Source organism: Rhizobium sp. 1399 (assembly GCF_031455475.1).
Lineage (GTDB): Bacteria > Pseudomonadota > Alphaproteobacteria > Rhizobiales > Rhizobiaceae > Rhizobium.
The window spans coordinates 1-42,674 of the sequence record NZ_JAVDSU010000025.1; the positions used below are offsets into that span (position 1 = coordinate 1).

At 58.9% G+C, this 42,674-nt stretch carries 44 protein-coding genes and 4 pseudogenes; 30 read left to right on the forward strand and 18 right to left on the reverse strand.

The window, feature by feature from the left end:
* Positions 1–456 precede the first annotated feature (456 nt).
* Positions 457–636 carry a hypothetical protein gene (locus J2X71_RS37295; protein ID WP_310390448.1) on the forward strand — a complete coding sequence of 60 codons (180 nt, stop codon included), beginning with the start codon at positions 457–459 and terminating at the stop codon, positions 634–636.
* 497 nt (positions 637–1,133) lie between these two features.
* On the opposite strand, the gene J2X71_RS37300 is transcribed toward J2X71_RS37295, so the two are convergent.
* The 3 genes from J2X71_RS37300 to J2X71_RS37310 form a co-directional block, all read right to left on the reverse strand.
* Positions 1,134–1,982, reverse strand: a complete 849-nt coding sequence (locus J2X71_RS37300) for a DUF1236 domain-containing protein (protein WP_310390449.1) — start codon at positions 1,980–1,982, stop codon at positions 1,134–1,136.
* A gap of 121 nt (positions 1,983–2,103) precedes the next feature.
* Positions 2,104–2,499: a DUF1236 domain-containing protein gene (locus tag J2X71_RS37305; protein ID WP_310390450.1), complete on the reverse strand. Its 396-nt coding sequence runs from the start codon at positions 2,497–2,499 to the stop codon at positions 2,104–2,106.
* Positions 2,500–2,626: 127 nt separating this feature from the next.
* Entirely contained in the window at positions 2,627–2,899 is a 273-nt protein-coding gene (locus J2X71_RS37310; RefSeq protein ID WP_113186370.1) for a transport-associated protein, read from the reverse strand.
* A gap of 682 nt (positions 2,900–3,581) precedes the next feature.
* Between J2X71_RS37310 and J2X71_RS37315 the strand changes: the two genes are divergently transcribed.
* From J2X71_RS37315 to J2X71_RS37345, 7 genes and pseudogenes are all read left to right on the forward strand, one after another.
* Positions 3,582–4,718 carry a glycosyltransferase family 4 protein gene (locus tag J2X71_RS37315; RefSeq protein WP_310390451.1) on the forward strand — a complete coding sequence of 379 codons (1,137 nt, stop codon included), beginning with the start codon at positions 3,582–3,584 and terminating at the stop codon, positions 4,716–4,718.
* A gap of 72 nt (positions 4,719–4,790) precedes the next feature.
* Entirely contained in the window at positions 4,791–7,136 is a 2,346-nt protein-coding gene (glf, locus tag J2X71_RS37320) for a UDP-galactopyranose mutase (RefSeq protein ID WP_310390452.1), read from the forward strand.
* Positions 7,129–10,371 (forward strand): glycosyltransferase, encoded by a 3,243-nt coding sequence (locus J2X71_RS37325; protein WP_310390453.1) that lies wholly within the window; start codon positions 7,129–7,131, stop codon positions 10,369–10,371. Before glf ends, J2X71_RS37325 begins: the two co-directional genes overlap by 8 nt.
* Positions 10,368–12,668, forward strand: coding sequence for a glycosyltransferase family 4 protein (locus J2X71_RS37330; RefSeq protein WP_310390454.1), 2,301 nt, complete (start codon positions 10,368–10,370; stop codon positions 12,666–12,668). The genes J2X71_RS37325 and J2X71_RS37330 overlap by 4 nt, the downstream gene beginning before the upstream one ends.
* A gap of 406 nt (positions 12,669–13,074) precedes the next feature.
* The gene (locus tag J2X71_RS37335) at positions 13,075–13,704 is read left to right on the forward strand and encodes a hypothetical protein (RefSeq protein WP_310390455.1); all 630 of its coding nucleotides are present in this window, start codon (positions 13,075–13,077) and stop codon (positions 13,702–13,704) included.
* A 217-nt stretch (positions 13,705–13,921) separates the two neighbouring features.
* The gene (locus J2X71_RS37340) at positions 13,922–14,191 is read left to right on the forward strand and encodes a hypothetical protein (protein ID WP_310390456.1); all 270 of its coding nucleotides are present in this window, start codon (positions 13,922–13,924) and stop codon (positions 14,189–14,191) included.
* A gap of 64 nt (positions 14,192–14,255) precedes the next feature.
* Positions 14,256–14,417 (forward strand): annotated as a pseudogene (locus J2X71_RS37345) (hydrolase); the annotation flags it as partial.
* A gap of 69 nt (positions 14,418–14,486) precedes the next feature.
* On the opposite strand, the gene J2X71_RS37350 reads toward J2X71_RS37345, so the two are convergent.
* Both J2X71_RS37350 and J2X71_RS37355 read right to left on the reverse strand, forming a co-directional pair.
* Complete coding sequence (locus J2X71_RS37350; RefSeq protein WP_310390457.1) at positions 14,487–14,768, reverse strand: hypothetical protein; 282 nt, start codon at positions 14,766–14,768, stop codon at positions 14,487–14,489.
* 190 nt (positions 14,769–14,958) lie between these two features.
* Positions 14,959–15,231, reverse strand: coding sequence for a hypothetical protein (locus J2X71_RS37355; RefSeq protein ID WP_310390458.1), 273 nt, complete (start codon positions 15,229–15,231; stop codon positions 14,959–14,961).
* Between the two features lie 292 nt (positions 15,232–15,523).
* Here J2X71_RS37355 and J2X71_RS37360 point away from each other — a divergent pair, with 292 nt between their 5' ends.
* Positions 15,524–15,877, forward strand: a complete 354-nt coding sequence (locus J2X71_RS37360; protein ID WP_113322070.1) for a low affinity iron permease family protein — start codon at positions 15,524–15,526, stop codon at positions 15,875–15,877.
* A 283-nt stretch (positions 15,878–16,160) separates the two neighbouring features.
* Here the strand turns inward: J2X71_RS37360 and J2X71_RS37365 are convergent, their stop codons facing one another.
* The gene (locus J2X71_RS37365) at positions 16,161–16,349 is read right to left on the reverse strand and encodes a hypothetical protein (protein ID WP_310390480.1); all 189 of its coding nucleotides are present in this window, start codon (positions 16,347–16,349) and stop codon (positions 16,161–16,163) included.
* Between the two features lie 521 nt (positions 16,350–16,870).
* Between J2X71_RS37365 and J2X71_RS37370 the strand changes: the two genes are divergently transcribed.
* The gene (locus J2X71_RS37370; RefSeq protein ID WP_113186380.1) at positions 16,871–17,092 is read left to right on the forward strand and encodes a hypothetical protein; all 222 of its coding nucleotides are present in this window, start codon (positions 16,871–16,873) and stop codon (positions 17,090–17,092) included.
* 547 nt (positions 17,093–17,639) lie between these two features.
* On the opposite strand, the gene J2X71_RS37375 is transcribed toward J2X71_RS37370, so the two are convergent.
* The gene (locus J2X71_RS37375; RefSeq protein WP_405049802.1) at positions 17,640–18,122 is read right to left on the reverse strand and encodes a pyridoxamine 5'-phosphate oxidase family protein; all 483 of its coding nucleotides are present in this window, start codon (positions 18,120–18,122) and stop codon (positions 17,640–17,642) included.
* Positions 18,123–18,497: 375 nt separating this feature from the next.
* Here J2X71_RS37375 and J2X71_RS37380 point away from each other — a divergent pair, with 375 nt between their 5' ends.
* Complete coding sequence (locus tag J2X71_RS37380) at positions 18,498–18,938, forward strand: hypothetical protein (protein WP_310390459.1); 441 nt, start codon at positions 18,498–18,500, stop codon at positions 18,936–18,938.
* A gap of 322 nt (positions 18,939–19,260) precedes the next feature.
* The gene (locus J2X71_RS37385; RefSeq protein WP_310390460.1) at positions 19,261–19,437 is read left to right on the forward strand and encodes a hypothetical protein; all 177 of its coding nucleotides are present in this window, start codon (positions 19,261–19,263) and stop codon (positions 19,435–19,437) included.
* Between the two features lie 164 nt (positions 19,438–19,601).
* Here the strand turns inward: J2X71_RS37385 and J2X71_RS37390 are convergent, their stop codons facing one another.
* On the reverse strand, positions 19,602–20,669 hold the full coding sequence (locus tag J2X71_RS37390) for an AI-2E family transporter (protein ID WP_310390461.1): 1,068 nt from the start codon (positions 20,667–20,669) through the stop codon (positions 19,602–19,604).
* 408 nt (positions 20,670–21,077) lie between these two features.
* Between J2X71_RS37390 and J2X71_RS37395 the strand changes: the two genes are divergently transcribed.
* From J2X71_RS37395 to J2X71_RS37405, 3 genes and pseudogenes are all read left to right on the forward strand, one after another.
* Entirely contained in the window at positions 21,078–21,287 is a 210-nt protein-coding gene (locus J2X71_RS37395; protein ID WP_037062590.1) for a cold-shock protein, read from the forward strand.
* Positions 21,288–21,419: 132 nt separating this feature from the next.
* The gene (locus J2X71_RS37400) at positions 21,420–21,644 is read left to right on the forward strand and encodes a hypothetical protein (protein ID WP_310390462.1); all 225 of its coding nucleotides are present in this window, start codon (positions 21,420–21,422) and stop codon (positions 21,642–21,644) included.
* 22 nt (positions 21,645–21,666) lie between these two features.
* Positions 21,667–21,880: pseudogene (locus J2X71_RS37405) on the forward strand (TraM recognition domain-containing protein); the annotation flags it as partial.
* A gap of 87 nt (positions 21,881–21,967) precedes the next feature.
* Here the strand turns inward: J2X71_RS37405 and J2X71_RS37410 are convergent.
* From J2X71_RS37410 to J2X71_RS37420, 3 genes are all read right to left on the reverse strand, one after another.
* Positions 21,968–22,207: a hypothetical protein gene (locus J2X71_RS37410; RefSeq protein WP_310390463.1), complete on the reverse strand. Its 240-nt coding sequence runs from the start codon at positions 22,205–22,207 to the stop codon at positions 21,968–21,970.
* Between the two features lie 653 nt (positions 22,208–22,860).
* Complete coding sequence (locus J2X71_RS37415; protein ID WP_310390464.1) at positions 22,861–23,199, reverse strand: hypothetical protein; 339 nt, start codon at positions 23,197–23,199, stop codon at positions 22,861–22,863.
* A gap of 70 nt (positions 23,200–23,269) precedes the next feature.
* Positions 23,270–23,461, reverse strand: a complete 192-nt coding sequence (locus J2X71_RS37420; protein WP_113186274.1) for a CsbD family protein — start codon at positions 23,459–23,461, stop codon at positions 23,270–23,272.
* Positions 23,462–23,738: 277 nt separating this feature from the next.
* On the opposite strand from J2X71_RS37420, the gene dinB reads away from it, so the two are divergent.
* The 4 genes from dinB to J2X71_RS37440 all read left to right on the forward strand — a co-directional run bounded on the left by dinB (position 23,739) and on the right by J2X71_RS37440 (position 29,379).
* The gene (dinB, locus tag J2X71_RS37425; RefSeq protein ID WP_310390477.1) at positions 23,739–24,827 is read left to right on the forward strand and encodes a DNA polymerase IV; all 1,089 of its coding nucleotides are present in this window, start codon (positions 23,739–23,741) and stop codon (positions 24,825–24,827) included.
* 1,437 nt (positions 24,828–26,264) lie between these two features.
* The gene (locus J2X71_RS37430) at positions 26,265–26,762 is read left to right on the forward strand and encodes a hypothetical protein (RefSeq protein WP_310390465.1); all 498 of its coding nucleotides are present in this window, start codon (positions 26,265–26,267) and stop codon (positions 26,760–26,762) included.
* Between the two features lie 627 nt (positions 26,763–27,389).
* Entirely contained in the window at positions 27,390–28,298 is a 909-nt protein-coding gene (locus J2X71_RS37435) for an alpha/beta fold hydrolase (RefSeq protein ID WP_405049803.1), read from the forward strand.
* A 370-nt stretch (positions 28,299–28,668) separates the two neighbouring features.
* Positions 28,669–29,379, forward strand: a complete 711-nt coding sequence (locus J2X71_RS37440) for a DUF899 family protein (RefSeq protein WP_310390466.1) — start codon at positions 28,669–28,671, stop codon at positions 29,377–29,379.
* A gap of 24 nt (positions 29,380–29,403) precedes the next feature.
* Here the strand turns inward: J2X71_RS37440 and J2X71_RS37445 are convergent, their stop codons facing one another.
* The 4 genes from J2X71_RS37445 to J2X71_RS37460 all read right to left on the reverse strand — a co-directional run bounded on the left by J2X71_RS37445 (position 29,404) and on the right by J2X71_RS37460 (position 31,228).
* Positions 29,404–29,730: a nuclear transport factor 2 family protein gene (locus J2X71_RS37445; protein WP_310390479.1), complete on the reverse strand. Its 327-nt coding sequence runs from the start codon at positions 29,728–29,730 to the stop codon at positions 29,404–29,406.
* Between the two features lie 149 nt (positions 29,731–29,879).
* Complete coding sequence (locus J2X71_RS37450; RefSeq protein ID WP_310390467.1) at positions 29,880–30,155, reverse strand: hypothetical protein; 276 nt, start codon at positions 30,153–30,155, stop codon at positions 29,880–29,882.
* Between the two features lie 156 nt (positions 30,156–30,311).
* The gene (locus tag J2X71_RS37455; RefSeq protein WP_113322056.1) at positions 30,312–30,539 is read right to left on the reverse strand and encodes a hypothetical protein; all 228 of its coding nucleotides are present in this window, start codon (positions 30,537–30,539) and stop codon (positions 30,312–30,314) included.
* Positions 30,540–30,727: 188 nt separating this feature from the next.
* Positions 30,728–31,228, reverse strand: coding sequence for an MgtC/SapB family protein (locus J2X71_RS37460; RefSeq protein ID WP_113322057.1), 501 nt, complete (start codon positions 31,226–31,228; stop codon positions 30,728–30,730).
* A 602-nt stretch (positions 31,229–31,830) separates the two neighbouring features.
* Here J2X71_RS37460 and J2X71_RS37465 point away from each other — a divergent pair.
* From J2X71_RS37465 to J2X71_RS37495, 7 genes and pseudogenes are all read left to right on the forward strand, one after another.
* On the forward strand, positions 31,831–32,061 hold the full coding sequence (locus J2X71_RS37465) for a hypothetical protein (protein WP_113322059.1): 231 nt from the start codon (positions 31,831–31,833) through the stop codon (positions 32,059–32,061).
* Between the two features lie 190 nt (positions 32,062–32,251).
* Positions 32,252–32,536: a hypothetical protein gene (locus J2X71_RS37470; protein WP_162747977.1), complete on the forward strand. Its 285-nt coding sequence runs from the start codon at positions 32,252–32,254 to the stop codon at positions 32,534–32,536.
* A gap of 379 nt (positions 32,537–32,915) precedes the next feature.
* A pseudogene (locus J2X71_RS37475) lies at positions 32,916–33,296 on the forward strand (cation:proton antiporter); the annotation flags it as partial.
* A gap of 71 nt (positions 33,297–33,367) precedes the next feature.
* Positions 33,368–34,117, forward strand: a complete 750-nt coding sequence (locus J2X71_RS37480; RefSeq protein WP_310390468.1) for a cation:proton antiporter — start codon at positions 33,368–33,370, stop codon at positions 34,115–34,117.
* Positions 34,118–34,133: 16 nt separating this feature from the next.
* Positions 34,134–35,009: an alpha/beta hydrolase gene (locus tag J2X71_RS37485; protein ID WP_310390469.1), complete on the forward strand. Its 876-nt coding sequence runs from the start codon at positions 34,134–34,136 to the stop codon at positions 35,007–35,009.
* Positions 35,010–35,084: 75 nt separating this feature from the next.
* On the forward strand, positions 35,085–35,219 hold the full coding sequence (locus J2X71_RS37490) for a hypothetical protein (RefSeq protein ID WP_310390470.1): 135 nt from the start codon (positions 35,085–35,087) through the stop codon (positions 35,217–35,219).
* 3 nt (positions 35,220–35,222) lie between these two features.
* A complete protein-coding gene (locus J2X71_RS37495) occupies positions 35,223–35,462 on the forward strand; it encodes a DUF6894 family protein (RefSeq protein ID WP_113322062.1) in 240 nt (79 codons plus the stop codon).
* A gap of 6 nt (positions 35,463–35,468) precedes the next feature.
* Here the strand turns inward: J2X71_RS37495 and J2X71_RS37500 are convergent.
* Both J2X71_RS37500 and J2X71_RS37505 read right to left on the reverse strand, forming a co-directional pair.
* Positions 35,469–35,890, reverse strand: a pseudogene (locus tag J2X71_RS37500) (alpha/beta hydrolase); the annotation flags it as partial.
* A 1,948-nt stretch (positions 35,891–37,838) separates the two neighbouring features.
* Positions 37,839–38,186 (reverse strand): hypothetical protein, encoded by a 348-nt coding sequence (locus J2X71_RS37505; protein WP_310390471.1) that lies wholly within the window; start codon positions 38,184–38,186, stop codon positions 37,839–37,841.
* A gap of 191 nt (positions 38,187–38,377) precedes the next feature.
* Here J2X71_RS37505 and J2X71_RS37510 point away from each other — a divergent pair, with 191 nt between their 5' ends.
* Together J2X71_RS37510 and J2X71_RS37515 are read left to right on the forward strand one after the other, a co-directional pair.
* Entirely contained in the window at positions 38,378–38,947 is a 570-nt protein-coding gene (locus J2X71_RS37510; protein WP_310390472.1) for a type 1 glutamine amidotransferase domain-containing protein, read from the forward strand.
* A 472-nt stretch (positions 38,948–39,419) separates the two neighbouring features.
* Positions 39,420–40,169, forward strand: a complete 750-nt coding sequence (locus J2X71_RS37515; protein WP_310390473.1) for a hypothetical protein — start codon at positions 39,420–39,422, stop codon at positions 40,167–40,169.
* A 139-nt stretch (positions 40,170–40,308) separates the two neighbouring features.
* Here the strand turns inward: J2X71_RS37515 and J2X71_RS37520 are convergent, their stop codons facing one another.
* Entirely contained in the window at positions 40,309–40,458 is a 150-nt protein-coding gene (locus J2X71_RS37520) for a hypothetical protein (RefSeq protein ID WP_310390474.1), read from the reverse strand.
* 531 nt (positions 40,459–40,989) lie between these two features.
* On the opposite strand from J2X71_RS37520, the gene J2X71_RS37525 reads away from it, so the two are divergent.
* Both J2X71_RS37525 and J2X71_RS37530 read left to right on the forward strand, forming a co-directional pair.
* A complete protein-coding gene (locus tag J2X71_RS37525; protein WP_113186294.1) occupies positions 40,990–41,217 on the forward strand; it encodes a hypothetical protein in 228 nt (75 codons plus the stop codon).
* A gap of 263 nt (positions 41,218–41,480) precedes the next feature.
* A complete protein-coding gene (locus tag J2X71_RS37530) occupies positions 41,481–42,089 on the forward strand; it encodes a J domain-containing protein (RefSeq protein WP_310390475.1) in 609 nt (202 codons plus the stop codon).
* The last annotated feature ends 585 nt before the right edge of the window (positions 42,090–42,674 follow it).

Below are 42,674 nucleotides of genomic sequence, written 5' to 3' on the forward strand. Positions count from 1 at the left end.
GCTGATCAACTTGCCCGCTGCAGGTTGACCCGTTCCCGGCCCTGCCCGGAAAGCTCGACGATCGAACGAGCTACACCACTCCCTGGGACATCATCCGTGGTTGTATTTCACATAGTTAAAACAGCGTTAACGTGCCGAGAGCATAACGGTTGATCAACCTCTGCGAAAAGTGCCGCGAACACGCGCGTATTGACGAAGGGTTCCTCGTCCGCCGGCTGAAACGAAAACGGCTGACGCGCCATCGCGGTCGGTTTGATAATTTGGTCGTTCCGATCAGAAAGGTGGAGCTCGAAATTAGTCACCAAGTGCCACCATGAGGAGAGACATGGGTGTTTGCTCAATTTCCTGAATTTGGGAGCCATTCCAAATCTTGAAAGGGGCTGGAACATCCTTGCGACGCGGTTAGTCCCGCGAGGTCTGTGGTGACCTCGAAATCACAAACCAAGGAGGAGTCAAATGGCCAACCAAGGTGGAAGCCACGAACAGCACGTTAAAGCCGGTCAGCAAAGCCATAAAAATCAGGGTGCGAAATCCGCATCTTCTGGTTCGGAAGGCCGGCAAGACAATTCACGTGGCACTGGCGGTTCGCATGAACAGCATGGAAAGGCTGGTCAGCAAAGCCGCAAGAATAGTTAAGGCTTTACCGGAGGTCCCCATAGCCCGCGCCGCCGCGCGGGCTTTTTTACGCGGCGTTAAAACGCCGATGATCCTGATGCAGGCTCGTAGTGATGCTCGTCGCGTGGGAGTGCAAAAGCTCCGGCGTCGCAATTGAAGATGAGGTCGTCAAAAGCAAGAGCACGCCGCGAGTTCATGACTGTGGCCTACCCCATCCTGAGGACGATCTGATCAATGGTACAGACCCAGGCTGACGGACTATCTATCCCTTGGCTTTTCAAACGCCCGTCTTGCGTTTGGCGCCGTTCTTTCGAGCCTGGTACTCGTGGAAAAAGGATAGTTGGTGCAGCGGCAAAACGGCGAGCGAATATCAGCTTGTGCAGGCTCGCAACGGGCCGGTAACGCCAATAGCTCGGGCCGGGTGTGAACGTAAGTTGGAACGCGAAGGCTGTATCTGTTCAATCCTGGAAATCCTCATACAGCACCCGGCGGCGGCATGCACCGCCGGGTGCTGCCTGCTAGGCCGAAATTATGTAGACGATCGTGAGAGCATCGGGATCGACGATAACGATCCGGCCGTCTGCAAGGAGGAAGAAGCGGTAGCCTTCGTAAGCTGGGACGATCTTCACAATACGCGGCGGCAGCCGTTCCAGGTGGACCCTCTTGGGAATCTTGGTTCCGACAGATACCGTGAAGTCGACTTCCTTAACAGGCTCGACCCGAACTTCCTTCACCACCTCTCTGATTTCGGTCTGCTGTTCGACTGTGACGTTGACGTTGGTTTTGGTGTTGTTCGTGGAGCTATTGTTGTTGACGTTCGTTTCCGTGGATTTGTTATTGGGCGTCGACGTGTTCTGGTCGGTCGACGGCTTCGACGCGTCACCGCTCTTCGTCATGGTGCCGGACGAATTGGGGCCCTGCGCGCCGCTTTGTGAGCCTGCCGGGCCAGAACCGCTGCTATCGGTTGCTCCCGCCTTGGCATCGGACTTCTGTCCAGCGGTACTGCCTTCGGAAGCGTCCTGCGAACTGGATTTTGATTTCGTTGGTGTTGACGATTTCTGCGTATCGGAGACGTCCCCCGCCTTGTGTTGCGACGGCTGGCCCTCGCCATTCGGGCACGCACCGGCGGCGTTGGGAGTACAGTCGCTACCACCCGAGACAGTTGCACCGGATTTCGACTGTTCAGTCTGCGAGCCGGACTGCGAACTTGACTTGGTGTCGGCCTGCGAACCAGAACCCGATTGCGTTTCAGTCTGCGATTGAGACGGTGCTGTATCGCTGCCTTGTGCCGCGACAGGCAGGGTGGCCAGCGGCGACACGCTAAGTGACAATGCGGCTACGATAATGGTGAGATGATTGTCTCTCATGATTGATCTCCCTGATGGGCACAACATACCGTCTCCGCGATCTTGCGAAGTCCATGCGTGCCCTTGTTTTTCAAGAATGGACGGCAGGCGCCGCCTGAGGGTCAGGTTGGTGACTTGGATATCACTGGATGACCTGAATCACCTTCCTCGAAGAAGGCTCGACGATCACGCGCTCATCGTTGACGATCGCATAGGAGTATTTGGGTTCATCCGGGATCGGCGTTACGACAACGGTTTCTGGGAGCGGCTGGCCAACAACCACCTTCTCGTTAACGACGACGCTCGTCTTGGGAGCGGGTGCCTGCTGGACATAGGTCACGACCTTCTGCGGCGGCGGATCAATGACGCTGCCAGCCACACCGCCTACAATACCCCCGACAGCGGCGCCGACCGGACCACCGACGATTGCGCCCGTGGCGGCGCCGCCAGCAGCGCCCGTTACGGTCGAAGATTGTGCGAAGGCCGGGCCGGACGCCATCACAAGCGCGACTGCAATACCTACTGCTTTGATATACATTTGTTTTCCTCCGTTACAGCGGTCTGTTCCGCTGCGGGGCAAAACCGCAAAAGCAAGAGTGTGTTCCAGGCCAGGGACTTCAGTCCCTGTAGATTGGGACTTTGGTCTTATCGCCTGAAGGGTCAATCTATTGGTTCGGAATGCGGCTTAACATCCGGTCTTGGACATTGTGGAAGCCGACAATCATTGCAGCTATCGAAATCACTTTGTTCCGGTCAGCAGCATTCGAGATATAGCCCTCTAGGACGGCGACCGGTCCGAGCATGTGGATTGTGATGGCGCTACTGTCGATGTCTGGGTCAACTGAGAGCGCACACTGGATCGTGGCGATGGTCGACGCGGAACTATGCCCTTGCGAGCAGCACTCTTCGTGGCTGAAGCTGTCAGAACCAAATTTCATGTTTCCTCCCTGTTCCTCCCCTCAAAGGAACATCGTGTTTAACTTTGTGCTAATATGATAAAGACCGTCAGAGCCTAACAGACGGACTTAGGTCCCATCGCGCCCGCGGCGGGCTCGTAAAGGCGACCTGGCGTCAGGTTGCGACGTGCCGCGGTATCTCAGAGTGCCCTGAGCAGACATCCGCCAAACAGAGGCAAACTCCCCCGGAACAATCGGCCGGGCGGGAGGTTGGGCTGTCGCTCACAAAACCATGAGACAACTCATCGCGTCAGAAAGGAAACGTCCGTGCCACAGCCCGTCTCTGCGATCGTCGTGCAGCGTCTCCTTAACCTGCTCGGCCCCCGCATCGGCACGGTCATCTGTCCCGCATTTTCCATCAGCAGTCGGTCTGGTTCGTGTCCACCGGCGTTATCGCCTGCTTGGCCAGCGGCTATGAGTGCAGTTGCTTCCCCGGCCCCCCGATGCGCTCCACTGATGCGCTGCACTGTTTCGGCGATGGTTCGGCTCCCAAGCGGCAAAAACAATCGGGGGCCGGATTCCATTTTCCTCCGACGTGGTCAAGCGACCGAAGTTCGACCGCAAGCCTTAGCCCGCCCTCACGCCATTCGCGGCCGGTCTGTCCACCGAGCCGTTTTTCGAGCTGAAGCAATCGCCTCTACTCGCGCTGGGAGTGTATGACCACATGCGCCGTATCGTCGTCATCAGCGACTTTCAAGGCGGGAGCTGGGGTAACGGGGCCCTCCCGTCTGTCCAGGAATTTCGAGCGAAATGGATCGAGGGCGGGCGTGGGGTCTCGCCTTCACCCATCCTCAATATTGACGACGTCGAAGTTGACGGCGGCTATCTCGAGCGGCTCCCACTCGCTGCCCTAAAGGGCGGACTCGCAGACTGCGCTGAGATTTGGACGCATTGGCGGGGCCTCGATCCGCCTTGGGAATGGATCGACGATACTCCGTCTCTCCTGCGCCGCGCGTTTCGTATGAACGGCCCGGAGGCTCCCTTCGCGTCTAACGACATGCTCGGACATATCGAGGCTTTTGGCCCTCCCGACATCCTTTGCGTGTGGGGGCTGGGCGTGAGCGAGGAGATCCTGCTCGCCTGTCGCGACAGTTTCAAAATCTACAATTCCATTGACGCCCCCGCTCTTCGAGTGCCCGTTGAGGTCAGCCGCCATTTCGATCTCGTCATTACGGGCGCGCAGTGGCAATCAGAGGTCGTGCGATCCAGGCATCCCGGTATGCGTACTGTCGTCATGCCGATCGGCCCCGAATTCGCATCCGAGCTGACCTTCCACCAACTGAACCTGCCCAAGATCTACGACGTGATCTACGTCGCGGCAGCTCAGGCTTATAAACGTCACGATATCCTGTTCGACGCACTCGCCAAATTACCGCGTTCGCTCCGCGCCTTGTGCGTCTGCGGCTACGGGGAGCTTGTCGATGACCTGCGCAGCCGTGTTGACCGGCTCGGTATCACCGTCGATTTCGTCGGGCCGCCGGGCGTGCCGTTTCATGATGTCAACCGGCTGATGAACCAATCGCGGATCGGGGTCGTCTGCGGCGAAGATGACGGTGCACCTGCCATCCTCACCGAATACATGCTGGCCGGCATCCCCGTGCTTGCCAACAGCGCCCTCAGCTGTGGCCTGCAATACATCACGCCGCAGACCGGCCGAACGGCTTCGGCGGATGATTTCCACGAGGGAATTTGCGACTTGTTGAAACGGGCAGACATGCTTCGGCCACGCGCGGTCGTGCTCGCGAACTGGACCTGGCCGCACAGCATTCGACGGCTTCGCCAGCTGATCATGGACCCCTGACCGAATTAATCCGCGTCTTAGGAACTTTGACAGTTCACCGTTGTTGAGGATTTCACTGTCGCGAGGTTTTCGATGAACGTGCTGAACTCCTTCCCGCAAGCGTCCGCCACATCGCTACCGCCGGGTTCCCCTCTGATCTGCTTTTCTCATCTTCGGTGGGACTTCGTGCTGCAAAGACCTCAGCATCTGATGCAGCGCTTCTCCCGGCATCGGCAAGTATTCTTCTTCGAGGAATTCATTCCGACCGATCATCATCTGGCATATCTGGAAATTCATCCTTTCGAAGGGACGTCGGTCAAGGCGGTCCGGCCACGCATTCCGCACTGGTGGAGCGATGGCGAACGGCAAAAGGCCCTCGGGCGGCTGCTCGATGACCTCATAGCGCTGCATGGCGCAAAGCGGCCGATTCTCTGGTTCTACACGCCGATGATGTTTGCCTTTGCCCAACACGTCGATGCCGCTGCGGTGGTCTATGATTGCATGGACGAGCTTGCGAATTTCCGCTTCGCGCCGCCACATCTGAAGGAAATGGAAACGGCGCTGATGGCGCGAGCCGACGCGGTTTTCACGGGCGGCATCAGCCTCTACGAAGCGAAAAAGGATCGGCACGACAATATCCATGCCTTCCCCTCCAGCGTCGATACCAACCATTTCCAGACAGCCCGCACCACGCTTGCAGATCCAGCCGACCAAGCCGGAATTTCGCATCCACGCCTTGGCTATTACGGCGTCATCGACGAGCGGCTCGACCTCGACCTGATCCGGACAGCAGCTGCCCTCCGGCCGAACTATTCCTTCGTTTTCCTTGGGCCGATCGCAAAGATTTCCCCTTCCGATCTGCCAAAGGCGGCCAATATCCATTACCTCGGGCAGAAGAATTACGCCGACCTGCCCTCATACCTTTCGGGCTGGGAAGCAGCCCTCATGCCATTCGCACTAAACGAGGCGACCCGCTTCATCAGCCCCACCAAGACACCCGAATATCTCGCAGCCGGGCGGCCGGTCGTCAGCACCCGAATTGCGGATGTCGTGCGCACCTACGGCAATGCGCCGGGCGTGTTCTTCGCAGACGACAGCGACGATTTCGCGCGTTGCTGCGATGCCGCGCTTGGACTGGCAGGTTCGGGAAAGCCATGGCTTGAAGACGTGGATGCCCGGCTGGCGCGCTCGTCCTGGGATGCAACGTTCGACCACATGGCGCGTATCGTTGATCAGGCTGTGGGCGTCCCTCTGTCTGCCAAGGAAAAATCCTATCGGCGTAGCGGCAGCATGTCGCTTCGCAAGCCTTACGACTATCTGGTCGTTGGTGCTGGTTTTGCCGGATCGGTGTTGGCGGAGCGGCTGGCTGTCGACGGCCGCAGGGTCCTTGTCTGCGACCGACGCTCCCATATCGGCGGCAATGCCTACGACCATTGCGACGAGGCCGGGATCCGGGTCCACAAATACGGACCCCACATATTCCATACCAACAGCGAGGACGTCTTCGCCTACCTATCGCGCTTCACTGGCTGGCGGCCCTACGAGCACCGCGTACTCGCCCAGCTCGGCGACCTCAGGCTCCCGATTCCGATTAACCGCACCACGCTCAATGCCCTTTACGGCCTCAATCTCTCAAACGACGTCGAAGCCGAACGCTTCCTGTCAACGCGCGCCGAACCCTGCGCAAAAGTAACCACCTCGAAGGACGTTGTGGTGTCGCAGGTCGGCCTCGAACTCTACCGTATCTTTTTTGAAGGTTATACGCGCAAGCAGTGGGGCCTTGATCCCTCCGAGCTTGATCGCTCCGTCACCGCGCGTATTCCGACCCGCACGAATGAGGATGATCGCTATTTCCTTGACAGGTTCCAGGCCATGCCGCTCGACGGCTACACCCGGATGTTCGAACGGATGCTGGACCACGAAAACATCACCGTCATGGTCGATACGGATTTCAAGGAATTGCGCCGGCAAGGTGTGGCGAACCATGTGATCTTCACCGGGCCGATCGACGAATATTTCGACTTTCGTCTCGGGCAGCTGCCCTATCGGAGCCTGAAGTTCCGGCACGAAACGCATGACATGCGGCGCATGCTGCCGGCTGGCGTGATCAACTTCCCTTCGGAAGACGTGCCCTACACCCGCGTGACTGAATATAAACATCTGACCGGTCAGATCCACCCCAAAACCAGTATCAGCTATGAATACGCCTGTGCAGACGGCGACCCCTATTATCCGATCCCTCGCCCCGAAAACCAGGCTCTCTACAGGCAGTACGAAGCCCTCGCACGCGCGCGAAGTGACGTAACCTTCGTCGGCAGACTCGGCACCTATAAATACTACAATATGGACCAGGTCGTCGGCCAGGCGCTCGCGACCCATCGACGCCTGCAGAAACTGCATGGGCTGACCGACATAATGGTAAATACCAAGCTTGACTAGGAAACCCCGCATCGTACTGGCGACCGACAGTCTTGATCCCTCCGGGATGGGCGAACACATGCTCGCGCTCGGCCGCGCACTTTCCCAGGAAGTTGACGTCGTTCTGGCGCTTCTATCTGAAGACAGTTCACGTCTGCTTCCTCGTGCCGCCCGTCTAGGCCTTGGCGTCAAGCTTGCGGCCGACGGTCAAGAGTTTGCAAGTTGGCTCAGCCAGGGCAACATCGACCTCCTGCACGTGCATGCGGGAATCGGTTGGGAAGGACATCAACTGGGAGAAGCCGCAGCGCGGGCCGGTGTCCCGGCCATTCGGACCGAACATCTCCCCTACCTTCTTACGGATAGCGAGCAGCAGGAGCAGTACAGGCTGCACACGCAGACTATCGCCCACCATATTGTGGTCTCCGAAGCCTCGCGACTAAGCTTCAGCGAGCACGTTCCCTCCCATCGGTTAACCCTGGTGCGCAACGGCGTTTTCGCATCGGTACCTGTCGCGACAGTGGGCACGCTGCGGCAAGACCTGGATCTCCAGGGCAAGATAGTCCTCGTGATGGTGGGTCGGTTTGCCGCGCAGAAGGATCATGCCACGCTTCTGCGGGCCATGCCTGAAATAGTCCGGGTCTTTCCTCGCCTGCACCTGCTGCTCGTCGGGTCTGGCGAGGAACGCTTGGCGATGGAGGAGCTTGCAGGCGAGCTTGGTGTTTCAGGTCATGTCCGTTTCTTGGGCCAGCGTGCTGATGTCGCCGATATCCTCGCCGCAAGCGATCTCTTCGTCCTGCCGTCATTGTTCGAGGGCCTGCCGCTTGCCGTTCTAGAGGCGATGTCGCTCGGTCTGCCCGTGGCTGCAACCCGGATCGGCGGTACCGTGGAGGCACTGGGCGAAGACCACCCGTTTTTTGCGGAGCCTCAAAACCCCGCCTCACTTGCCGCCACCATCGTCGATGCCCTCTCCGATCGGGAGAGGCTGGCGCGTGTCGCAAGGTCCGCGCGCAACCGCTTCGAGACTGACTTTTCCGCCCATCGAATGGCCGCAGAAACGATGGCGGTCTACGACCGCTTCATCTCTCGACCCGCCACGCATCAGCAAAAGGATTCATCCATGCAAAAGACGCGCCTTGGCTTTATCGGCGTTGGGGGTATAGCGCAGCGCCACCTCGACATCATCTCCGCCTTCGATGACGTGGAGCTTGTCGGTTTTGCGGATCCTGACCTTAGTCGCGCCGACCAGGCGGCAACGCGCTTCGGAGCGAGGTCGTTTGCCAATCACCGTGAGATGCTGGATGCCGTCAGGCCGGATGCTGTCTATATCTGCGTGCCGCCCTTCGCCCATGGCGAGCCGGAGCGCGATCTCATCGAGCGGAGCATTCCCTTCTTCGTCGAAAAACCGGTATCGCTTGAACTTAAGACTGCAGAGGAAATTTCCGCAGCCGTGACGGCCAAGGGCCTCGTCACCAGCGTTGGCTATCATTGGCGTTACCTCGATATCGTCGATGAGGCACGTAGCCTTCTCAAAGACAACCCTGCACAGCTACTGTCCGGCTACTGGCTCGATTCGACACCGCCGCCACAATGGTGGTGGAGAAAAGACAAATCCGGCGGTCAGATGGTCGAACAGACAACCCACCTCCTCGATCTCGTCCGGTTCCTGGTCGGTGAGGTTACGGAAGTCTATGGGCGCGCGGGCCACAAGGCGAGACCTGAATTTCCCGGTCTCGATGTGCCGACTGTGACAACCGCCAGCCTGACCTTTGAATCCGGCGTCGTCGCAAATATTGCATCCACATGCCTTCTCGGCTGGAACCACCGGGTCGGACTTCACATCTTTGCCGATCGGCTCGCGATCGAACTGACCGATCGCGAAATTATGGTGGATGTCGGACGCGGACGCCCGATGCGCGGAGCCGACGGCGATCCTGTCTGGCGAGAGGATCGCGACTTCATCGATGCGGTTCGCGGCGGCGAGAATCGTATTCGCTGCCCCTACGGTGAAGCGCTGGCGACGCACCGGCTCGCGCTTGCAGTCATGTCTTCGGCGCAAGCGGGTGAGCCGGTGCGCCTCAAACCGCCGCAAAGCCGGCAGCCGGAGCCGGCACCGCTTCGGCTACAGCCGCGCCCGGAAGCACCGCCGCCGGGACTGGCGCCCGGCCATCGCATCATTCGCTCGCTGGGCGTTGAGGCGCCCGGCCTACCCTATTTCCTTGAATATGAGGAAGGCCCTCCCGGAGACGGACAGGTTCGGCTCGATACGCTCTACACCGGCTTTTCGGCAGGAACGGAACTCACGTTCTTGAAAAACACCAATCCCTATTTTCGCTCGCGCTTCGACGGGGAGCGCGGTGTCTTCGTCGAGAACGAACCGGACCTGCATTATCCAGTGCCGTTCCTCGGCTATATGGAAGTCGCCCGCGTATCGGAATCGCGCGCCAACGGTTTTAGACAAGGCGACATCGTCGCCACCACCTATGCTCACAAGTCGGGACACACCGCGGACCCGTTCCACGATCTTCTCGTACCCCTTCCGGCCGCCATCGACCCGCTGCTCGGCGTCCTTGTTGCCCAGATGGGACCGATTGCCGCCAACGGCATCCTCCATGCCGATGCCGAATTCTTCGGCTCTCATGTTCCTTTCCTGGGCGCCGGCGTGAAAGATCGGCCAGTCGTGGTGATCGGCGCCGGGACTGTCGGCCTGATGACGGCGCTTTTTGCCAGATCGCTCGGCGCTTCCGAGATTATCATCTCCGACCCATCGGAGTTCCGCCGCGCCAAAGCCGAGGCGATGGGCCTCACCGCGATGACCGAGGACCGGGCCTGGCAGCACGCCAAGGCCCGCTGGCATGTCGGCGGCATGGGACGAGGGGCTGATCTCGCGTTTCAGACCCGCGCCCATTCCGGCAGCCTGCATACGGCGTTGAAAGCGCTAAGGCCGCAAGGGACCGTCATCGACCTCGCCTTCTATCAAGGCGGCGCCGACGAGCTGCGGCTCGGCGAGGAGTTTCACCATAACGGCCTCAATATTCGCTGTGCACAGATCAATCGGGTACCGCGTGGCCTGGGACATCTCTGGAACCGAAGCAGGCTAGCGCTCGCTACTATAGATCTCCTGCGGTCTCATGGCGACACGATCCGAAAGCACATGATCACCCATGTCGTGCCGATTGAGGATGCACCCGCATTCCTGACCGACCTGGTCGAAAACCGCCCGGAATTCCTGCAGGTCGTATTCAAGGTGGGCGAATGATATCAGAGCCTGCACCTATCCGTATCCTGTTCGTCTTCGCCTGGCTGGTGGTCGGCGGCGAAGAGACAGAAGTGCGGCTCCTGGCCGAACACCTCGATCCCCGCGTCTACCGGATCGATGTCGTTGCCTGTTTTCACAAGGCCGGAATGCCCGAGCAGACGCATGAGCAACTTCGTGCGCTCGGCGTTGATGTCGATACGAAGCCTTACGCGCTTTCATTCGAAGACACCGTCGACTATTTGGCCGGCAAGATTGCTGGCTATGACATCGTGATATCCTGCCAAAACGTCGCCGACGTCTATCCGGCGCTCGAGCGATTGCATCTGCGCCCGCCGCTCATCGAGCATGGCGGCTTGGTTGCGGAGGCACTGGCAGGACCGAAGCACCTGACCCGCCGCTACGTCGGCGTCTGCCGCTCCATCCGCGAGGCGGCCGCCTCTCGTATGCCTGGACGCGAGGACCACGCCTTGGAAATACCGTCCATGGTCGACCTGGCGACGTTCGACCCTCAAATCCGTACCGCAATGAGGGCTCGGCTTGGTATGACTGCCGACAACATCTTGATCGGTTGGGTCGGCCGCCTGGATCCGAAGAAGAATGTTGAGGATTTCATTGAAGCAGCCGCCCTCGTGGCTGAACAAAACGAGCGAGCCCGCTTCCTCGTGATCGGCGGCCCTGACGCCTTCATGCCGCAATATGCTCAGCGACTGAAGGACCTCTCGCGCCGGCTGCGCCTTGAAAGCAAGCTGCAGTTCTTGGGCGACCGCAAGGATATTCCCGACCTTCTATCGTCACTCGACATCTTCGTCTGGCTGTCGCGCGGCGAGGGCATGCCGCACGTCATCGCGGAAGCCGGTGCCGCCGCCCTGCCCGTGATCGCGACGGCGGACAATGGCGCCTGTGAACAGATCGAAGACGGGATATCCGGCATTTTTGTCCCCTTTAACGATGCGATGGACGTGGCCGGAAAGATCCGTCAGCTGATCGACAACGAGGATCTTCGGCGCATGCTTGGTCTTGCCCTGCGCCGCAAAGTCGAAACCAGCTATTGCGTCGAAGCGGTCGTGCCGCAATGGCAGCGATTGTTTGCCGAGGTTCTTGCCGAGCGAAGGTCGGCGGGCCCGACCGGTATTTTCCAATCGTTCTTGATGGGCGGCTTCGAATGCTCAACCCATCGGCTGCGCCGGCGTGACGAAGACCATTTGGGCCGCCGCCTCGACATGATTGCCGCGATCGGGCACGACCGCTGGACCGCGCAGGACTACCGCCAGCTTGGCGGTTTCGGCATCCGCACGGTGCGCGATGGCTTCCGCTGGCACTTGATCGACAAAGCCGGGAGCTACGAGTGGTCGAGCATCCTTCCGATGCTCGACGCGGCCCGCCAAACCGGGACACAGGTCATCTGGGACCTCCTGCATTACGGCTGGCCGGACGATGTCGATATCTGGACTGCGCGTTTCGTCGATCGCTTTGCGGCCTTTGCCAGCGCCTGTGCAAGGATCGTGCGGGAGCGCTCTGACGAAATCCCCCTCTACTGCCCCGTCAACGAGATATCGTTCTTCTCGTGGGGTGGTGGTGATGCCGGATATCTCAACCCCTTCGCTACTGGCCGAGGGTTCGAGCTCAAAGTTCAACTGGCCCGTGCCGCAATCGCTGCCATGGAGGCGATCCTTTGCGTGGACCCCCGCGCCCGTTTCGTTCATTGCGATCCGGTCATCAATGTCGTCATGGACCCGTCACGGCCGTGGGACGCCGGCGTTGCCGAAGGCCACCGGCAATCGCAGTTCCAGGGCTGGGACCTGATTTCCGGGCGGTTATGGCCTCAGATCGGTGGAAACGAACGCTATCTCGATATCGTCGGCGTCAACTACTACTTCAACAATCAGTGGATACACGCTGGACCGCCAATCGATATCGGCCACCCGCTCTACAAGCCTCTCGGCCGAATTCTTTTTGAAACCTACGCGCGCTACGGTAAGCCGATCGTGATCGCCGAGACTGGTATTGAGGGCGACCGGCGCGCGTCGTGGTTTCGCTACGTGGCCGCCGAGGCGAAGGCCGCCATGCAGGTCGGCGTTCCACTAGAGGGGATATGTCTCTATCCGATCGTCAACCATCCCGGATGGGATGACGATCGCAGCTGTCAGAACGGACTGTTGTCCGCCAACATGTCGGCGTCCGGCCGATCTGTCGATCCCGGTCTAGCATCAGCGATCCTCACTGAGTCGATCGTCTTCCCGCTTCCTCAGGTCGCCACGCGATGCTCGCCGGTCAGACAGGATCGGTCGTCAGGGTGAAGCTTTCGCAACGGGGCGCGGGCGCCCGCGAAAGCGGATATCCCCGTCGTAGCCAGATGACAAACTCGTAGATCTCCTGGGCGACTGTCTTATCAGAAACGGCGCCCCTTAGCTAAAGCAAGCACGCCGGTGAGCATGCGCGAGCCGGATTTCAACGGAGATGAGCCGTTGTAGCGAGAAGACATATTCGCAACCCGTAACCTGATTGTCGGAATATCGTGTCATCGAAATCCCATATTGGCGATCACGCCTCCCGGAGCAACCGGCATGGTCACGCCGCATGCCCTCGAGTCATTGCTTCCGGGTGCAGGACCGAAGGTGGCTCTCCCCGGTCCGCCGCGCCTGGGCTCATTCTCCTCAGCATGTTGTCGTTGACTTGGAGCCCTGGTGATCCCATTTAGGCGCCATGCCGAAACACGAAAAGAGCGATGTCGAGCTGGTTAGGACCTGGGTGCTGCCGCCAGCAGCGACCTTAGGGTCTTCCATCCGCGCAAAGGGAATTCTCCTCGAGCTACGTGCACGACTCCCGCTCGTTTCGAAGAAGTCGCTCGATGTCGATGGAGGAGAACTCACGCTATCGATGCCTGCAAGTGCCAAGGCAGAATTCCATGCCGTGGCATCCATTGTCGCTAGTGCGCTGGAAGACATTGAAAGCCTGCCTGTCATTCCGCGCGAGATCCAGGATATCCTCACGATCAAGGCGAGCGAACGACACCGTTGGCTTGCAGACGGCCGCTTGGCAAGTGCGGGAACGCGTACCGTGAGGCTAAACGGGCGCGCAAGGAGGATCACTTTCCATGTCTTCGATCCGAGGTTCGTCGAGGACATTCTTGACAGGGGTGTGGTCGACGAGTGGCGAGAAGAGGATGCGCTCGCTGCTGCCGAAAATCGTCGGAAGGCGCGATACAAGGCGGAGCTGACGCGATCCCTGAGAAAAGCTGGCACGGCTTCGAAGACAACCGAACGGCATCCCGATGATCCCGCGACGAAACTGCATGGCTGGGAGGAGTTCGACGTCGAGGGCCTTCTTCGGTGAACTCAACCGTGCTGTTGCCTGGACCATCAGGCGGTTTGAATTGAGGCTAATTAAAGTTTCGCCCTGGCCCTCCTATCGATTTCCAAGTCCTACGATGTCGGGGCGGAGAAGCCGGCCTTGGCCTTTCGCGTGAATCCAGACTACCCGGCCGAATCCTGCCATAGGTTTTCCCGCAATGCACAGGAAGGTATGGAAAACGTATCGGTGGCATTGAGGATTGTCGACCTTCTGGCGCTCCCCGCGCGGGGCGGTCCTGAAACTAGGGACGGACGTCGAACTTCAGGTTACGGGGCTGCGCAATCCGTGTGCGCAGACCGACAAGTTCCAGCCTGACCTTCTGGAAGCTGTCCTTGGCAAGGGGCCGGACGGCGAGCTCGTCCGGAAGAGCGGTATCATGACGATCGTGCTCAAGGGCGGCGGCGCTCCCGGCGACGCCATTTCCATCGCATTTCCGATGCCACCATTGCTTCCCCTCGAAGTCCTCTAGCGAGCGCGTCTCTTCGAAGCATTTCCGGCATCGACGTTCGAATGCAAAGCGCGAGATATCACAGATGATCCAATTCACGGGTGATACTCATTTTCGGCGACCCGCGCGTGCTGCGCCTCGACAAACGTCCATTCTTCAACATGATTGAACTCGACGTCGCGCTGATCGGAACTGGAATGAGCTCGTCGATCGTGACGACGAGACGTGGCACCGAGGAGACTTCATGATCGCCAGTTGACCAGCAGCGCGGGACCGATCCGCGTCTCCCCGACCGTCAATTGGCGAAAGGCAGGGATCAGTGGAGCGCTATCTTTGCACGCGTCCGGCTGGTGAACTGGTACACCATCATGATGCCCTGCTGGAGAAGTAGCTCGGCGGCGGCGAGGTCGCGCCGCCCGAGATCGCGCGACATGCCGCGGATAGTGTTCACGACGCACATGGAGTTTTCGACGAAACGAACGTCGCCCTCTCCCCCGGCTTCCTCGGCAGACGCCTCCAATGCATCGGCGACAGTCTCGAGAAGTGTGGAACGTTCGACAAGCGTCATTTCTGTCAGGGGCTTCGATGTGACGTGCATACTGATCTCCTCGCGCGGGCGACAAATGCGGCGCGGCTGATGGTGAAGTCTGCTAGCGGTAGCGCATAGATGGCTATCCATCGGGTGCGAAGCAAGTCATGGCTACCACGCGCGCGGCGCACCGCGGTCGTCGATGCACTTGGTTATGAAAACAGCTCGGCCAGCTGTAGGCCGCGACTCGCCGGCGCAGTCAACTTCCAAAAAGGTTCTCATCCTGCCAGACCTCGGCGGCCACGCCACGATGAAGGTCGAGCTGCGGATGTAGCCCGCGTCGCGGTTGCGGTCCGCTCCATGCGGCAAGGCATTTCTCGCAGATCCCGCAGCCATCATCGTCCATGAACGATTGGAAACGGCCGCAACAGAGGCAGGCCCCAGGGCCATCACCCACGCGCTGATCGCGTTCGGGTGGAAGGATTTCGCCTTCGTGAGAAGCAATGAGTTCTGTCTTAAGATCGTCGTCCATCTCGGGCCTCCAGATCGAGGTTATATTTGAGATAGTGAGCTTCCCGCGGCGGACAAGAAGGCAACGCCACGGCGGCCTGGGATGCGTGCCAAATGTCCAGATCGGCTTGCCCGAACACCCCCGGACGCACTCGAAATGACGACGAGATACCTTTAGACGCTGGCGCGAGCCTGCAGACGGAGAGTTGGGAACGGCATGGGAATGAGGCGCGCCGCACCGACCGGGGCGGAGAGCGACGTTGCCGTACTCCGCTCCTGGCGGAACCAGGTCGACGATGGCGCATTTTCCGGCAATGGCAGGACGATCAAGATTTCTTCGGATATCAGAGAAAGCCGTAACGCTTGCCGGGCATCGCCGCGGGCTTGCAGGAGCGGCGCTTTTGACGGCGTCTTGGTGCGTTTTCGGCATGGTCCTTCAGCTTCCTCAGGAGTGGTTCTTGCTGACGAACATGCTCGGAACCCTGATCACGCTATTTCTCCTGCTCCTGATGCAGCATTCTCAAAACCGAGACATGCGGGCGCTTCACACGAAGGCCGACGAACTTATTCGATCGACCGACAACGCCAAAAATCAAAGGATCGGTGCGGATCAACGGGAGACCGACAAAGTCGAGGAGATGGCAAGGGACCGCCAGATCGATGCTTGAGCATCGGCGCCTTGTTCGGCGCTGTCGCCGGCAACGCAGTCGACGCATTTCGGTCATGCTCGTCGGCCGCCAGCGTCATAATCAAGGGGATGGCCGCGCCCTGCCTCGGGGCTCGACCGCATTGCCAATCGGTAGGTGGCATCGATGATGCCACCTACCGATCAGCCAATCTCAGGAATGATCCTCGCTCGGGGCGCTGACCGAGCCCTGGCGCGAAAAAGGCCCGCGCTTGGCGGGCCAAGTCGCCCACGACAAACACACGACGGGGTTGGAAAATGGTTGGCTAGCCCTGAGTGCCGGCTGAAGCCCTGTCGCGTTCAGGCAGGGCTCCCGCGACGCAGAAGTTCCTGCTGCGCCTCGACGCCGCTTCCTCCAAAAGTTTGGCGAAGTCTCCGAGTGTAACTCGGTCGGCACGAAGCACCTGGCGGATCAGCGGATCTTTCAAGACTTCGGACATCGTCAGGTCTTCCATAGCAGCTCCCTTTTTATTAGGGACTTCTACTGTAGAATTGTAAAACTTAAATGTCGACAGCGTGGCTTCGCATGACGGACCTTCCGGCAAAGAAGATTCTAGTCGGACAACCAGTCGGGTAGCATGTCAGGGGTACCCCACTCTCTTGTGGCTGCGGATCCAGGAAAGGCATGGACTGTTGAGCGCGGCGGTGGTTCCCGTCGCGGAGCGGCGGATTTTCGAACGGCGCGCCAGAGACGGGCGTTAATTTCGATCGTCGAATGCCGGAAGTGTGTCACAGCTGCGTACATGACATGACAGCGCAAATCGCTACGGCATTGGCAGTGGCAGTGGCAGAGGTCATCCGATAGGACCTTAGTCCGATTGAAGACGGGAAGGTGAAACCTAATTTCGATTCCGCTGGTGCTGTAAGTGAGAAGGAGAAGGGTTTTTCAACCCGTACCTGAGCATCCTTCTCCCGATCACAGGAGATCATTGGTTTCACGATATGACGACGCCGATGTTCGCGGATGGAGAAGACGATGAATGAGCGTAAAATCGCCGACCGTGACCAGGCGATGACATCGGAAGACCTTGCTCTTTGCGCGCAAGTCCTGGAGGCCGTGAAAGCGGAATTCCAGCTTAGTGACAATGACGAGGAAATGTCGAGAAGTGCCGCAATCATCATCGAACTTTACCGACAGGGTATCCGAAACTTCGATCAGCTAAAGATCTTAGTTTTCGCTGCAAGAGGGAAAATCTAGAAATCGGCGGAGCACGGCATCCGGACCGAGCATTTCTCTCAAGGCATTCATGAAGGATCTCATCTCGGTGGGGGGCCATGTCATGTCCGCCTATGATTTTGAACCCCGAAAAGGCGGTCCGAGCCCACGCCTGGATGCGACGAACCACGAGTCTTTTGAGAAGGACGAATGCGTGCGGAGCGAGGTTCGGAATGCGGCCAAGACGTTATCGGAGGCGATAATCTCTGACCGGTGGGTAAGCAGATCGCCGCCGGCTCCGCTTTGACCGAGCCACGGCAGAAAGATCGCTCAAGTCAAACCACCAGGATAACTAGCGAGGACATAAATATTGCCAGGACGCGCAGGCCCCAGCCTGTCCGGAAGATCTTGGTTCCGTGCGAACCTTTCCGTTCCGCTATTCGCTCTTGCGCCTCGATCGGCTTTTCGTCACCTATTCGTGCAAGCCGGGCCCGGAGTCGTCGACCGGCCGGCGCGCATGACCTCCAATCCTCTGCCGTCCTGCGGCTGGTGGAGCAGGTGAGCCGACAAAGCCGTTCACCGCCCGGGGTTACATCCTGACCTTTGCATTGTCGCCCATGTCCGGCTTAGCGCTGCTCATCGCGGCAGCCGCCATCTTGATGTAAGAGACGATGGTCCCCGGACTATCCCAGAACTCGGCATAGGACGGCGTCACCTTCAGCACACGAATCGACGGATCCTCGGCGTTGTCCCACCAGGCTTTCGCTGGCGTAGCCCAGAGATCCCGGATCCTTTCGCGGTCGCTCGAGACTTCCGCCTTTCCGGTTACCGATACATATTTCTGCCCCTTGCTGTCGGCAAAGGCGAGGCATACGTCCGGCTGCCGGGCGATTTCGTCGTCCTTGTGGCTGTCGACATCGGTCAGAAAATAGAAGCTGTTCTCAAGCCGCTCGACATAAGCTGACATCGGCCGGGCGCGAATATCGTCACCGGATTTCGTTACCAACATGCAAAAGCCGATCTTTTCGGCTAGGTCCCATACGCGCTCGCTGTCGTTTCCATCCTTGATCATCTCGATCTCCTTTTTCTGGCGCTAAGCACTTTCGGTTGGCGCATCAATGCCAAGCTGCACGCCTCATCGACGCCCACACAGGTTCAGCCCAACAACACAGAAGCGCAGCAGGAGTTCCCGAACGCTGCGACCTGACTATCGATGATCTTGTCGAACTCGCTTCAAGGCAGGATTCCTCCCGTGCCGAAGCAAAGCGCCAGCCTGAAGATATCCGGACACGCATGGCCACTGTCATGACAGCATTGCCTCTGGTCACCGCCTAGCCAGCCCAAACGACAATGCCGGCAGAGGCCGGAAAGCCCGCCGCATTTCATGCCTATCTTTCGCTTTCGAACCAAAAAACGTCAGCCGCGTTACCGCCCAAAGGAGATCACAATGCGTCTGATCATAGAAAGCGACTATGGCACGGTTTCGGGGGAGCATGCCGAGGAAAGCGAGCTCGACAGGGCGCATCAATTGGTCGACGAATTCCTCGTCTTCGTCAAGGAAAACGACGTCGGTAACGACATCATCGACGAGATCGAATTGCCAGTTCCCAAATCGCTCCTGGTGCCGGCCTTCTCAATGGTGATTGCGGCCGAACGGCGCCCCGCTATCAAGAGCCTCCTTATCAAGGCAGGCATGACGCTTGCACATTACCGGCCGGGTCTTGGACCCCGCATCCGGATACGGCCGGGCTTGCCGCGGTGGCGCCCCGAGCCGTCGATATCGAGACGCCTTGCCCAACGCCTTGAGCGGACGCTGCTCGCCGTGGCCGAGGAACGGGTTCGGCTCGCCGAAACCTACCTGCGCGCCACCCAGCGCTCATTCAACTGACGATCCGCGCCACGCTGCGCTCCTTCCAGATCTCAGAAGCCGAACGATCGCAATGATGTTCGACGCTCGGCTAGAATGCTTCGGGGTGCAGTCCTGCACCGGCGGCACCTCGACCATCCCATGTCATGATCCTGGCGTACCACTTCCTCTCCGCGAATTGGCCTGGAGTGTACACGCCCGGGTGAAAGCGGGGCCTTTGGATGATGGCGCCGAATGCGGAAAACCCACCTGGACAAATATGTGCTACGACAGATCGGCAAGTATGGCCTGTCGATCATCATTTTCCCGGGTCGCGAATAGTCATTCTTCAAGGAGAGCTCAAGTGGCTTGGAAAACACGGAATATCGAATACGTGAACGGCTACAAGATTGTTGAAGTCGATGGACCCACCTTCAAAGTCTTCGATGGCGATCGGCAGATCGGTGATGATTTCCCCTACCCCGGCGAAGCGGCAGCTCACGCGAATTCTCTGCCAAGACTTAACCCTCCGCGAAGCTAGTCAGAGATCCCAAGACTCGAGTTTTTCAGTTCTCTCGACTGGGGCATTGAGCCTCAGCACTTAAAAGGGATCGGAACCCTCGCGGCCGCCTCCAAATTGCTAGATATTCGATTCACAGATGGAATTCTGAGCAAGCTGCAAAGTCCCGGGAGCTGACGGTACAATCATTCTTTAATCTTGGACTTTGCTCTTTCAGCGCTCTGCTGTTCGGCGAAAAGCGACCATGCCGCGATAAACAAGGCGGCAATCAAGGGGCCAATGACGAAGCCGTTGATGCCGAACAGGGAGATGCCACCGACTGTCGAGATCAGCACGACGTAGTCGGGCAGCCGCGTTCCCTTGCCGACCAACGGCGGGCGCAGCAGATTGTCGATCAGCCCGATAACGAATATGCCGATGAGGACCAGGATCGATGCTTTCAGCCAGGCCCCCGTGAGGACCAGCCAGATGGCGGCTGGAACCCATACGAGCGCCGCGCCAATTGCGGGCAGCATCGACAGGAACGTCATTGTCACACCCCACAGCAAGGCGGCCTCAATCCCCAGAGCCCAGAATGTCACGCCGCCGATCGTTCCCTGGACGATCGCGATGATGATGTTTCCCTTGACGGTGGCGCGAACGACAGCGGAAAACTTGTCGAGAAACTGCCGCGTATAGTCATCGCTCAACGGAATTGCATGTCGGATCTTGCCTCTGAGGTCCCCGCTATCCCTGAACAGGAAGAAGAGCAGATACAGCATGATGCCGAAGCTGATAAAGAACTGCAGCGTATTTTGACCAAAACTGAGCAGACCGCCGCCGACCGACCGGCTTGCCTGCACGACGCCGGAGGAGATATTCGCGCGCAGTTCCGAAAATCCACCGAGTTTCAGTGACGTCAGCCAGTTGTCGATGAAGGCTGGCAAGGCATTCTGGATCCGGACCAGATATCCATTGAGATCGATTTCGTTGCTGCTGATCCGTTGATACAGGCTTGTTCCTTCCTGGATAAGAGAACCGAGAATGATCATTGCCGGCACGATAACGAGGCATATGCACATCAACACCGTCAGCAGGGCGGCAATGCTACGACGGCCCCCTAACAAACGCTCCAGTCGCTTGTGAACGGGAAAGAAGATGATCGCGAGGATGACGGCCCAGAAGACAGCGGAGTAATAGGGGATAAGCAGCCAGATGAACGCGATCGTCACAGCCGCCAGAAGGACGTAAAAGCTCGTACGCTGAATGGACATGTCTGCCTTGTTCCCTAAACGGCCGCTTTTCCTACCAGCTATACAAGAGAATTGCACAAGATAGGTTCAACGGCGGAGCAGCGCCCTAGTCCGCGGCAGCCTCCGCTTATTAGAAAGCATCCCGGCCATCCCCTCTGCAGTGTTCGAGAATGGCGCGGGGCAACGAAATTGCGGCCGGATGTAAAGGCCCGAATTGCAACCATATGAAGATTTCTCATTAATATGAAAACTAAAAGTTGACATTGTGCTGCACGTTGCCCATATAGCGACTATCGATATTTGCTTGCTGAGCTTTGGTTACTGCGCGATTGGCACCGCGCCCTGAACGAACCTTCCTTTCAAAAATCGCTATCACCATCTGCAGCGCTCCGGTGCTGTGGTTCCTCAATTGCTATGAAAGGGTTCATCATGACCACTGGCACAGTTAAATGGTTTAATTCCACCAAGGGTTTCGGCTTCATTCAGCCTGACAATGGCGGCGCCGATGCGTTCGTCCATATCTCGGCCGTCGAGCGCGCCGGCATGCGCGAAATCGTAGAAGGTCAGAAGATCGGCTACGAGCTGGAGCGCGACAATAAGTCGGGCAAGATGTCCGCTTGCAATCTGCAGGCTGCCTAACTCATCCGGTATCTGCTTTTCGTTGACCACGGATGTACTGGCACTGTTAAGAGCTGATACCAATCAGGGTCAGGCGTATTGCCTGGCCTTTTTTATTGCCGCCAACCCGGCGGCCTTCATCCGGAAATGATCATGTCACAAACATATAGCAAGTCTCGCCAACAGGCTGAGACAGCCTTCAACCGCTCACAATCACAGTTTTTCGCACGCAACAGCGCCGTCGAAGAGCTCGACTCCCTCGTTCGATCTCGCCAGGAAAAGACTGTGCGCCTTCGCCAAGCCCGTCTTGCAAAGGAATTGCAGGATCGCGCAACAGCGACCGCCTCCCTGCTAGCCAAACGAGCGAAAACGGCCTGACAACTCTGTCTTTGACGAGGCCGCGGATTTCCGGCCCTCGCTCTGGCCGATCGCCCAGGACATTCACAGACTGCTGGCCGCCTGTGCCAGCGCCCACATTCCTGCCGAACGCCGGTGTGCTGCAGATCTTGGGCTTAAACAACAATGAGAGTTCAGAGGCGGTCTCCGGTCTGCTCGGCCAGGAGACGGTCGTCTTCAACACCGCGGCCCGTGCGTTCTATTCGGAGAAGTCCGGCCCTTGCCGAACAGCATGTGGCGCGCCTCTCCACAGGACGAGTTGGCAGCCTGCCCATGAAGCAGCGCTGAAATGCGATCGCTGTACCTCAGTCTTGGGTCAAATCACCAACTTCACCGAAGGCAGCGAGCAGTCTTGGCGAGCTCATATCACCCGTTTCGCTGTCGACCATCACGGAGTAGGCTCCAACACCGAGGGATCTGGCCGACATTGCAGAAGCGATCTTTTCCGCAGATGTCCCATTCGAAGCCTGTCGCATCTCTCCTGGGATCAAGCCAGCTCGATTGCGCTTGAAAGGAACCACGATGAATTTCTCGGCCAACGACATCGTTAATCCCTTGTTGTCCATCTAGTTGATTGAGTTGAGCGCCTCGATTTGATCGTCCAGTTCACGCACGCGTTCCAAATATCGTGGTCGAAGCGGATGATCCTCTGCCAGGCTTTCGAGTTTTGACAGCGCAAGCTGACGCTGGTCTTTGAGGAGCTTCAACCGACTCATTGGGGCCTCGACTTGTTGCTGCCGAGCCATAGCCGAAAATCGGCCGGAACGCCAATGGTGTTCTTTGTATGTTCCGATCTCCTGGCTCGCGTGGGTTCTCTCGAAGCATGGTCCTGCTCGGTGAGGCAGGAACCGTCAAGCAACGCGGCTTGCGCGGCGCGTCCATCTATGAGATTTCCCGGCACGTCCGACGCCTTCATCGTCACGCCATAAATCCCTGGCAATTCAAGCCGCTAGAGGCCGGGGCTTTTGTCCTGGACCATAAGGTGACAGGCCCGGGATCACCTCGTACTGCGGTGCCGAAATTCGAGAAGATTCCGCCAGCCTGAAGCGTGGGACATAACGGTCGATTTTACAATCAAGTTTCGAGAACGCGCCTCTATCGATCGATTTCGCGGTTCTATCCCGCCTGCCCGAGACGGTCCGATCACATGACCGACCCCTTGCCGCCGTCGGTTTCTCAGCCCCGGGTCGCAGATGCACTACTGGGCGGTGAAGAACGTCAGCAGAACCTTACCCTTATCGCCGAGCAAGCACACGAACCTGTCCGGCTTTCCCGTCTTTTCCTTCCGGGCAATGTAGGCCTCTCCAAGAATGACGGTTTTCACGGCCACATCCTCGACTTTGGTATCAGACTTGCTGATGGCGAGGCTCTCCATATCCATGACAAGATCAGTGATCTCCGGCGAGCGCTCCCGAAGAGCGAGAAGGCCTGTGTTCTTGCAGGCATTGACTGCGGGATCCTCAACTGCCTGGGCAGATGCGTTTTCCGCAAGAAGGACGACAAGGACGGCGGTAACGGCGAGTGCTGAATATTTCATAAATGCATCTTTCGTAAAAAAAGCCCGCGACCGGCGCGGGCTTGGTGCGGGAATGTGTGCTCGAATGTGGCTATGCCCTGTCGACGACCTTTTTCACGGCATCCTTGGCGTCGCCCTTGGCGACCTGGGCCTTGCCCTTGGCCTCTTGCAGGGAACCCTTTGCCTGTTCCTCGTGATTATCAACGGCTTTACCGACGGCCTGCCGCGCCTTGCCGGCGACCTCGTTCGTCGTTCCCTTAATCTTGTCTGCTGTGCTTCCCATAACAGTCTCCTTCGTTTGACAGGAGCGAAAGCCCCGAAACCGTTATTCGTTCCACGCGTGAAAGCCCCAGGCGGTATATCTTCGCACGTCCAGAAGTTTTTGCCGCCGCATCCGATAGCGCCATCAGACAGACTGCCCGCTTCCAGTCGCTTGATGATGCGTGCAGCCGTTCAATGAAATGCTTGATATGGGGATGGAGCCTGCTATGTTCCCCTTCTGTTTCGGCATGGAACTCTCGATGAGCGCCGCCGATCCCATTGCGATCGCCGACGGCGCCATGAACGATATGAGCTCTACCCCAGTCCGAAAAATCATCCATGTTGACATGGATGCCTTCTATGCCTCAGTTGAGCAGCGCGATAATCCGGAACTGCGTGGCAAGCCGGTTGCCGTTGGCTATGCGGCGGTTCGCGGCGTTGTGGCGGCGGCAAGTTACGAGGCCCGAATTTACGGCGTTCACTCGGCCATGCCGTCGGTGACGGCGAGGCGCAAGTGTCCGGAGCTGATTTTCGTGCCGCCTCGCTTCGAGGTTTATAGGTCCGTATCGCAGCAGATCCGTGAGATCTTTGCCGAATATACGTCTCTCATCGAGCCGCTCTCACTCGACGAAGCCTACCTCGATGTCACCGACAATCTCAAAGGCATGGAAATTGCGACCGAGATCGCGTCGGAGATCCGCTCAAAGATCAAGCAGCTCACCGGCCTCAATGCTTCGGCCGGGATTTCCTACAACAAGTTCCTCGCCAAGATGGCAAGCGACCTCAACAAGCCGAACGGCCAGGCCGTCATCACGCCGAAGAACGGTCCGGCCTTCGTCGAGCAACTCCCCGTCAAAAAATTCCACGGTGTCGGGCCGGCAACCGCTGAAAAAATGCATCGACTGGGAATCGAGACCGGCGCCGACCTCAAGCAGCAATCGATCGAGCTTCTCACGGGGCATTTCGGGAAATCGGGACCGTATTTCTATGGGATCGCCCGTGGCATCGACAATCGCCAGGTAAAGCCTGACCGGGTGCGAAAATCCATCGGCGCGGAAGACACGTTTTCGCAGGACATCCATTCCTACGAACCTGCGCGCGAGGGGCTTCAGTCCCTGATCGAAAAGGTCTGGGGCTACTGCGAAGCCAATGAAATCGGGGCGAAGACCGTGACACTCAAGGTCAAATATGCCGACTTCACCCAGATCACGCGCAGCAAGACAGTTCCGGCAGCGCTGCCGGGGATTGCCGATCTTGAGGAGGTAGTCAGCCTGCTTCTCGCGCCAATCTTCCCGCCGAAAAAAGGGATCCGTCTGCTCGGCGTGTCGCTGTCTTCACTGGAACGGCGAGCAGCTCTCACGCAACCGCAGCTGCGGCTGGCGCTTTAGGCGGCGAGCCAGCTTCAAATCGCGCTCGCGGCGCGCAAAACAGCATCGCCTCGCGAATACGTTGAAGATGGCGCAACCGGGTGCTTCTGACTGCGGCCAGGTACCGAGTCAATCGACGCGATAAGATCTGGCACGACAGGGGGCCTCATCGCTGAAACTTCATCTTGCTCTCTTGGATCTGCAGCGGATAGTGCCGACGAAAGGCTGGCAAAATCCGCGCGGGAGGCATCCCAAGCGGCCGAGCAGCACGAGTGAAGCTCAAAGAACTTCATGATTGGTGGTAGACGCATTTCGGGCGCTCGACATCAAATCATCTATTTTAGAAATAGCTCACATAATGACTTTCGTTCGATCTTCTCCCATGATACGATCGTCACTGCTTAATGACATCTCCAGCCTAATGAGACCCGCTTGTTTCCCCAAGCGGGTCTCTTCCTGTGTCGTCGCAGCACAGCGGACGCGAAACAAACTCCAGCTTTCAATGTTAGGCAGATGGGTTCGTACGACAAGGCAGACCCCGTCGGTCCCCAGCAGGCATCGAGCGGTCCGCCTTTTGCATCCTCAACTACCCGTTTTGGCGGATTTCTTTTTGGAGACGATTTCATCAACATGATCCAGAACACAAGCCAGCGGCGGCGCAATGGCGGTTGGCCCATGTCACGCGTTTTTCACGCGACAGTTTTTCCGCGGCATGCTTATTTTGCCTCGCCTTATGCATGTCGGGGACCGAGCGGGTGGGGCTCGCCTTCGTATCGAGTAACAGGCGGGCCCCAGCGCTCGAGCTGCCGTGGCCCGTCGAGGCGTTCGTCTGCCGCGAACGGCGAGCTTCTCAACATCAGCGAGAAAGACAGGCCTAAGCGGCTGTCGCGATCAAGATCTTCCCCTTTTGCTTGATGGCGGGGAGTGCACTGGCGGCGCGTTGACAACCTAATATTCCGGATGCAGACCGATGGCTTCGCCCCTTGCGCCTCGCAATCCATGACACAGGTAGCAACGGGGAAGTTCCCAAGCCCAAGGCTTAGGTGGGCCGGTAGGAAAAAGTTATTGAGCCAGCTGTCACTCCGTCTTCGCCTATTATCACTGTCTATCATCATGCGCTTGGTGCTGCGATTGATCCCGGGTGACAACCAGCGTGCGTTGGTTGCGCATTCCGAATTGCTCTTCGCATTGCGGCTTGATGAGGATCACAGGTGACGATTGCGACAGCTCCCTACCTAGAGCAGAGGTTTAAGCAGGTCGCCGCACAGTCAAGAGACCCTAAATCGCCTTGCATGCCGCAGCCCAAGAGCCGGTCAATGATTGCAATTGCCTTCGTGCTGCCCGTGGGTTTCGCAAACTGTCGGAACTCGTGTCTCCGCAGCTCCATATAATCTCGCGCCTGATCCACCGCGCCCCACGCTCAGCTCCGACGGGGTGGCGAAGGGTCCGATCGACGCGATGGATCTGGCCTCTGCCACTGCCTTGGAAATTCCCCGGTTTGATCTAATTAGGACTTCCGAGCGTGCGGCACTTTCCTTGCCCGCAACACCAGCCACCAAGAATGCGCGGGTTCAGTTCCGCACCGCCTTGCGAGAAACAGGGACATTGATGACAGCTGCGATGACAAAAATACAGATCGGTGAGGCAATTCAAGCAAACGGATTGGCCTGGACCGGCGAAGGTGTCACCATCCCCCACGGATCAGACGCGAAAATGGCCTACATGAGGGGGCAACAAAATTTCTTTGGCTGCTTCTTGAACGGAAAGCTTGTGGTAGACGGCAGGCAGTTCGACACTCTGTCGCAGGCAGCAAGTGCTCTGGCCCGGAATCGAATAGGCAGAGCTCCAAATCTTAACGGATGGGCCTACTGGCATGTCCGCTTCCCTGGATCGGAAGACTGGATCCCGATGGCCGCGCTTAAAACGGCAGCCGAACAACAGCACGGCGATGACTAGGCTGCGTTTTCACCGGTGCAGCTTGCACGGCTCTTCCCCCTTCACTTTAAACTCACGCCAGTAACGAGGGACGACTGCTTCGCGAGCAAGCTTTTTGAGCTTCGCGACAATGGCCAAATCGCATTTTTTTGGCACATACGGTGATCTGCGGGGGGATCTGTCAATGGGCAGTCAATTCTGCTGGTTCCGCCGGAAGGCAGCTTTGAAAAGCAGGCAGACGCTTTCAATTCCCGGATGACATGGCATTATCTGCCGATGGTCGCATTTTAGCCAGCGCGGAACCCCCTGGGCCGCATTCGACTGCTTTCGATGTGGTCGCTGATTGGCGCCTTCTCCACCAGAGCATCTGGGTAGTGCTTCCGATCCACCAGGTTTCGACCGCCAAGGAGCCATCTGGTATGCTGATATCTTGTCACCGGGTACGAGAAGGCGGCGAAATGCTTGACGAGCTCAAGGTAGATCGGCGTATTCGCATGATTTTCAGCGGAGCGGATGGCGCCGCCCAATCCGTCGCCACCGCACAATGGTTTGGCGTGGACAAGATGAACCAGATCGCCGCATCGGACAAATGGTCCCCTTCAGGTGAGCTGCGCGGCGCGCCCCGAGCGCCTTGCAAGGAGAAGCAACGTGTCGAAGAAGAAGCGCGCACAAAGAGTTTCCTTATCGGGTGGATCGATATTCACCACCATCGCCGGGAGCGGCCCGCCGGTTCTATTGCTGCACGGTTTCCCCGAGACCCATCTAATGTGGCGCGACGTCGCTCCGCTGCTTGCCTGCGAGTTCACTGTCGTGTGTGCCGACCTGCGCGGATACGGCGCCAGCGCTTGTCCCCCGTCCGCCCCAGATCACCTGCCCTATTCCAAGCGAGCGATGGCGGCCGAGATGGTCGAAGTTATGGAAAAGTTCGGCTTTAGTGAGTTCATGATCGCCGGTCATGATCGCGGCGCCCGTGTCGCTTACCGCATGGCCCTCGATTATTCTGCGGCGATAAGAAAGCTTGCCGTGCTCGATATCGTGCCTACCTCGGCCGTCTGGGATCGGGCTGACGACCGATTTGCCTTGGCGTTCTGGCCGTGGGTTTTGCTTGCGCAAGCCGAGCCTTTGCCGGAAAGACTGATCACTAGTGCACCGGAGGCCGTCATCGATGACGCGCTCGCCGGCTGGGGATCTTCCACTGCCGCATTCCCAGCAGAGATCAGACAGGCCTATTGTGAGGCGCTCTGCAACGCAGACCATGTTCACGCGATTTGCGAGGAATATCGGGCTGCAGCAAGCATCGATCGCGAGCATGACATGCAAGACCATATTGCCGGACACAGGATTCGCTGTCCCCTCATCGCCCTTTGGAGTGGAACTGGCGCATTGGCCACTTGGTATGCCGACGAAGGCGGACCCTTGGCATTATGGCGACAAATGGCAGACAACGTCGTCGGTTATGCTTTGCCGGGCGGCCACTTCTTTCCTGAAGAGTATCCCACACAAACGGCGGAGGCGTTGGCCCGATTTTTCCACGGCGCAGCGTCTTCATCGGGTTGATCCTCGGGAGCGTGAAGCGGCTGATCAGACGCTCTTGCGGCAGATCATTGGCTCGTCTCTCACAGACTTTCGGGATGATCATTCCCACGTTGTCGTCCATCTCGAAGGCTCCAGGATCGAGGTCGCTTTTGAGATTGGAACGGCGTGGGAGGAGCAAGACTTCGGCCGGTTGAAGGTTGCGTTTTTTGGCCACCGGAGCGGAGACCAAAAAAAACATTCAGCCCTTGTCGAGTACGGGTCTCCTCGCACGTCTAGTTCAAGAGGGCGCGGAGAACCGTCAAACGCGCCCGCCAGCTTCCGACAATAAGCACGGGATGACCGAGTGGCTGGGGACTGCGAGACGGTCGGTATGAATCAAGGGAGAAATCACATGGACATGGGCGACTTGAAACCCGCGAAAGAACTGGCCGCGAAACGCGTGAGCCGATTCATAAACGAAACTCCGGATTACGCCGAAGCAAGGATGGCCTTGTTGGCGGAGGAGATCGAAGTCCGGCGACATCTTACCAGGCTCGCGGAGCAACGCCGGCGCCTGCCTCCCGGCCCAGTCGTCCAGAAGAATTATCGCTTCAAGGACGAAAACGGCAACGATATAGGCCTTGCAGACCTGTTCGGTCGCCACGATACGCTTGTGACGTACTTCTGGATGTTCGGCCCGCAGCGCGAACGGCCCTGCCCCATGTGCACGAACTTCCTTGGCGGAGCGAACGGCAACGGTGCCGACGTCAAGCAACGGGTCGCGTTCAAGATCATTGGTCGCAGCCCGGTAGAGCGGCAACGTGCGTTCGCTCTCGAACGCGGATGGCGCGACCTTGATTTCGTTCAGATCGTCGGCGACGACTACGCCCTTGACCTGGGCCTGCTCGACGACGACGGATCTGAAAATCCGGCGTTCACGGTCTACCAGAAGGATGGGAAAGACGTCCGCGTCTTTTACAATGGCGAGATGCCTGCCGAAGCGGCTGACCCCGGCCAGGATCCAAGAGGGGCGGTCGACATCGCGCCGCTCTGGAACATTCTGGACATGACGCCTGCAGGCCGCGGTACGGACTGGTACCCGAAGCTTAATTACGGGGCTTGATCCGGCCAGTCTTCCGAAGCGCGGCTATGTGTCGGATTTCGGCATGTCGGCGTGCCGATGGACGAGCTTCCATTCGCCGTCTTCGCGTCGGAAGACCTCCGTCACGCGCAGCGACATTGGCACCAACTCGTCCTTGCCCTGTAAGTGAACCTCGGCGTGCTGCATGCCGGTCCAGAACGCGAGGTCTCCGCTTTCCGAAGACTGAAGAACGTCGAAGTGTCCGATGCTTCCATCCTTGAAGGAGGCGGCGCCCTTCTCGTTCGCCGCGTTAACCTGGGCGGCGCCGGAGATACGGTCCCCGGACGGTGGAAGGAAGGTTGCCGGGTCATACGACGTCGAGATGGCGATCAGCGTTTCCGGCTGCCGTTGATGTAGTCGAGGGAGACACTCTCGCGACGTTTGAGGAATTCGTCGAAGCTTTCGTCCAGAGCAGGCATGTCGTCCTCCGAGGATTGCCTGGGATGGAAACGCTCGGCTCCCGAACTTGTTCGCGGCATGGCCTAATGAACCAGCGAAGCTCTTCGGTTCTCGCGCTGGTAGATCATCGTGATCCCCTGCTCCAAAAGCAGTTCCGCCGCATGCAGATCTCTCGCCGACATGTCGTCGGCCATTCCGCGAATGGTGCGGGCCACGCACACGAGATTGGCGACGTCACGCGGGTCGCCATCGTCTTCAACTTCGGAAGCGCTCGCCTCCAACGCGTCGGCGACGGTATCGAGCAGGTTCGACCGCTCGACGACGTTCATTTCGGTCAGGGTCTTCGAAATGCCATGCATGATGCTTCTCCTGCGCGGTCGTAAGATCGCGGCGGCTCGTGTTCTGTTTGATCCAGGCAACGAGGGTGAAGTGGCGACTGCAGCGTATATTAGCAAGTCATGGCTGACGCGCGCGGCACGCATGGCGGATAATCCATCGCCAAGCGACGTATGGCACTACTCCGGAGCAGTTTCACCGCTTCTTTGAAGTTTCGAGAGCCCGATCTCGAGAAGCTGGTCCATCTCCCGACGCAAGTCTCCCTCGGTGGATCGATACCGCTCGATCGTCGGTGCGGATATGGCGAGAAGGTGCCTCAAGGCGTCGATGCGTTCATCGTCGACGGCGGCGACGCCAGCAACCCAGGCGGCCTCGAAGAGTTCGGGGGTGAGAGTGTCAGCGGCCATTTGATACCTCGTCCGCAAGGGGTCGTCGGTTGTCGGCGGAGTTCATGTTTCGGCATGAGATCCTCCGCCGTGCCCAGAGACTTTTAAACGCGCGAAATTTCAGATTGTTGCGCGCCGTTCCACTGGCGTCTGACCTTCCGTGAGTTTCTCGATGGACGAAAGCTTCACCGAACTCGTGGCCGAGCGATTCATCGAGGTGGATTGTCCGTTGCCTCATTCGGCCTGGCTCCAGACGTCTCGCGCTCGTCCTTCCCTTCTGCCTTGAAGGGAATCATGAGGCGGAGCGTCGCGAACGTCGCGATCGAAAGGACGACCGCGGTCTCGTAAGCTCCAAGGCCTACCGCCGCGCCGATCGCGCCCGTAGCCCACAGGCTTGCAGCCGTCGCCGTGCCGCGAATGCTCGCCTTTCCGACAAGGATCGCACCGCCTCCGATGAAGCCGACGCCGTTGATTATGCCTTCCACGATCCGGGCGGTCGCTTCGGCGCTCTCGTGGGTAACCGTCTCGGCGGCTTGAATGAAGCCGCATGCGGCGATCGCGACGAGAGGAAATGTCCTGAGGCCGGCGCTTCGTTCATTGCGTTCTCGGTCCCAGGCGATCGGAAGCGCCAGGACGTAGGCGACGACAAGGACGGCCAGGTTTCGGAGCAGATCCATATGCACACCGACATTTCCAAGCCAGTCCGTCATCCCAATCCCCCTGGTCACAGTCCCAATAGATGGGCGACCAGACGTCCTCGGCAAGATCGGTAAGCCGGGAGGAACTATTGGACCGCGTGGACATTCCGGTAAAGAGCGCGGACCGTATCAGCCGGACGCGACGGGGATGGCGAACGCAGCGGTTTTTTTGCGGTTTCCTGCTGCGGCCAACGAAACGGCAGTCGAGCACTCAACCCGTCCCGGCCTCGCGCACGTCAGGCTGAAAGAGGTGAAAACGACCATGATCAGCCGAGGTCCGGCGCCGCCCAAGACCGAAAAATGGCGTCGCCGGAGCAACGAACCGCGGAGCGCCGACCAGTTGCAAATCATCTCCTATCCTTGCGTGATGTCGTACGGCTTTGGATAGTAAGCCTCGTGGCGGGATGGCCGCAGATTAGCGCCGACGACGGCCATCACGAGCACGGCGACCGAAGTGGTGAGCAGAACGATTTTGATCAGACATCCTCCATTCCATCGATAGAACCAATGCGAAGCTCCCTGGTTCCGACACCTGCGTCGCCGTGCCAGTTCCCCCATCCCAAAGAGGAACTTGGTGTTGCTACCGGAGTTCTTTCTCTTGAAGGAGAACCGCAATGACGACTAATTCGATCCCCAGTTCCGACAAGCTTCCTCCCAAGCCCTTGAACAAAGACACGCAGGACGACGAACTCCCCGAAACCAACGTAGACGACCGCCGCGCGCCGCCCGTCAACATGGGCAACAGCCGGACAGCCGGAGAGAACTTGACAGAGGCCGATCCGAAGACCGGACGCGCCGATGCCAAGGATCGCATTCCCGCTCCGCAGACGGCCAACCGGGAGTGAGACGATGACCGACCGCAACAGGTACGTGAACACGGACGAGCTCCAGGCGGACGACGAAATTTCGCCGAAGCCGGCAAGCGATGGCGACAAGCGCGATCGCCCGAGACAGAGCGGAAATGCTCGGACAAGCGATGTCGAGGACGACGCCCGCCTCCCGCCGCGACCGGCGACGTCCGAGTAGGAGGATTGTATGACGAAATTCACCGAAGGCCTCAACGCGCCTGAAGGACGCTTCGATCGCCCAGAGTGGTCTCGGCCTCCCAGAGGAGCGCAAGGACGACGCTCACGATTTGGCAAAGCAGCTCGCCCGGCAGAAGCTCGGTACCGCCTGATGCCGGGCACGTTCTCTTCCATCAACATATTCGCCTTCGATCTCGACGAGCGAGGCCGGCCGGTGCAAGCCTGGGAGACGGTCGTCGACGAGGCCGAGGCGAAAGCGTCTCGATCGCTGGCGGCGACTGCACTATCCTCGTAACGGTCGTTCTGTCCGACGTCATCGAGACGACAAATGTCAGGAACTGGCAGGTTTCTAAGTCCGGGCCCGCGACCTGCCGATCGGAACCATCGCTCCGTATCACCCCGAGTGCAAGGTGCTCGATGCGATCGATCACCACGACGAGCTATCCAAGACCCGGCCTCGAAGGCCATCCCCGTCCGGATCGTATCGGGGCGCGATGACGCTTTCGGCTCTCCGAAAATCGAAGCCGTAGCAGAGTGAATTGGGCAGTATCCCATGGTGATGATTGAGGAGCGTGGGCGAAAGCCCTCGTAAGAAAAGGAAGCTTGGGTTGAACACTTATGTCGTCACCCTACTGATTTTTGGCGCCGTCGTCCTTCTGACGGTCTGGCTTCCCATGGCCTTGCGCAGACTGCCGCTGTCCCTTCCCATCTGCTGCGTCGCGATCGGCGTGCTGCTTGCTTGGTCGCCATTTACCCCTCTCCCCGCGATGAACCCGCTCGAGAACATCGCATGGGCTGAGCACCTCACAGAATTCGTGCTCATTGTGGCCCTCATGGGTGCAGGCCTCAAGATTGACCGGCCGCTGGGCCTGCTTCGGTGGGAGGCGACCTGGCGGCTTCTCGGCATCGCAATGCCGCTTTCGATTGCCGCGATCGCAATTCTGGGCTGGACCGTTCTTGGCCTTGGCGTGGCATCTTCGCTTCTGCTGGGCGCCGCCCTCGCCCCCACCGATCCCGTTCTCGCCTCCGATATACAGGTAGGGCCGCCCCAGACTGGCGAGGAGGATTCCATCCGCTTCTCGCTGACATCTGAGGCTGGCCTTAACGACGGCCTCAGCTTCCCTTCGTGTTGGCCGCGATCGCCATTGCGGGTCAGGGAGCCAGCGGCGGGTTCGGATGGCTCCCGCACTGGTTCGCCTTCGACGTCATCTGGAAGCTCGCCGCCGGCGTCGCGATGGGATGGCTGGTCGGCAGGCTTCTCGGCTATCTGACCTTCCGGATGCCGGAGCGAGGCCGTATTGCCAGAACGGGCGACGGACTCGCGGCACTGGGCTTCACCTGCATCGCCTATGGCGCGACGGAACTCGTACACGGTTACGGGTTCGTTGCCGTCTTTGTCGCCGCTCTTACGCTTCGCAGCGTCGAGCGCAAAAGCGAATTCCATGGCGAGCTGCATGACTTCGGGGAGCAGATCGAGCGCTTGCTGATGATGGTGCTGCTGGTTTGCTTCGGATCGATCCTGGCGGAAGGCTCGCTTCTGTCCAACGCCGACTGGCGCATTGCGGCGGTCGCTGTTCTCGTGCTCGCCGTCGTCAGGCCGCTTGCCGCCTGGGCGAGCCTGGTCGGCTGCCGCCTGCCGCGGGCGGAGAAGGTGATCGTTTCGATCTTCGGCATAAGGGGCCTTGGTTCGATCTATTATCTCGCCTACGCGTCCGGCAAGGCGAAGTTCGACAACGTGGAGACAGTCTGGGCGACTGTGTTCCTCATCATTCTCTTGTCGGTCGTCATGCACGGCGCGACGGTGACCCCGGTCATGCGCTGGATCGATCGGCGTCGAGGCCTAGATCCGTTGAAGTCGACCGTCACCTCCAGCTAGTACAAGGAGCGAGGCAATGCCGCATGTCCAAACCGAGGACCTCGATATCAGTTTCATGGAGACAGGAGCGCGGCACGGAAAACCGGTTCTTCTTCTCCATGGATGGCCCGACGACGCCACGACCTGGACTGCCGTCGCCGAGCGTATGAACGATCGCCATCTTAGGTTCGTCGTCCCGTATCTGCGCGGGTTTGGGCCGACAACCTTTCGCAACGACAACGCCTTAAGGACGGCGAATGGTGGCGTCCTCGCCATGGATGCGATCGCCTTGATGGACGGGCTCGGCATCGACCGGTTCTCGGTCGTCGGTCACGACTGGGGATCTCACATCGCCGAATGCCTGGCGATCGGCTGGCCCGACCGCGTCGAGCGGATTGTCCAGCTTTCGTCAATGCCTCGCATGGGCGGCCTTCGAACGCCGTCATTCCGGCAGTCGCAACTCTACTGGTACCAGTGGTTTATGGCGACGAAACGCGGCGCAGAGGCGATCGCCAAGGACCGAAAAGGATTTGCCCGCATCCAGTGGGAGAACTGGGCGCCCGACGGCTGGTTCGACGAGGCCACCTTCGAGGCGGTCGCGAAATCCTTCGAGAACCCAGATTGGTTGGCCGTCAGCCTGCACAGCTACCGCGTCCGCTGGGAAGAGGCCGAACCCGATCCGCGCAGCGTCTGGCTCGAGCACAAGGTAAAGGAGACGAAGACCTTGTCGCTGCCGGCGATCTTCATCCAGGGCAAGGAGGACGGAGTCACTCCTGCGGCGATGTCGGAAAACGTCCACGAGAAATTCACCGGTCCGTTCGAGCGCATCCTCCTCCAGAACGTCGGGCATTTCCCGCAGCGGGAGGATCCGGAAGCGGTGTCACGGGAGCTGGCGGTCTTTCTCAAGGGCTAGCCCCGCGCTCCTTATCGCTGCTCACGGAACTTTTCCTTCACGCGCTCATTCATCTGATGCACCTGGAGAGATCATATGTTCGCCCTTCTGACCGTCCTGACCGTCCTCATCGCATCCATGTTCGTAGGATTGGTCGCAACGACTTTGAGGGAGGTGCGACACGAGACCGTCGAACTGAAGGCGGCGACGTTCCGCAGGACCGGTCGCTAGGCGATGCTGAAAAGTCCCGCGCTTTCGGGCTCGCAGCGCTTCCATTTCAACGTCCGCAGGGGCGAGGAGCTTCTTCTGGATCGGGACGGAATAGTGCTGCCCGACGTCGGCGACGCGATCGCCGAGGCCCTCCTCTGCGCCCAGATGCAACGGACACCTTCGCACGTCAGTGGACCGGGCCGGAAACTCTTCGAGATCATGGACGACAGCGGCAAGCTTCTGGCGATCGTACCGATCGACTGAACAGCGCTACAGGAACGCCGAGATCCCCGCTGCGAGCGCCTCCGGGTTGTCCTCGGCAACATGATGGCCGCTATCAATGCCGAATCCGCTCCCGTCCGTCGCCCAGTTGCGCCATATAGGCACCGGATCGCCGTAGATCTTCTTGAGATCATCTTGCGTCGACCAAAGGCACAGCATCGGGCATGTCACCCTCCTGCCAACTTCACGGTCGGCGCTGTCCTGCTCGTGATCAATGCGAATACTAGCGCGGTCGTCCTCGATCATGCCATGAATTGCATCTGGACTATGGATCACGTCCAGCAGGTCGTCATATGCGGCTGTGCCCATAAGATCGGGCGATAGCGTCGAATGCGACGCCTTCGCATTGGCGAGGATCGCCCGCTCCGGTTTCTCCGGCTGCGCGAAAAAAACCAATGATACCAATCCCTATTCGAGGCTCTGGCTCTTGTCGAAATACGGGACAACGGGCGAGCTTTTCGCAACTCTTCGAGACAACAGCAAAGTTTGGGTTCCCCATGAACGACTGGGACGTCTCGCCGCGTCATTCTTTCCCTTGTTCCTCAATTCGTCCGAGGAGGAGGACTATAAGAAATTGCTTGCGGACACGTTGAATGCCGGGCTGCGTGAGACCTTGCGCGCCCGGTCGCCACTGCGACGACGGCGTGTCCTAGCCTTCGCGCTGGTGGTCGATGCGCTCCGCCTTCGGAACGTAAGGTTCGAAAAAGAAAAAGGGCCCCCGACCCATCGGGGAGCGCCCGAACCATCCCGGCGACGTTTGCGGCGGAGGCCGGAGAGTGGTTGATGCAAATGTCGACCGAGTCGGGGCGGCGAGACAGGCGCGGCATGAACGGAAGTGGAACGCCGGTTCAAATGATCAATCTTTCTACACAGGATATCCACAGCCCGCCCACAACCTAACCGTCCGCACTATCTCGGCTTTTACCCGATCGCACGAACGTCTTGTGCGGCCATACTGCAACTCGTCCTCCGAGTTTCATTTACCCGATATCGCGATGTCCCGATGCGGCGTATCGTGTCGAACTCCTTGAGCGCTAGGCGGCGGAACGCTCGGAGCCGGGAAGCGGCCGGCGGACCTCGAAGGTCGCTTCCCGAAGGCCTGGAGAAGGTGCGTCACTCAGGAGCTGTGGGCGAACCGCGTCCCCGGTTCGACCGGCAACGGACTTTCGTCGCTCGCGAGTTTTGGCGTCTCGTGCCTTCGACGGATGAATCCGTCTCGGTTTCGCTTTAGCTAGGAGAATTTCCCTTCATCTGCACCTCAAGTCTCGCCTGACGAAGCCTCTCGGTTTTCAGTGCGCGCAGCCGTCGTTCCTCCTCGAGCATCTGCATGGCAACTCGCGTCGTCTGCTCCCGAGCCTCTATCCGCGCCCGCTGCGAACTTGACTGTCGTTCTTTCGGTATCCGATCGTCCATCTCAATTACCCACCCACGCGTTTCGAAATCCCTCGACCTTGTGCACCTCGATGCGAACCGAACCCCGCGAGCATGGCAGTGACGTGTCGTGGACACGTCCCGGGGTCGAGATCGCGCCGGACGGGTGGGGCGCTCGACTGCCACTTCGTTGGCCACAGGAAGAAATCGGAAAAATCCCCGTGTTCGCCATCTCCGTCACGTCCGATTGACACGGCCACGATCTCGGGGTGGCAATGAGCGACGAGAGAAGTGGTTCCCTTCGCCAGAGGCTTGGTCTGTTAGCGGACGCTCACGCCAGTCTGCAAAACACCTTGCGAACGGCTGTTTCGGATAGGGATAGAGCAGCGGGGCAATTGAGTCGCGCTCGAATCGCGGAGTATCGCATCGTCGCCGGAAAAACATTCCAACGGGATCGCCTTCCCCGATCAGAAACAAATGGTCTTGGGGAGACCGTCGAGGAGATGATCGGCATGATGATGTCGAGCCGTTGGCCCAAGGTGGCTAACGATACGACATTTCAATACGCTCTTGTCACGTGCGTTCGCGCGCGCTCCACGCAAGTCGGACATCACTAAAGCCAGAAACGCCTTTGAAAGCCTCCATTTCGTCAGGCCTGCCTCGATCGCCGCCTGTCGCGTAATCTCGAACAAGTGACGACCGACACCGGTCCTGGCCGCATTCGGGGAGACATGCGTGCCGCATGATGCCCCAGCCGATCGGGGTGCCGCAGGCATTCCCTTCGCTCGCACCGATCACCGACTGAAAGCCAGGTTGATTTCCTTTCGGCATCTTCTGCCAGTGAACAGCGCACACCTGATGGATGGCCCATATAATGGTGCTGGACGAACTCGACGTCCGCCCTAGCGGATCTCTTTCCGGCCGCAATGAGCTTTTGAAGCATCTGGCTCATCCGCGCGCCGTCTTCAGGGGATGCAGTCCGTATTCTCATTTCACTCCCGAACTCGTCGCATCCGGTTTGCCATCCGAAAACGTCAGACTGATTTCCGTTCCGCTGTCGACCACGATCCAAAGGGTTCGGACCATATCCGCTGCGGCGAGCAGGCCTTCCCGGATCTCATGGTGTGACGCTTTGCCGGCAGACGATGCCAGTGAGGTCAACCCTATGACCGCATCGTGCCCGGTGCCGACGACCGGTATCCCGGTGACACCCCTCAGATCGCGGATGGTGGCGATTGCCCGGAAGAGCAGGCCTTCGATTTCGCGACTGGTCAGAAGCTCCACCGCATTTGCCGCGCGCACAAGTTCAGAAACGAATGAAGGAACACTGCTCATGAGCATAAGGAAACTCATTCCGCTAACGAAAGCAATGTTCCAAATCCGCCGGGCGACGCTGTCGCGAGAGGCCAGCGCGGCCGTTTCCAGCTTCTCTTGCTTGTTGCTTGCCGCAGCGTCGGAACTTCAACTTCGCCAGGAGGTTTTGAAAATGTAATTTCTCCTAGCAACTAACGTAAAAGGAAGACCCGATGACTCTTGAAGGCAAGAAGATCGCCATCCTGATCGCACCGCGCGGAACCGAGGACCCGGAATTCAAGCAGCCCAAGGAGGCTGTGGAGGCTGCGGGTGCAACCGTTACCGTCATCGGCATCGAGGCTGGCGAAGCGAAGACAAACAATAGCGATCTCGATCCAGGCAGCACCTATATTGTCGACAAAGCTGTAAAGGACGTGTCCGCAACTGACTTCGACGGCCTCGTCATTCCCGGTGGAACCGTTGGAGCCGACAAGCTCAGAGCGAATCCGGAAATCGTGTCCTTCGTGGCCTCGTTCTTCGAGCAGGCAAAGCCCGTGGGAGTGATCTGCCATGGTCCATGGCTGTTGGTCGAGGCCGACGTCCTGAAGGGTCGGAAGGTCACCTCGTATGCCTCGATCCGCAGGGACATCGAGAATGCAGGCGGCATATGGGCGGATCGGGAAGTTGTTACCGATAAGGGGCTGGTCACCAGCCGCAAGCCAGGCGATCTCCCGGCCTTCTGCGCGAAGGTTATCGAGGAGTTCGCGGAAGGCCGGCATTCAGACCAGGCTCGCAACGCCTGACAGCCGTTCAGTATATATTGTCAGCGGACGTCGGCTCACAAGAAGGGGTCCGAACAGATCGGACCCGAAGTCGTGATGGAAGCAGACATGCTCCGCAGCTAACAGGGTATGCCTCGTATGAACAGCTTCCCGACCGTCTCAGGAAAGTCCGGTACGTCTTCGCATCGCGAAGGGCAGCGACGCTGACCATGATACGAAGATGCTTCCCGCCATTGCCGCCGTTGGGTTTGGGCCCGAGGCGTTTAGACGCTACAAGTCGATGCCTGAGAGGCTCCGGGTTAGGCTCCCTTACTGCGAGAAAGGTTGCCGGTTTCCGTCTTCACGAAATAGTCGATCTCCGATTGCGGAAATCCCCGCCAGCTACTGGGATCCAGAGTTCGGTCCCGCCACTGCCCCAAGGACTTTATTCGTGGCTGCGGAACATTGATCCTTCATGGCCGTTCGCTGAGCAGACCAACGGATGGAGGAAACAATGGCAGGCATTTACAACGAAAGCGCTCCCGCCTTTTCGAGCGGCGCTGTGAAAAGCAATCTCACGGCCTTTTTCGATTCTCGCGCCGATGCGGAGTCGGCTGTCGAGCGCCTGAAGGAAGCTGGCGTCACTGATGCCCGGCTTATGCCGGGATACGAAGCCGATGGTGATAAAGCCAATGTCGGCAGCGCTGATCGAAGCGGTTTCTTCGGTGCGCTTGCGGACTGGTTTTTGCCGGACGACGATCGCGATGTCTACGCCGAGGGGCTGCGCCGCGGCGGCTTCCTGGTGTCGGCATCCGTCGACGACGCAACCTACGACACCGCCCACGACATTCTGGACGATCACGGTGCGATCGACATGGACGAGCGCGCGGATCTCTGGAAGGCGGATGGCTGGACCGCCCGACAGGCGAACGTATCTTTCCCGGATTCGGGAAACCAGCAGCGCTCCATCGGCGACGCTGAACGCGAGCAGCAGGCTGACGCCTCCCGGGACGACGCCTTCGCCGTGGACCCGGCAGCAAATCCGGGCGTTGGATCCTACCGCCGGAGCAGCCGCGCGACATCGCCGCGGATCCGGTCCTACGATCTCGCAAGCGAATTACCCGACGACCTTCGGGACGACGTCCTTCCAACCGAACACCAGCGCGACGTCTCCGACAGCGACATCGGGGCCGATCGCGAGATGAGGCAATCCCAGGAAATGGATGGCCTGAAGCAGGATCAAAGCTTCCCGCGCGGCCGTTGAGTGCTTGGAGGCACCGCATAAGCGTTGGTGAAGTCACGCGTGCTCACAAAATGGGCGCGCGTGCGAAAACAACCGCGTTGATCACGTCAAGGAAGAACTAGGCGACGTTTCGAAGAGCGGCCAGCGGCGTCTTCGGATTTCAAGGAGGAAGTGACATGGACAGGTCCATAGATGCCGACTGCAGGAAGACCGCGTCCGACCAAGGCCACGTTTCGGCCGCTTCTATCAATTCGCGGGTAAGGGCGAGATTATGGTTGATCGCGCCCGCAATCGCGGTGCCGATGGTCATAGCAGCGGGGTCCGCAGATGTATTCTAGCGTGCCAGCACGAGCTGGCCGCTCCGACGGAACAAGCCGCTATGCCGTTGGAGAGGAACCCGAAGGGACATGGCGAATATTGGACACGATGACCGGGTTGCCCGCTGCCACGAATGGAAGAGATTTAGTAGGCCTCCAAGAAATCGACGCCCTTGAGATAGCGGCGGAGTTGAACCGATGCGAAGAGAGCGGGTGTCCCAGTCCCTTGCTTTAGCCGATCACCGGCGGGCACATGCGGGCGGCGCCATGGACTGAGTGCAATGGTCGGCATTACCAACTCGCCCAGGAGCATGGTACCAGTCGTCAAGAGCGAGGCTTTGCAGAAAATCGCACACGAACACGGAAATGAAAAACTTGCGATCATGGCAGCCCAACTTACGCAGTTTCGGTAATGCACCAAGGCGCCGTTCTGGTGCCCGCTAGATCGACCCACCAGCAGATCTAGGGCGGAACGATCAAGTTCGAATTTGGTTTAACCCACATTCTAGACGCGGAGGCCATCCATGTGGGCGATTCTGATCGGTGCCGCTCTCATAATCGGCGGACTTCTTATTCTCTTTTCGTCGGCACTTGGTCGAAGACCCAGTGATCCGCATCGAACGCCGCAAGGCGGCAACACACTAGAGCCACGGCGCCAGGGTCTCCGGTACCTCGGAATATCCAAAAACTGGCCAGGCCTAGCCATTATCGCGCTCGGCGCAGCTCTATTGGCTGTGGGGGCGTATTCATGACGCTGGACAGGGATTGACCGTTTAAATACCTCCAAAACAGCTTCAAATAATACCTCATCCAGCGCATTTACGATGTGCTTTGCGAATTCGGCTCGCGTCCAGCAAGTCACCTAAAAAGCCCGCCGAAGCGGGCAAGGTTGGAGTGTATCCGCGGTGTACGCCTGAACGCAGGCTGTTGAGGGAAGTGCGCTTATATAGCGGGCCCGGTATCTTGGGTGGTGAGCCGTCTTGTCGTGTCCGGCAGCAGGGTCGTATAAGGCGCCATGACGTCTGATTCAAAGATATTTGTCGGCCTGAGACCGACGCGAAAGAAACCGGCCGACCATCGCGAAACGAGTGGCCCAAAATGTCAATGGGACGGATGCGACAAACAAGGCACGCATCGCGCGCCCGTGGGAGCGGATGCTGAGGGGCTGTACCTGCTGTTTTGCCGTAGCCACGCGAAAGAGTATAGCGAAGGCTACAATTACGTGACGAAACTGTCGAACCCTGTCACGGCCCGCTATCAGCGCGAAGCGGCAAGTGGCAGCCGCCCTACCCGGGGCGTTAGAGTCAATCACGCTTCTGAAACGCCCCTCCCCTCCTCCATTCGCTCCGGGACCGCGAAGACGATCAATGCCCGAAAAATCGCGTCGCATGGCAGAGCGGCAAAAGCGGCCATTCAATCCCGCAAGCTTAAGGTGCTGGAAGCAAAAGCATTCGAAACGCTCGGTCTCTCACCGGACGCTACGCCGGATGAAATTAGAAGCCGTTACAAGCAGAAGCTCAAGATGCACCATCCCGACGCAAACAATGGAGACCGCGCGTCAGAGGAGGCGCTTCGTGCGACGATTGACGCTCATAAAATCCTGAAACTCAATGGCTTCTGTTAGGTGCGATATACACGCTTGGTGGCCGATGTGGAGACCATTCTAGCGGGTTGGCCGCTCGGGGCCGCAAGCTACTATCGACAGCGCCCGATTGGGCCAGTAGCCGTCAATCTTCGGTGATGAAGCGCACTCAGTCCGTTGGCGTGAACGTCTAGCGTCCTTCAAAGCTCATCGATTATCCGCCGTCAGGAGAAAGATCACCACCTGCGCAACTCGCCGGACGGGACAGGCTCATGCCTGTCAGTACGCTCTAAATAGATCGCTCGAGGCCGAGAAAAACAAGTCAAACAATAGAGATAAGCGCCACTGAACTTTTTGATAGCCCCTGGGTAAGACCTTGGTCCCACGCCGGTTCTCCTCAAAATATTATTCTAAACGACTGTCTATTCGGCGAAGTCGAAAGGAAACCCACGGTCGTGGGCTTCGACAACACTTGGTAGGCACCAAGCCAAATCAGAGGAGCGTCAAGATGACATGCCTTAAAGAAAGAAATCTGCCACGCAATACCGCGCGCAGACATTTTCTAGGTGTTGCCGCTGCGGCCGGTGCCCGGCTTGCCGGCGTTGCGGCATTGGCGACGGCAATTTC

Bases quoted from the DNA above. Each gene is read 5' to 3' on its own strand.
- J2X71_RS37305 (WP_310390450.1), bottom strand. From the start codon at position 2,499: ATGTATATCAAAGCAGTAGGTATTGCAGTCGCGCTTGTGATGGCGTCC.
- J2X71_RS37370 (WP_113186380.1), top strand. From the start codon at position 16,871: ATGAATGAGCGTAAAATCGCCGACCGTGACCAGGCGATGACATCGGAA.
- J2X71_RS37395 (WP_037062590.1), top strand. From the start codon at position 21,078: ATGACCACTGGCACAGTTAAATGGTTTAATTCCACCAAGGGTTTCGGC.
- J2X71_RS37490 (WP_310390470.1), top strand. From the start codon at position 35,085: ATGTTCGCCCTTCTGACCGTCCTGACCGTCCTCATCGCATCCATGTTC.
- J2X71_RS37455 (WP_113322056.1), bottom strand. From the start codon at position 30,539: ATGGCCGCTGACACTCTCACCCCCGAACTCTTCGAGGCCGCCTGGGTT.
- J2X71_RS37355 (WP_310390458.1), bottom strand. From the start codon at position 15,231: ATGGACGACGATCTTAAGACAGAACTCATTGCTTCTCACGAAGGCGAA.
- J2X71_RS37295 (WP_310390448.1), top strand. From the start codon at position 457: ATGGCCAACCAAGGTGGAAGCCACGAACAGCACGTTAAAGCCGGTCAG.
- J2X71_RS37420 (WP_113186274.1), bottom strand. From the start codon at position 23,461: ATGGGAAGCACAGCAGACAAGATTAAGGGAACGACGAACGAGGTCGCC.
- J2X71_RS37360 (WP_113322070.1), top strand. From the start codon at position 15,524: ATGGCAGGACGATCAAGATTTCTTCGGATATCAGAGAAAGCCGTAACG.
- J2X71_RS37495 (WP_113322062.1), top strand. From the start codon at position 35,223: ATGCTGAAAAGTCCCGCGCTTTCGGGCTCGCAGCGCTTCCATTTCAAC.
- J2X71_RS37450 (WP_310390467.1), bottom strand. From the start codon at position 30,155: ATGCATGGCATTTCGAAGACCCTGACCGAAATGAACGTCGTCGAGCGG.
- J2X71_RS37350 (WP_310390457.1), bottom strand. From the start codon at position 14,768: ATGCACGTCACATCGAAGCCCCTGACAGAAATGACGCTTGTCGAACGT.
- J2X71_RS37470 (WP_162747977.1), top strand. From the start codon at position 32,252: ATGACGAAATTCACCGAAGGCCTCAACGCGCCTGAAGGACGCTTCGAT.
- J2X71_RS37485 (WP_310390469.1), top strand. From the start codon at position 34,134: ATGCCGCATGTCCAAACCGAGGACCTCGATATCAGTTTCATGGAGACA.
- J2X71_RS37310 (WP_113186370.1), bottom strand. From the start codon at position 2,899: ATGAAATTTGGTTCTGACAGCTTCAGCCACGAAGAGTGCTGCTCGCAA.
- J2X71_RS37390 (WP_310390461.1), bottom strand. From the start codon at position 20,669: ATGTCCATTCAGCGTACGAGCTTTTACGTCCTTCTGGCGGCTGTGACG.
- J2X71_RS37400 (WP_310390462.1), top strand. From the start codon at position 21,420: ATGTCACAAACATATAGCAAGTCTCGCCAACAGGCTGAGACAGCCTTC.
- J2X71_RS37430 (WP_310390465.1), top strand. From the start codon at position 26,265: ATGGATCTGGCCTCTGCCACTGCCTTGGAAATTCCCCGGTTTGATCTA.
- J2X71_RS37410 (WP_310390463.1), bottom strand. From the start codon at position 22,207: ATGTCGTTGGCCGAGAAATTCATCGTGGTTCCTTTCAAGCGCAATCGA.
- J2X71_RS37440 (WP_310390466.1), top strand. From the start codon at position 28,669: ATGGACATGGGCGACTTGAAACCCGCGAAAGAACTGGCCGCGAAACGC.
- J2X71_RS37365 (WP_310390480.1), bottom strand. From the start codon at position 16,349: ATGGAAGACCTGACGATGTCCGAAGTCTTGAAAGATCCGCTGATCCGC.
- J2X71_RS37525 (WP_113186294.1), top strand. From the start codon at position 40,990: ATGTGGGCGATTCTGATCGGTGCCGCTCTCATAATCGGCGGACTTCTT.
- J2X71_RS37505 (WP_310390471.1), bottom strand. From the start codon at position 38,186: ATGAGCAGTGTTCCTTCATTCGTTTCTGAACTTGTGCGCGCGGCAAAT.
- J2X71_RS37460 (WP_113322057.1), bottom strand. From the start codon at position 31,228: ATGACGGACTGGCTTGGAAATGTCGGTGTGCATATGGATCTGCTCCGA.
- J2X71_RS37300 (WP_310390449.1), bottom strand. From the start codon at position 1,982: ATGAGAGACAATCATCTCACCATTATCGTAGCCGCATTGTCACTTAGC.
- J2X71_RS37335 (WP_310390455.1), top strand. From the start codon at position 13,075: ATGCCGAAACACGAAAAGAGCGATGTCGAGCTGGTTAGGACCTGGGTG.
- J2X71_RS37510 (WP_310390472.1), top strand. From the start codon at position 38,378: ATGACTCTTGAAGGCAAGAAGATCGCCATCCTGATCGCACCGCGCGGA.
- dinB (WP_310390477.1), top strand. From the start codon at position 23,739: ATGAACGATATGAGCTCTACCCCAGTCCGAAAAATCATCCATGTTGAC.
- glf (WP_310390452.1), top strand. From the start codon at position 4,791: ATGAACGTGCTGAACTCCTTCCCGCAAGCGTCCGCCACATCGCTACCG.
- J2X71_RS37520 (WP_310390474.1), bottom strand. From the start codon at position 40,458: ATGACCATCGGCACCGCGATTGCGGGCGCGATCAACCATAATCTCGCC.
- J2X71_RS37315 (WP_310390451.1), top strand. From the start codon at position 3,582: ATGCGCCGTATCGTCGTCATCAGCGACTTTCAAGGCGGGAGCTGGGGT.
- J2X71_RS37530 (WP_310390475.1), top strand. From the start codon at position 41,481: ATGACGTCTGATTCAAAGATATTTGTCGGCCTGAGACCGACGCGAAAG.
- J2X71_RS37515 (WP_310390473.1), top strand. From the start codon at position 39,420: ATGGCAGGCATTTACAACGAAAGCGCTCCCGCCTTTTCGAGCGGCGCT.
- J2X71_RS37330 (WP_310390454.1), top strand. From the start codon at position 10,368: ATGATATCAGAGCCTGCACCTATCCGTATCCTGTTCGTCTTCGCCTGG.
- J2X71_RS37415 (WP_310390464.1), bottom strand. From the start codon at position 23,199: ATGAAATATTCAGCACTCGCCGTTACCGCCGTCCTTGTCGTCCTTCTT.
- J2X71_RS37380 (WP_310390459.1), top strand. From the start codon at position 18,498: ATGCGTCTGATCATAGAAAGCGACTATGGCACGGTTTCGGGGGAGCAT.
- J2X71_RS37375 (WP_405049802.1), bottom strand. From the start codon at position 18,122: ATGATCAAGGATGGAAACGACAGCGAGCGCGTATGGGACCTAGCCGAA.
- J2X71_RS37465 (WP_113322059.1), top strand. From the start codon at position 31,831: ATGACGACTAATTCGATCCCCAGTTCCGACAAGCTTCCTCCCAAGCCC.